Annotated in this window: 50 protein-coding genes, 1 tRNA gene and 1 pseudogene (2 of these 52 running past the window's edge); 32 read left to right on the forward strand and 20 right to left on the reverse strand. The window is 57.1% G+C overall.

All coding sequences use genetic code 11. The features are described from left to right. Positions 1-880, forward strand: the 3' portion of a protein-coding gene (locus tag ACTZWX_RS02155; protein ID WP_444712842.1) for an MFS transporter. 260 nt of this gene lie to the left of the window's left edge; 880 of the gene's 1,140 nt are visible here — the last part of the coding sequence; its start codon lies off the left edge, out of view; its stop codon occupies positions 878-880. On the opposite strand, the gene ACTZWX_RS02160 is transcribed toward ACTZWX_RS02155, so the two are convergent. Then, on the reverse strand, positions 877-1,752 hold the full coding sequence (locus ACTZWX_RS02160; RefSeq protein ID WP_444712547.1) for a LysR family transcriptional regulator: 876 nt from the start codon (positions 1,750-1,752) through the stop codon (positions 877-879). The two genes, ACTZWX_RS02155 and ACTZWX_RS02160, sit on opposite strands and share 4 nt — an antisense overlap. A 472-nt stretch (positions 1,753-2,224) precedes the next feature. On the opposite strand from ACTZWX_RS02160, the gene leuC reads away from it, so the two are divergent. The 20 genes from leuC to cobA all read left to right on the forward strand — a co-directional run bounded on the left by leuC (position 2,225) and on the right by cobA (position 27,043). Further along, positions 2,225-3,643 carry a 3-isopropylmalate dehydratase large subunit gene (gene leuC, locus ACTZWX_RS02165; RefSeq protein WP_444712548.1) on the forward strand — a complete coding sequence of 473 codons (1,419 nt, stop codon included), beginning with the start codon at positions 2,225-2,227 and terminating at the stop codon, positions 3,641-3,643. Between the two features lie 17 nt (positions 3,644-3,660). Beyond that, a complete protein-coding gene (gene leuD / locus ACTZWX_RS02170) occupies positions 3,661-4,308 on the forward strand; it encodes a 3-isopropylmalate dehydratase small subunit (RefSeq protein ID WP_444712549.1) in 648 nt (215 codons plus the stop codon). Positions 4,309-4,325: 17 nt separating this feature from the next. Continuing rightward, positions 4,326-5,399: a 3-isopropylmalate dehydrogenase gene (gene leuB, locus ACTZWX_RS02175; RefSeq protein WP_444712550.1), complete on the forward strand. Its 1,074-nt coding sequence runs from the start codon at positions 4,326-4,328 to the stop codon at positions 5,397-5,399. 126 nt (positions 5,400-5,525) lie between these two features. Beyond that, the gene (asd, locus tag ACTZWX_RS02180) at positions 5,526-6,641 is read left to right on the forward strand and encodes an aspartate-semialdehyde dehydrogenase (protein WP_444712551.1); all 1,116 of its coding nucleotides are present in this window, start codon (positions 5,526-5,528) and stop codon (positions 6,639-6,641) included. 313 nt (positions 6,642-6,954) lie between these two features. Continuing rightward, the gene (locus ACTZWX_RS02185; RefSeq protein ID WP_444712552.1) at positions 6,955-10,038 is read left to right on the forward strand and encodes a FimV/HubP family polar landmark protein; all 3,084 of its coding nucleotides are present in this window, start codon (positions 6,955-6,957) and stop codon (positions 10,036-10,038) included. Between the two features lie 88 nt (positions 10,039-10,126). Then, a complete protein-coding gene (gene truA / locus ACTZWX_RS02190; protein WP_444712553.1) occupies positions 10,127-11,035 on the forward strand; it encodes a tRNA pseudouridine(38-40) synthase TruA in 909 nt (302 codons plus the stop codon). Beyond that, a complete protein-coding gene (locus tag ACTZWX_RS02195; RefSeq protein WP_444712554.1) occupies positions 11,032-11,661 on the forward strand; it encodes a phosphoribosylanthranilate isomerase in 630 nt (209 codons plus the stop codon). Before truA ends, ACTZWX_RS02195 begins: the two co-directional genes overlap by 4 nt. Further along, positions 11,654-12,862, forward strand: a complete 1,209-nt coding sequence (gene trpB / locus ACTZWX_RS02200) for a tryptophan synthase subunit beta (RefSeq protein WP_197463805.1) — start codon at positions 11,654-11,656, stop codon at positions 12,860-12,862. The genes ACTZWX_RS02195 and trpB overlap by 8 nt, the downstream gene beginning before the upstream one ends. A 17-nt stretch (positions 12,863-12,879) precedes the next feature. Beyond that, a complete protein-coding gene (trpA, locus tag ACTZWX_RS02205) occupies positions 12,880-13,692 on the forward strand; it encodes a tryptophan synthase subunit alpha (protein WP_444712555.1) in 813 nt (270 codons plus the stop codon). Positions 13,693-13,730: 38 nt separating this feature from the next. Beyond that, positions 13,731-14,660, forward strand: coding sequence for an acetyl-CoA carboxylase, carboxyltransferase subunit beta (gene accD, locus ACTZWX_RS02210; protein WP_444712556.1), 930 nt, complete (start codon positions 13,731-13,733; stop codon positions 14,658-14,660). Continuing rightward, the gene (gene folC / locus ACTZWX_RS02215; RefSeq protein WP_444712557.1) at positions 14,641-15,939 is read left to right on the forward strand and encodes a bifunctional tetrahydrofolate synthase/dihydrofolate synthase; all 1,299 of its coding nucleotides are present in this window, start codon (positions 14,641-14,643) and stop codon (positions 15,937-15,939) included. The genes accD and folC overlap by 20 nt, the downstream gene beginning before the upstream one ends. A gap of 92 nt (positions 15,940-16,031) precedes the next feature. After that, positions 16,032-16,718 (forward strand): SPOR domain-containing protein, encoded by a 687-nt coding sequence (locus ACTZWX_RS02220; RefSeq protein WP_444712558.1) that lies wholly within the window; start codon positions 16,032-16,034, stop codon positions 16,716-16,718. Between the two features lie 92 nt (positions 16,719-16,810). Beyond that, positions 16,811-17,380, forward strand: coding sequence for a CvpA family protein (locus tag ACTZWX_RS02225; protein ID WP_444712559.1), 570 nt, complete (start codon positions 16,811-16,813; stop codon positions 17,378-17,380). A gap of 34 nt (positions 17,381-17,414) precedes the next feature. Next, positions 17,415-18,938, forward strand: a complete 1,524-nt coding sequence (purF, locus tag ACTZWX_RS02230; protein WP_058089719.1) for an amidophosphoribosyltransferase — start codon at positions 17,415-17,417, stop codon at positions 18,936-18,938. 29 nt (positions 18,939-18,967) lie between these two features. Then, positions 18,968-20,191: an O-succinylhomoserine sulfhydrylase gene (locus ACTZWX_RS02235; RefSeq protein WP_152438092.1), complete on the forward strand. Its 1,224-nt coding sequence runs from the start codon at positions 18,968-18,970 to the stop codon at positions 20,189-20,191. A gap of 23 nt (positions 20,192-20,214) precedes the next feature. Then, positions 20,215-22,800: a DNA translocase FtsK gene (locus ACTZWX_RS02240; RefSeq protein WP_444712560.1), complete on the forward strand. Its 2,586-nt coding sequence runs from the start codon at positions 20,215-20,217 to the stop codon at positions 22,798-22,800. A gap of 13 nt (positions 22,801-22,813) precedes the next feature. Beyond that, a complete protein-coding gene (gene lolA / locus ACTZWX_RS02245) occupies positions 22,814-23,467 on the forward strand; it encodes an outer membrane lipoprotein chaperone LolA (protein ID WP_444712561.1) in 654 nt (217 codons plus the stop codon). Then, complete coding sequence (locus tag ACTZWX_RS02250) at positions 23,467-24,801, forward strand: replication-associated recombination protein A (RefSeq protein WP_444712562.1); 1,335 nt, start codon at positions 23,467-23,469, stop codon at positions 24,799-24,801. The genes lolA and ACTZWX_RS02250 overlap by 1 nt, the downstream gene beginning before the upstream one ends. Positions 24,802-24,920: 119 nt before the next feature. Beyond that, positions 24,921-26,195: a serine--tRNA ligase gene (gene serS, locus ACTZWX_RS02255; protein ID WP_444712563.1), complete on the forward strand. Its 1,275-nt coding sequence runs from the start codon at positions 24,921-24,923 to the stop codon at positions 26,193-26,195. Then, complete coding sequence (gene cobA / locus ACTZWX_RS02260; RefSeq protein ID WP_444712564.1) at positions 26,192-27,043, forward strand: uroporphyrinogen-III C-methyltransferase; 852 nt, start codon at positions 26,192-26,194, stop codon at positions 27,041-27,043. Before serS ends, cobA begins: the two co-directional genes overlap by 4 nt. An 84-nt stretch (positions 27,044-27,127) precedes the next feature. Here cobA and ACTZWX_RS02265 read toward each other — a convergent pair whose 3' ends face one another. Further along, the gene (locus tag ACTZWX_RS02265; RefSeq protein ID WP_444712565.1) at positions 27,128-28,201 is read right to left on the reverse strand and encodes a 3-deoxy-7-phosphoheptulonate synthase; all 1,074 of its coding nucleotides are present in this window, start codon (positions 28,199-28,201) and stop codon (positions 27,128-27,130) included. Between the two features lie 267 nt (positions 28,202-28,468). Here ACTZWX_RS02265 and ACTZWX_RS02270 point away from each other — a divergent pair, with 267 nt between their 5' ends. Beyond that, the gene (locus tag ACTZWX_RS02270; protein ID WP_444712566.1) at positions 28,469-30,205 is read left to right on the forward strand and encodes a DUF1631 family protein; all 1,737 of its coding nucleotides are present in this window, start codon (positions 28,469-28,471) and stop codon (positions 30,203-30,205) included. Positions 30,206-30,214: 9 nt separating this feature from the next. Further along, entirely contained in the window at positions 30,215-30,619 is a 405-nt protein-coding gene (locus ACTZWX_RS02275) for a PilZ domain-containing protein (RefSeq protein ID WP_342632424.1), read from the forward strand. Positions 30,620-30,673: 54 nt separating this feature from the next. Here the strand turns inward: ACTZWX_RS02275 and ACTZWX_RS02280 are convergent, their stop codons facing one another. The 7 genes from ACTZWX_RS02280 to gloB form a co-directional block, all read right to left on the reverse strand. After that, positions 30,674-31,459 carry an enoyl-ACP reductase FabI gene (locus ACTZWX_RS02280; protein WP_444712567.1) on the reverse strand — a complete coding sequence of 262 codons (786 nt, stop codon included), beginning with the start codon at positions 31,457-31,459 and terminating at the stop codon, positions 30,674-30,676. Between the two features lie 68 nt (positions 31,460-31,527). Then, complete coding sequence (locus ACTZWX_RS02285) at positions 31,528-33,126, reverse strand: ABC transporter ATP-binding protein (RefSeq protein ID WP_444712568.1); 1,599 nt, start codon at positions 33,124-33,126, stop codon at positions 31,528-31,530. 1 nt (position 33,127) lies between these two features. Beyond that, a complete protein-coding gene (locus tag ACTZWX_RS02290; protein ID WP_444712569.1) occupies positions 33,128-34,150 on the reverse strand; it encodes an ABC transporter permease in 1,023 nt (340 codons plus the stop codon). A gap of 2 nt (positions 34,151-34,152) precedes the next feature. Then, complete coding sequence (locus ACTZWX_RS02295; protein WP_342632426.1) at positions 34,153-35,238, reverse strand: microcin C ABC transporter permease YejB; 1,086 nt, start codon at positions 35,236-35,238, stop codon at positions 34,153-34,155. 46 nt (positions 35,239-35,284) lie between these two features. Continuing rightward, complete coding sequence (locus ACTZWX_RS02300) at positions 35,285-37,120, reverse strand: extracellular solute-binding protein (RefSeq protein WP_444712570.1); 1,836 nt, start codon at positions 37,118-37,120, stop codon at positions 35,285-35,287. A 12-nt stretch (positions 37,121-37,132) separates the two neighbouring features. Next, positions 37,133-38,872, reverse strand: a complete 1,740-nt coding sequence (locus ACTZWX_RS02305; protein WP_444712571.1) for a LysM peptidoglycan-binding domain-containing protein — start codon at positions 38,870-38,872, stop codon at positions 37,133-37,135. Positions 38,873-39,035: 163 nt separating this feature from the next. Continuing rightward, positions 39,036-39,830: a hydroxyacylglutathione hydrolase gene (gene gloB, locus ACTZWX_RS02310; RefSeq protein ID WP_444712572.1), complete on the reverse strand. Its 795-nt coding sequence runs from the start codon at positions 39,828-39,830 to the stop codon at positions 39,036-39,038. A gap of 112 nt (positions 39,831-39,942) precedes the next feature. Between gloB and ACTZWX_RS02315 the strand changes: the two genes are divergently transcribed. The 4 genes and pseudogenes from ACTZWX_RS02315 to ACTZWX_RS02330 all read left to right on the forward strand — a co-directional run bounded on the left by ACTZWX_RS02315 (position 39,943) and on the right by ACTZWX_RS02330 (position 43,879). Beyond that, positions 39,943-40,746, forward strand: coding sequence for a class I SAM-dependent methyltransferase (locus tag ACTZWX_RS02315; RefSeq protein ID WP_444712573.1), 804 nt, complete (start codon positions 39,943-39,945; stop codon positions 40,744-40,746). 16 nt (positions 40,747-40,762) lie between these two features. After that, positions 40,763-41,206, forward strand: a complete 444-nt coding sequence (gene rnhA / locus ACTZWX_RS02320) for a ribonuclease HI (protein ID WP_444712574.1) — start codon at positions 40,763-40,765, stop codon at positions 41,204-41,206. 25 nt (positions 41,207-41,231) lie between these two features. Then, a pseudogene (gene dnaQ, locus ACTZWX_RS02325) lies at positions 41,232-41,963 on the forward strand (DNA polymerase III subunit epsilon); the annotation flags it as partial. A gap of 209 nt (positions 41,964-42,172) precedes the next feature. Next, positions 42,173-43,879 carry a chemotaxis protein gene (locus ACTZWX_RS02330; RefSeq protein WP_444712575.1) on the forward strand — a complete coding sequence of 569 codons (1,707 nt, stop codon included), beginning with the start codon at positions 42,173-42,175 and terminating at the stop codon, positions 43,877-43,879. A 79-nt stretch (positions 43,880-43,958) separates the two neighbouring features. Here the strand turns inward: ACTZWX_RS02330 and ACTZWX_RS02335 are convergent, their stop codons facing one another. Beyond that, the gene (locus ACTZWX_RS02335) at positions 43,959-44,273 is read right to left on the reverse strand and encodes an SCP2 sterol-binding domain-containing protein (protein ID WP_061332831.1); all 315 of its coding nucleotides are present in this window, start codon (positions 44,271-44,273) and stop codon (positions 43,959-43,961) included. Positions 44,274-44,502: 229 nt separating this feature from the next. Between ACTZWX_RS02335 and sohB the strand changes: the two genes are divergently transcribed. Further along, positions 44,503-45,564: a protease SohB gene (gene sohB, locus ACTZWX_RS02340; RefSeq protein WP_444712576.1), complete on the forward strand. Its 1,062-nt coding sequence runs from the start codon at positions 44,503-44,505 to the stop codon at positions 45,562-45,564. A 50-nt stretch (positions 45,565-45,614) separates the two neighbouring features. Here the strand turns inward: sohB and ACTZWX_RS02345 are convergent, their stop codons facing one another. From ACTZWX_RS02345 to metH, 4 genes are all read right to left on the reverse strand, one after another. Next, positions 45,615-46,121, reverse strand: a complete 507-nt coding sequence (locus tag ACTZWX_RS02345) for a DUF934 domain-containing protein (protein WP_072677351.1) — start codon at positions 46,119-46,121, stop codon at positions 45,615-45,617. Continuing rightward, entirely contained in the window at positions 46,114-47,766 is a 1,653-nt protein-coding gene (locus ACTZWX_RS02350) for a nitrite/sulfite reductase (protein ID WP_444712577.1), read from the reverse strand. The genes ACTZWX_RS02345 and ACTZWX_RS02350 overlap by 8 nt, the downstream gene beginning before the upstream one ends. Before the next feature lie 364 nt (positions 47,767-48,130). Further along, complete coding sequence (locus tag ACTZWX_RS02355; protein ID WP_444712578.1) at positions 48,131-48,370, reverse strand: DUF2970 domain-containing protein; 240 nt, start codon at positions 48,368-48,370, stop codon at positions 48,131-48,133. A 14-nt stretch (positions 48,371-48,384) separates the two neighbouring features. Beyond that, on the reverse strand, positions 48,385-52,083 hold the full coding sequence (metH, locus tag ACTZWX_RS02360) for a methionine synthase (RefSeq protein ID WP_444712579.1): 3,699 nt from the start codon (positions 52,081-52,083) through the stop codon (positions 48,385-48,387). A gap of 241 nt (positions 52,084-52,324) precedes the next feature. Here metH and nfuA point away from each other — a divergent pair, with 241 nt between their 5' ends. From nfuA to ACTZWX_RS02375, 3 genes are all read left to right on the forward strand, one after another. After that, on the forward strand, positions 52,325-52,912 hold the full coding sequence (gene nfuA, locus ACTZWX_RS02365) for a Fe-S biogenesis protein NfuA (protein WP_058089746.1): 588 nt from the start codon (positions 52,325-52,327) through the stop codon (positions 52,910-52,912). A gap of 207 nt (positions 52,913-53,119) precedes the next feature. Next, on the forward strand, positions 53,120-54,334 hold the full coding sequence (locus ACTZWX_RS02370; protein WP_444712580.1) for a DUF445 domain-containing protein: 1,215 nt from the start codon (positions 53,120-53,122) through the stop codon (positions 54,332-54,334). 15 nt (positions 54,335-54,349) lie between these two features. Continuing rightward, positions 54,350-54,718 carry a hypothetical protein gene (locus ACTZWX_RS02375; RefSeq protein WP_444712581.1) on the forward strand — a complete coding sequence of 123 codons (369 nt, stop codon included), beginning with the start codon at positions 54,350-54,352 and terminating at the stop codon, positions 54,716-54,718. Here ACTZWX_RS02375 and ACTZWX_RS02380 read toward each other — a convergent pair whose 3' ends face one another. The 5 genes from ACTZWX_RS02380 to ACTZWX_RS02400 all read right to left on the reverse strand — a co-directional run bounded on the left by ACTZWX_RS02380 (position 54,719) and on the right by ACTZWX_RS02400 (position 56,910). Further along, positions 54,719-55,039 carry a TusE/DsrC/DsvC family sulfur relay protein gene (locus ACTZWX_RS02380; RefSeq protein ID WP_444712582.1) on the reverse strand — a complete coding sequence of 107 codons (321 nt, stop codon included), beginning with the start codon at positions 55,037-55,039 and terminating at the stop codon, positions 54,719-54,721. It lies immediately after the preceding gene. Positions 55,040-55,043: 4 nt separating this feature from the next. Next, positions 55,044-55,334 (reverse strand): sulfurtransferase complex subunit TusB, encoded by a 291-nt coding sequence (gene tusB / locus ACTZWX_RS02385; RefSeq protein ID WP_444712583.1) that lies wholly within the window; start codon positions 55,332-55,334, stop codon positions 55,044-55,046. A 10-nt stretch (positions 55,335-55,344) separates the two neighbouring features. Then, positions 55,345-55,695: a DsrE family protein gene (locus tag ACTZWX_RS02390; protein WP_444712584.1), complete on the reverse strand. Its 351-nt coding sequence runs from the start codon at positions 55,693-55,695 to the stop codon at positions 55,345-55,347. A 1-nt stretch (position 55,696) separates the two neighbouring features. Next, positions 55,697-56,107, reverse strand: coding sequence for a sulfurtransferase complex subunit TusD (gene tusD, locus ACTZWX_RS02395; protein ID WP_444712585.1), 411 nt, complete (start codon positions 56,105-56,107; stop codon positions 55,697-55,699). Positions 56,108-56,208: 101 nt separating this feature from the next. After that, positions 56,209-56,910 carry a Bax inhibitor-1/YccA family protein gene (locus ACTZWX_RS02400; protein WP_444712586.1) on the reverse strand — a complete coding sequence of 234 codons (702 nt, stop codon included), beginning with the start codon at positions 56,908-56,910 and terminating at the stop codon, positions 56,209-56,211. A 259-nt stretch (positions 56,911-57,169) separates the two neighbouring features. On the opposite strand from ACTZWX_RS02400, the gene ACTZWX_RS02405 reads away from it, so the two are divergent. Beyond that, positions 57,170-57,260: transfer RNA gene (locus ACTZWX_RS02405), tRNA-Ser, on the forward strand. A gap of 318 nt (positions 57,261-57,578) precedes the next feature. On the opposite strand, the gene ACTZWX_RS02410 is transcribed toward ACTZWX_RS02405, so the two are convergent. Next, a protein-coding gene (locus ACTZWX_RS02410) for a biotin-dependent carboxyltransferase family protein (RefSeq protein WP_444712587.1) crosses the window boundary here: on the reverse strand, positions 57,579-57,671 show its final stretch. 861 nt of this gene lie beyond the right edge of the window; only the last 93 of its 954 coding nucleotides appear in the window; its start codon lies beyond the right edge, outside the window — the gene reads right to left on this strand; it ends in the stop codon at positions 57,579-57,581.

Raw genomic sequence — 57,671 nt, forward strand, 5'->3', positions numbered from 1 at the left:
CCTGCTTCTGGTGATGCTGGCCTTCACCTTCTTCTGGAACGCGATCCTGCCGTTGTATGAGGTGATTACCCTACGAACACTTGGAGCCAGAAAAGACAAGTACGGTAAGGTGCGGCTCTGGGGCTCGGTGGGTTTCATCGGAGCCGTGGCCGTTGTCGGTGGAATCCTGGAGTGGGTTCCGGTCAGTTATCTGCCCTGGTTGCTGTTGCCGGTGTTTGCAGGCATAGCCGTATCGGCGTTTCTGGTGCCTTCAGAGCGAGGCGAGCGCAAACCACCGGCTCCGAAGGGTAGTCTGAAAGCCATCGTCACCCATCCTGCCGTTGTTGCGTTTTTCCTGATGAACTTCCTGTTGCAGGTATCCCACGGTGCCTACTACACGTTCTTCAGTATTCATCTGGAACAACATGGCTATGGTAAGTTGTCGATAGGGTTGCTTTGGTCCCTGGGTGTGCTGGCGGAAATCGGCCTGTTCCTGGTGATGCACCGGTTGTCGCATCGGTTCAGCGTGCGCCAGATTGTCATCGGGGCGCTGTTCCTGACGATGATTCGCTGGATGCTAATTGCCGAGCTGACCACGGTCGTGCCCGTACTGATCTTCGCCCAGTTGCTACATGCGGCCTCCTACGGTGCGCTGCATGCGATCTCCGTCCAATACATTCAGGGGTTTTTCGGCAAGCACCATCATGGCCAGGGGCAGGCGCTTTACAGCGGCCTGACGTTTGGTGCCGGCGGCGCTCTTGGCGCCTGGATGTCCGGCTTTCTGGTGGAGGGCATCAGTACCTCCGCAGCGTTCTGGGGCGGCGCTGTCGCCATGGCTGTAGCAATCGTAATCACCTGGCGTGGTTTGCAGCCGATGCCAAAGGTTGAAGAAGTCGATTAGCTCCTGATTTCTTCATCTTCCACAATTTCCAGCAAAGCACGGGCACCATTGCTCAGTTGCCGGCCAGTCAGTGCGACGGCGCCAAGTACCCGGGAAACCGGGTGTCCAACTTCAAGCACCCGAAGGCTGTTATCCAGCATGCTCACCGGCAGCACGCTCCATCCCAGGCCAACGCTGGTCATCATCTTGATGGTTTCCAGGTAGTTGGTGGGCATCAGCGGTTTTAACGGCTGATTCGCTTCCAGAAACAGCCGGCTGACCACCCGATAAGTGGCAGTGCTGGTGTCCGGCAGCAGGGCCGGGTGTTGGGCCAGGTCTTCAAGCCGTGGGTGTTTCAGTTGTGCCAGCGGATGCTCCGCGCCAATGACAAAGGCCATCGGGTCTGGCCATTGCACCAAAATCCGGAACTCCGGGTTCATGCTGTCGCTGAGAGTGACGAACGCGATCTCGGCATTACGCTTATTCATCTGGTGGTAGGCGGCGTCGGATTCCATAAACTGGAGATCCAGTGTTACCTGTGGGTATTCGCGGCGGTAGCGGCTTAGCCAGTTTGGCAGGTGGTGCAGGCCGATGTGGTGGCTGGCGATGAGCTGGAGTTCGCCTTCTATGGTGTCGGCGTTCGGGTTGAGGGCAAGGCGGGCGTTGTGTATTTCATCGAGGATTTTGCGTGCGTGGGGCAGGAGTCTGGCGCCGGCCTCGGTGACGCGGATTTCGCGGTTGCTTCGGTCGATGAGTTTGGTGCCAAGCTGGGTTTCGAGGGCAGCGAGGCGTTTGCTGATGGCCGGTTGTGTCAGGTGCAGGGTTTCTGCGGCTTCTGAGAAGGAGCCCTGGTCGACTATGGTCAAGAAGGCTTTTAAGGCGTTTGCGTCCATTTTGGTTCTTCTCTTGCCGCTTTGTTTGGAGTTGGGAGCAGCTTCACTGAGCCCCTCCCAAAAAACGCTACGAGCACATCCATGTGCGCTTCGCTCCGGCCATCCATGGCCTACGAGATTTTTGGGAGGGGCTCAGTGAAGCTGCTCCGTTAACTATTGAGCGTGCCGTCAGGGTGCGATTTACGCAGAATCCACGAAAAAGTTATGGGGCGCGACTGGGTCGGTCAGGCTTTTCAAAACCGTTGAGGGCCATGGACGGCCCGAAACGAGCCCACATGGACGTGCTTGTAGGCGTGTTTTGAAAAGCCTGACCGATCCAGTTGCGTCTTGCACTAAACACCGGGAATATTAGACTAATAACCTTGTGGAATGCAAAGAATGAAAAACATGAATTGAGGTTATTCGGGTGCAAAGAATAAGATAGGCTAACTGAGAGCATAAACAGAAACCCCCAGAGAGTGAGAGAGCAACCATGGCGGGCAAGACTTTATACGACAAGTTGTGGGACGACCATTTGGTCAAACAGCGGGACGATGGTTCCGCGTTGATCTACATCGACCGGCAGTTGCTGCACGAAGTGACATCTCCCCAGGCATTTGAAGGCCTGCGTCTGGCCAACCGCAAGCCCTGGCGGATTGATGCCAACATCGCCACGCCGGATCATAACGTGCCGACCACCGATCGTGCCAAAGGTATCGACGGTATTGTTGACCCGGTGTCACGCACCCAGGTGGAGACTCTGGACAAGAACTGCGACGAGTTCGGGATTCTGGAATTCAAGATCAAAGACCAGCGCCAGGGTATCGTTCACGTGATCGGGCCGGAGCAGGGGGCAACCTTGCCGGGTATGAGCATTGTCTGTGGTGATTCCCACACCTCAACCCACGGCGCCTTTGGCTGCCTGGCTCATGGTATTGGAACGTCTGAAGTTGAGCACGTGCTGGCGACGCAGTGCCTGGTTCAGAAGAAGATGAAGAACATGCTGGTGAAGGTGAACGGCAAGCTTGGCGCGGGTGTGACCGGCAAGGATGTGGTTCTGGCTATCATCGGCAAGATCGGCACCGCAGGTGGTACCGGTTACGCCATCGAGTTCGGTGGTGAGGCGATTCGTGGCCTGAGCATGGAAGGCCGGATGACCATCTGCAACATGGCCATCGAAGGCGGTGCCCGTGTGGGGATGGTGGCGGTGGATGACATCACTATTGACTACGTGAAAGGCCGTCCGTTCTCGCCAAAAGGCGAAACCTGGGACAAGGCGGTTGAGTACTGGCGTACCCTGCACAGCGATGACGATGCGGTATTCGATAAGGTAGTTGAGCTGGACGGTTCCGCTATCAAGCCGCAAGTAAGCTGGGGTACGTCTCCGGAGATGGTGACCGGTGTTGATGGCAGTGTGCCGGACCCGGCGAAGGAAGAAGACCCGATCAAGCGTGAGGGCATTGTTCGTGCGCTTAAATACATGGGGCTGCAGCCGAACCAGAAGATTACCGACATCCAGCTGGACCGCGTGTTTATCGGTTCCTGCACCAACAGCCGCATTGAAGACTTGCGCGAAGCTGCGGCCGTAGTGAAAGGCCGCAAGGTGGCCGCCAGTCTGAAGCAGGCGATGGTGGTGCCGGGTTCTGGTCTGGTGAAAGCCCAGGCAGAGCAGGAAGGTCTGGATAAGATCTTCATCGAGGCGGGTCTGGAATGGCGTGATCCCGGTTGTTCCATGTGTCTGGCCATGAACGCCGACAAATTGGGGCAGGGCGAGCATTGTGCGTCCACGTCCAATCGGAACTTTGAGGGCCGTCAGGGCTTTGGTGGGCGTACCCACCTGGTGAGCCCGGCGATGGCGGCGGCAGCAGCCGTGTCTGGCCATTTTGTTGATGTTCGTGAGTTGCTGAACTGATCCACAGGAGAGAGACCATGCGCGCATTTACGCAACACCAGGGTATTGTTGCCCCCATGGACCGGTCCAATGTGGATACGGACATGATCATTCCCAAGCAGTTTCTGAAGTCGATCAAGCGCACGGGCTTTGGCCCGAACCTGTTTGATGAGTTGCGGTATCTGGATGAAGGCAAGCCGGATCAGGACTGTTCCAATCGCCCCGTGAACCCGGATTTCGTTCTGAACCAGGATCGATACAAAAGCGCCAGTGTGCTGTTGGCTCGCAGGAACTTCGGTTGCGGTTCCAGTCGGGAGCATGCCCCGTGGGCGCTGGATGATTTCGGCTTCCGGGTGATTATTGCCCCGAGCTTTGCCGATATTTTCTACAATAACTGCTTTAAGAATGGCCTGTTACCCATTGTTCTGGATGAAGAAATAGTTGATAAGCTGTTTCAGGAGACCGAGGCTAACGTAGGCTATGAATTAACGGTGGACTTGGAAGCTCAGACAGTAACGACCCCCTCTGGTGAGTCTTACAGTTTTGATGTCGATAATTTCCGTCGTCACTGTCTGCTCAATGGGCTCGATGATATCGGTGTGACGCTTGAAGACGCCGATGCCATTAGCGCCTACGAAGATGCTCGCCGCCAGACTGCCCCCTGGTTGTTTAACGCTGGAAACTGATAAACAAGGATTCTGATATGTCCCGTAATGTGTTGCTTCTGCCTGGTGACGGCATTGGTCCGGAAATCGTCGCTGAAGCGGAGAAGGTTCTGAACAAGGTTAATGACCAGTTCAATCTTGGCCTGACCTTTGACAAGGCCCTGGTAGGTGGTGCGGCTATCGACGCCACGGACTCACCGTTGCCGGACGAAACCCTGGAAAAAGCGCGCAATGCCGACGCCATTCTGCTGGGTGCCGTCGGTGGCCCCCAGTGGGACAGCCTGCCGATGGCCAAGCGCCCGGAGAAGGGGCTGCTGGGTCTGCGTTCGAACCTGCAGCTGTTTGCCAACCTGCGCCCAGCCATTCTGTACCCGCAACTGGCGTCTGCGTCTTCCCTGAAGCCGGAAGTGGTTTCTGGCCTGGATATCCTGATCGTGCGCGAGCTGACCGGCGGTATCTATTTTGGACAGCCCCGTGGTGTGCGCGAGCTGGAGAATGGTGAGCGCCAGGGCTACAACACCTATCAGTACACTGAGTCTGAGATTCGCCGAATCGGCCGCGTCGCCTTTGAAGCGGCCCAGCAACGCGGCAAGAAGCTGTGCTCTGTCGACAAGGCAAACGTACTGGAAGTGACCGTGCTGTGGCGCGAGATCATGGAAGACCTGAAGCGTGAATACCCGGATGTCGAGTTGTCCCATATGTACGTCGACAACGCCGCCATGCAGCTGGTTCGGGCTCCCAAGCAATTCGATGTGATTGTGACTGGCAACATGTTTGGTGATATTCTTTCTGACGAAGCGGCTATGCTCACCGGCTCCATCGGCATGTTGCCGTCGGCGTCGCTGAACTCTGAAAAGCAGGGTATGTACGAGCCTTGCCACGGTTCGGCGCCGGATATTGCCGGGCAGGGCATTGCCAACCCGTTGGCCACCATCATCAGTGCAGCCATGATGCTGCGTTACAGCCTGAATGAGGAAAAAGCCGCAGAAGCGATTGAAGCGGCGGTCAGCATGGTACTGGATCAGGGGCTGCGCACCGCAGACATCATGTCAGACGGTGGTAAGAAGGTTTCAACCCGGGAAATGGGTGAAGCTGTTCTCAATGCGCTTTGAGTCAGCCCTGATTCGCTAAACCGAGACCCGACAGTGGCGCGATGCTGCCACTGCGGGATCATCCATCCTGTCCCTGCCAGCGATAACGGTAGCGGGCGGGCATAATGTGAGGTTCAAAGGTCGCACATGAAGCGAGTTGGACTTGTAGGTTGGCGTGGCATGGTAGGCTCAGTCCTCATGCAGCGCATGCGTGAAGAAAACGATTTTGCCGACATCGACTCGGTATTTTTCACCACTTCTCAGGCGGGTAAGCCGGCCCCGGACATTGGCAAAGAGGGTGTTCCGCCACTTCAGGATGCATTTGATATCGACATTCTGAAAGGCATGGACGTGGTCCTGACCTGTCAGGGTGGCGATTACACCTCAGCCGTTTACCAGAAACTGCGGGATGCAGGCTGGGATGGCTACTGGATTGATGCGGCATCGTCGCTGCGGATGGTGGATCACTCCGTAATCGTGCTGGACCCGGTTAACCGCAATGTGATCGATGCGGCTCTGGACAAGGGCGTAAAAGATTACATTGGCGGTAACTGCACCGTGAGCCTGATGATGCTGGCTCTGGGTGGTCTGCTGGAGCAGGATCTGATCGAATGGGTCTCTCCGATGACCTATCAGGCGGCTTCCGGTTCTGGTGCCCAGAACATGCGGGAACTGCTGAACCAGATGGGCGCGCTGAACGAGAGCGTCAAGTCCGAGCTGGCCGATCCGTCCTCGGCTATCCTTGAAATCGATCGCAAGGTGACTGACACCATGCGTTCCGGTGATTTCCCCACCGAGCACTTCGGTGTGCCCCTGGCGGGCAGCCTGATTCCGTTTATCGACAAGCAGCTCGATAACGGCATGAGCAAGGAAGAGTGGAAGGCGGGCGTTGAGACCAACAAGATTCTTGGCCGCAGCGACAATCCGATTCCTATCGACGGCATCTGTGTTCGAATTGGCGCTATGCGCTCTCACAGCCAGGCGCTGACTATCAAGCTCAAGAAAGACCTGTCGGTTGCGGAAATCGAGGGTATCCTTGCCAAGGCCAACGACTGGGTGAAAGTCATCCCGAATGATCGTGATGCCACCATGCAGGAACTCACGCCGGCTAAAGTGACCGGCACCCTGAGTATCCCCATCGGGCGGATTCGCAAATTGTCCATGGGGCCGGAATACATTTCTGCGTTTACCGTGGGTGACCAGTTGCTGTGGGGGGCCGCTGAGCCTCTGCGCCGCATGCTGCGGATTCTGCAGGAACGTTAAATAGTGTTACACAGTGGTAATTAATGCCAACTGTGTCCGGTTTTTCGTATGCCGGAGTGGGGCGGAGGCTGATTTCAGCGTCCGCCCCTGTTATTTTCAGGGCTGTTAAGGAGTTCCGCCCGATTGGTAAAAAAACGGTGCAAGGATTGCGGCTGATTGATTGATAAAAGAGGCTTTATCAACAATACTTGCCAAACTGAACGGTATAATTGCGATATAACAACGAGAACTAAAAAGACGGAAGTCATCCAACCTCGTCCGATTCTGTTGAGATACAGCAGTAAAGAATAACGGAGACTGGAAAGGAAAAAGCATGAAGGTACGCAAGCTTGCGGTTGCCATGGCGCTGGCGGGAGGGCTCGGTTCCGGTGTCGTTCAGGCGTTGGGGCTGGGGGAAATTGAACTGCAGTCCTGGCTGAATGAGCCCCTGGATGCGGAAATATCACTCCGTGAAAGTCGTGGGGTGGATCCCGGTGATGTATTTGTAAATGTTGCGCCGGAAGCCGCTTATCAGCGGATTGGCATTGATCGCCACCAGTTTCTGAGCAGGCTGAGGTTTGAGGTGGTAACCGCTTCGGACGGTAGTCTCGTTGTTAATGTTTCATCCCGGGAACCACTCCGGGAACCCTATCTTAATTTCCTGCTTGAGCTGACATGGCCCAACGGCCGTCTGATGCGTGAGTACTCGGTGCTGGTAGATCCGCCAGTGTATGCCGAGGATTCCGGTGTTCAGGAGCAGGTGAGCGCGCCTTCGGCAGCGCCAGCCACCTCAGCGCAGCCAGCCCCACGTAGTCAGGAGTCTGTGCGTCGCCAGGCCCAGGCCGAGAGTTCATTTGCCCGGGGCTATCAGGCTGACACGTTCGGCCCAACCCGTCCATCAGACACGCTCTGGACTATCGCCCAGCGTGTCCGCCCGGACAGCTCTGTGTCTATGCAGCAGGTTATGCTGGCCCTTCAGGACCAGAACCCCAATGCCTTTATTGGCGGCAACATCAATCGGTTGAAGCGCGGTGAGGTGCTGAGAGTTCCAACCACGGAACAGATCCGCAGTCGGAGCCAGGCAGAAGCTAACCGCGTTGTTGCACAGCAAAACGAGGCGTTCCAGTCTCGTACCGTCGATGCTACTCGTACCGCAGAGGCTGAATCCGCTCCGGCGCCTACCCAGGCGGGCGCAGCCGGTGACGAATTGCGCTTGCTGGTAGCGGATGGCGAATCTCGCGATGTTACCGAGGGTGGTTCCGCTGGCGGTGATGGCGATTTGCCGGGCGGCAGCGACGTAGGTTCAGCGGTAGCGATGGAAGAGCTGGAAGCCACGCGTCGCGAAAACGAAGAATTGAACAGTCGCCTGGCTGATCTTCAGGATCAGGTTTCCACCCTGCAGCGTCTGCTAGAGCTCAAGAACAGCCAGCTTGCAGATTTGCAGGGTATGACGGCTGAAGAGGCAGCGGCGGCGGGTCAACTCCCGGACGACGAGGCCGAAGTGCCGACCGGAGAACTGGCGGAAGCTGATGGTGCTGATGACGTCGCAGAGGACGATTCAGAAGCACTCGAAGGTATGCCCGCAGCTGAGGGTAGCGAGCAGGCCGTATCGGATGAGCTGACAGACGACAGTGGCGTTGATGGCGCCGGTGAGGAAATCGCTACTACCGAATCCGCGCAACCCGTCGACGAAGCGGCAGAGCAGGGAGCTGATGAGGCAGACGTGGCCGCCGCTCCGGCAGCGGAGCAGCCCCGCGAACAGCCTCGCCAGCCATCGCCGGCTGCCCCTCCCGCCGCGGAGAAGGGTTTCCCCGGTAATGTGATTGACGCCATTTCAAACAATCCGATGTACCAGATTGCCCTGGGTGGCGGCCTGGTTCTGCTCTTGCTGTTGCTTCTGCTGGTTGCACGCCGGAACGCCAATCGTGAAAAGGCATTCTACGACCAGCTCAACAGCGAGGACGGTAGCGAAAGCGATTCGTTTGATCTGAGCCTGGAAGACGAAGCTGTTGATCAGCAGGAAGGCGCTGACGCCCTGGCCGAAGCCGACACCTACATTGCCTATGGTCGTCATGATCAGGCAGCACAGGTGCTTGAAACCGCCATTTCCCGGGAGCCGAGCCGCACTGATCTCCGGTTGAAGCTGCTTGGGGTATACGCGGACAGCCAGGATCGTAATTCGTTCGAGAAACAGTACGGGGAAATTGAGGCCCTGGAAGACGAAGCCGCTATTGAGCAGGCAACCGTTCTTCGCGAGCGTCTTGAAGAAGCCGAGTCTATGCCAAGTATCGACGACCTTGAGTCGCAACTGCGGTCTGATTCCTTCAGTACTTCGGTGGCGACAGAGGAAGAGCTTGGTCAGGAAGACGAGTTACCGTCTGATGATGACTGGCAGCTGTCCGATGACCTGAAAGCTGACGAGTTTGAGGCCAGTCCCGAGCCTGAGCAGGAGAACGAGTTCGGAGAGTTGGAATCAGACGTCGAGAAGGAGGCTGATTCTCCCGACGATCTGATTGAATACGACCTCTCGATTCTTGAGGCCTCTGACAAAGGCGAACCCGACGATCTCGAACTCTCAGAAGAGCAGGATTTCTCTTCTCTCGAAATGGATCTTGAAGATTCGGGCGAGGGCAAAGCCGACGAAGAGGATCTGAGTTTCGATTTCGAGTCCGCACTTGAAGACGAAGCCACCGAGGAGCCGGCGGTTGAGACAGCGGAAGAGGATACTCTGGATTTCGGACTGGAAGATGAGTCTGATAAAGCAGAACAGGTTGGAGACGCGGAAACCGTTGAGGATGAATTGTCGGGCGACGTGGATGCCCTGGATGAGTCCTTCCTGGACGAGCTTGATGCCGAACTGGACAAGGTTGCTGAGGAAGAAGGCGAGCCGGAAGGGCTGGACCTTGACGAGTCTACGTTGGACGACCTGGAACTTGATGTGTCGGACGAGGATCTCGCCCTGATGGAAGAGTTCTCTGAGTCTGACGAGCAGCCCGCAGGTCCGGAACAGGAAGCGGCATCCCTGGATGAAGAGCTTGGTCTGGAAGACGCGTTCAGCAGCGAAGAGCCGGCTGACTCAGAACCAACAAGTGAGCAGGCTCAGGAAGGTGAGTCTGAGGCCACTGAGCAGGAGGCTGATGCCATGGATGACGATCTGGTTCCGCTGGCGTCCGAATCGCTGGATGGCAAGCAGGAGCAGAGTTCCGCGCTTGATATCGATGAGGAGTCATTGGGCGAGGACGATGATTTCGATTTCCTTGCCGGGACTGACGAAGCGGCCACCAAACTCGATCTGGCCCGGGCCTACATCGAGATGGGGGACAGCGACGGAGCCCGTGATATCCTGGAAGAGGTCGCTCTGGAAGGAAACGACGAGCAGAAGGCGGAAGCGCAGGAGCTCCTTAAAAATCTTTCCTGATCCGTTATAATCTCGTGATATCGGTAACAGCGCCGGCCATAAGGCCGGCGCTTTGTTTTTCAGTGAACTCTTTTCGACGGACCAATCCTTGTTTCTCAATTCTCAGCCTTTGACCACAGATAATGCGATCGGAAACGGTCGGGTAGCCATTGCGTTTGAATACGATGGTCGCGGGTTTCATGGCTGGCAACTCCAGAAAAGCGGTGTCCGGTCAGTGGAGAGCGAGCTGGCCAGGGCCGTGTCCAGCGTTGCTGATCACCCGGTTGACCTGGTGTGCGCGGGGCGTACGGATGCCCGCGTTCATGCCAGCTTTCAGGTGGCTCATTTTGATACTCCCTCAGTGAGGAATCTCCGCTCCTGGGTCATGGGCATGAATACCGCCTTGCCGGATGATATTTCCGTGCACTGGGCGGGCAATGGTGTGGCAGATTTTCATGCACGGTTCTCGGCGGTTTATCGGCGCTACCGGTATGTTATTCTGAATCGTCCGGTAAGGCCCGGGATTCAGCGGGGGCAGGTGAGCTGGACCTTTCGGCCGCTTGACGTTGCCAGTATGCACAGGGCGGCTCAGGTGCTTGTCGGTGAACACGACTTCAGTTCGTTCCGGGCAGCCGGTTGTCAGTCCAGAACGCCGGTTCGCTATCTGGAGCGGATTTCGGTAACCCGAAAGGGCGACTATGTCGTAATAGATGTTCAGGCCAACGCTTTTCTGCACCATATGGTGCGCAACATTTCTGGCGCCTTGATGGCCGTGGGGGCAGGCAAGGAGCCTGAACCATGGGTTGGTGAGGTGTTGGCCAGCAAAGATCGCAAGTTGGCGGGTGTGACCGCACCACCGGACGGACTCTATCTTGTGGATGTTGGCTACCCGGATCAGTACGGAATACCGAGGGCTCTGTGCGGCCCCGGTTTCGTAAGTCCCTGGTTCACCGACGGTGAGAACGGACCTATTGAGCCAACGCACATTCACCCCAAACAACCGGTGTCAGAAACATGATCACCCGTGTGAAAGTTTGCGGCTTGACCCGGCCGGAAGATATTGACGTCGCGGTAAGGTGCGGCGCAGACGCCATCGGTCTGGTTTTCTATGAGCCGAGCCCACGCTCGGTTACGGTTGAGCACGCCAGGGCGCTGGCGGATCGAATACCTGCCTTCGTCACGCTGACTGGTTTGTTTGTGAATCCGGATGCCCGGTTTGTCGAGAGTGTGCTGGATCAGGTCCCGCTGGATCTGTTGCAGTTCCACGGCGATGAATCCTCGGACTTCTGTGACAGCTTCGGACGCCGCTGGATCAAAGCGGTCAGGGTTCGCGAAGAGGGTCAGATAGAGAAGGCCTTTTATGACTATCGCAAGGCCTCCGGCCTTCTGGTCGATGCCTGGGATCCGAATCGTTATGGGGGAACCGGGCAGTCCTTCAACTGGGCATTGATTCCTGAACACCGGCCGTTACCCCTGATATTGGCCGGTGGGTTGTCTTCTGCTAACGTAGCCCGCGCCATTGAAGAAGTCAGGCCCTGGGCTGTCGACGTAAGCGGAGGGGTGGAGCAGAGCAAGGGCAAGAAAGACGCCACCAAACTATCCGATTTTATGAAAGAGGTTCACCGTGTCTGTAAAACTGACTGAAGAGATGTTGAAGGCGCTTCCGGATGCGAAAGGTCACTTCGGTGCCTTCGGTGGCCGGTTTGTTTCCGAAACCCTGATGGACTCGTTGATGACGCTGGAGAAAGAGTATCTCCGGCTGAAAGATGATGCCGAATTCCAGGCCACTTTCGATAAAGACCTGGCGGACTATGTGGGGCGTCCCAGCCCATTGTATTTTGCCGAGCGACTGACGCGGGAAACCGGTGGTGCCCAGATCTGGCTGAAGCGTGAAGACCTCAACCATACCGGTGCTCACAAGGTGAACAACACCATTGGCCAGGCGCTTCTGGCCAGTTTCCTGGGCAAGAAACGAATTATTGCTGAAACCGGGGCCGGACAGCATGGTGTGGCAACCGCAACGGTGTGCGCGCGGCTTGGGCTTGAGTGCCATGTGTTCATGGGGGCGGAAGACGTCAAACGTCAGTCCCTCAACGTCTACCGCATGAAGCTACTCGGGGCCACCGTGCATGCGGTCCAGAGCGGCACCAAAACCCTGAAAGATGCCATGAACGACGCCATGCGTGACTGGGTGGCCAATGTTGATGAAACCTTTTATATCATCGGTACCGTGGCTGGCCCGCATCCCTATCCACTGCTGGTTCGCGATTTCCAGTCGGTGATTGGTCGGGAAACCCGTCGCCAGGCCCTTGAGCAGGCAGGTAAACTGCCGGATGCGCTGGTAGCCTGTGTTGGTGGCGGCTCCAATGCCATCGGCATGTTCTATCCGTTCCTGTCTGATGAGAATGTTGAGCTTTACGGTGTTGAAGCAGGCGGCCTGGGTATCGAAACCGGTCAGCATGCCGCACCTTTGTGTGCCGGGCGCCCGGGGGTTCTTCACGGAAACCGTACGTACCTGATGGAAGACGAAAACGGCCAGATCGCAGCGACCCATTCGGTCAGCGCTGGCCTGGATTATCCGGGAGTAGGCCCAGAGCACTCCTGGTTGAAAGACATCGGTCGCGCCAATTATGTCTCGGTCACCGATGACGAAGCGCTGGACGGTTTCCGTAAGCTGACCCGTGTTGAAGGTATTATGCCTGCGCTGGAAACCGCTCATGCGGTTGCCTACGCGCTAAAGCTGGCAGCAACCATGGACAAGGACAAGATGATCGTGATCAATGTCTCCGGCCGTGGCGACAAGGATATTCACACCATTGCCCAGTTGGATGGCATTGAGATCTGAAGGTATCAGGAGCAGGCATGAGCCGAATTGAAGGCGTACTGAAATCATTGAAAGAGCAGGGTCGAAAGGCGCTGATCCCGTACATCACCGCCGGTGACCCAGAGCCGGGGCAGACGGTCAGCCTGATGCACACCCTGGTGGATGCTGGCTCAGACATCATTGAGTTGGGCGTGCCGTTTTCCGATCCCATGGCGGACGGGCCTGTTATCCAGCTTGCGTGTGAGCGAGCCCTGGTGCATGGCACGTCCCTGCGCCAGGTAATCGGAATGGTCAAGGAATTCCGGAAGACCAACACCACCACACCGGTGGTACTGATGGGGTATCTGAACCCGATGGAAGCCATGGGTTACGAGACGTTTGCGGATGCTGCGGCCGATGCGGGTGTAGACGGTATCCTCACCGTTGACTTGCCACCGGAAGAGGCCGAAGACGTCGCTCCATTGTTTTCCGCCCGTAACATGGACCCAATCTTCCTGCTGGCGCCCACCACCACGGATGAACGCATCAAGGCAATCAGCGAACACTCATCCGGTTATGTGTACTATGTTTCAATCAAGGGCGTGACTGGGTCGGCAACCATCAATGTTGGTGAAGTGGCGAAAAAAGTGGCCCATGTGCATGAACTGACGGCGCTGCCGGTCGGTGTCGGATTCGGAATCCGGGATGCGGAGACAGCGGCTGCCGTTGGCAAAGTATCCGATGGTGTAATTGTCGGAAGCGTGCTGGTCGATACAATAGCCCGACACCAGACAGATCCCGAAGCCCTGGCCAAGGCGCTGACGGATCTGTTGCACCCGATGCGTGAAGCCCTGGATAGTCTGGCATCCTGAGGGGCCGGCCTCCAGGCATCAAAGGACAGGATGAAAGCATGAGTAACTGGCTGGATAAGATCATGCCGAGCAAGATTCGCTCGGAATCGCGGCAACGTACCGGGGTGCCGGAAGGGCTGTGGAAGAAGTGCCCCAAGTGCGGGGCGTTTTTATACAAGCCTGAACTCGAGAAAAACCTGGACGTCTGCCCGAAGTGTAACCACCACCTGCGTGTGTCTGCCCGGCGCCGGCTGGACATCTTCCTCGACAAGGACGGCCGTAAAGAAATAGCCGCAGAACTGGAGCCTTCTGATCGGCTCAAGTTCAAGGACAGCAAGCGCTACAAGGACCGGCTTTCAGCAGCCCAGAAAGCAACCGGCGAAAAAGACGCCCTGGTCGCTATTAAGGGTTCAACGATGGGCGTTCCCCTGGTGGCTTGTGCTTTCGAGTTCAACTTCCTGGGCGGTTCCATGGGCCAGGTGGTTGGTGAGAAATTCGTACAGGCGGCCAATGTTTCCCTTGAGCACCGTATTCCCCTGGTCTGCTTTTCTGCCAGCGGTGGCGCCCGTATGCAGGAGGCCATTCTGTCGTTGATGCAGATGGCAAAGACCGCTGCAGTGCTAGAGAAGCTCAAGCAGGAAGGCATTCCCTACATTTCGATCATGACCGATCCGGTGTTCGGCGGTGTGTCTGCCAGCCTCGCGATGCTGGGCGACCTCAATATAGCCGAGCCTTATGCGCTGATCGGTTTTGCGGGCCCCCGGGTGATCGAGCAGACCGTCCGTGAGAAGCTGCCGGAAGGTTTCCAGCGCAGTGAATTCCTGCTGGAACACGGTGCTATCGATATGATTCTGCACCGGCACCAGATGCGCGAGCGGGTAGCCCACGTTCTTGCCAAGTTCACCGGCCAGGAAAAGCCAGGCACGGAAGATCCCATCGAGTTCGAGATCACGGAAAAACCCGACACAGATGAACCCTCCCAGCACTGACGCAAGGCCCGTACCGGTCCCTCCCGGGGCCGGTGCGTCTGTTGAAAGGTGGCTTCAGTATCTGGAAGCCATTCATCCCACCGAAATTGACCTTGGCCTGGATCGGGTTCTGGTGGTTTTGCGCCGCCTGTTTCCGCGAAAGCCAGCAGCGCGAATCATCACTGTAGCGGGCACCAACGGCAAAGGCACGACCGTGGCGGCCCTGGAGTCGCTTTTGCGGGCCGCCGGGCGAACCACCGGAGCTTATACTTCTCCCCATCTTCAGCGTTATAACGAGCGGGTGCGGATTAACGGTCAGGATATCAGCGATGCCGCGTTGATATCCGCCTTCGAACAAGTGGAGGCGGCACGGGGTAAGGTTTCCCTGACCTACTTTGAATTCGGTACCCTGGCAGCCTTCGTGGCGCTCGCCGACGCGGGTGTCGAAGACTGGATTCTGGAGGTCGGCCTTGGTGGACGCCTGGATGCCGTTAATGTGCTGGACGCTGACTTCGCGGTGATCACCTCTATTGATATCGACCATATCAGCTTTCTGGGCGATAACCGGGAAGTGATCGGCTTCGAAAAGGCCGGTGTTCTGCGGCCCGGGATTACTGCGGTCTGTGCAGATCCGGAGCCTCCCGCCTCTGTGCTTCAGCAGGCCGCCGCGCAGAAGGTCAATCTTAAGGTGACCGGGCGTGATTACCGGCTCAGGCCGGTTGGCGATTCCGTTGAGCTGACGATCGAGGGGCTCAGTATAACCCTGCCGGCCGGCCCGCTACCTGTTGAAAGTGTTGCGGCAGCGGTGGTGTTGGCGCGGGTGTTGGCGCCAACCATGACTGTCAGCCTGTTAGCGGATACAGCCAGGTCTGTAACGGTGCCGGGGCGTTTTGAGCGGTTGAGAACAAGGCCGGATGTGATCGTGGATGTTGGTCACAATCCCCATGCCGCACGCTGGTTGGCTCAGCGGCTTGAGTTGCAGCGGTCAGGGCAGGGCAAGGTGTTCGGTGTTTATGCCGCTCTGGCGGATAAAGACGTGGAGGGGGTAATGCGGGCCATGGCGCCAGTTGTCGAACGCTGGTGGTTCGCCGGGCTCGATGTACCGCGCGGGCTGGAGGTGCAGACTCTGGTGGAGCGGGCACGGGCTTGCGGAATTGCCGGTTGCACGGCGTCTGAGTCTGTGGCTGATGCCATCTCTTCGGCACTGGCGGATGCCGGCGAGAACGACACCATCGCGGTATTCGGTTCGTTCTACACCGTTGCGGAGGCCCGGGCCCGACTTGCCGGCGAAGTCTCTTAAACTTTGTCCATGGCAGGCGCCGGAGCTTTGTGTTAACGGCACTCGGCGGTTAGTATCAGTACCAAACTGTTAGGTTAAGGGAGCCCTTTCTCGTGAACGGATTGAAACAAAGAATCATTGGTGCGCTGGTTCTGGTCTCCCTGGCTGTGATTTTTGTGCCGATGATATTTGACGAGCCCCATTCCGAGCGGCAGTCCCGGCCTGTCACCATCCCCGAGGAGCCGCCGTTCCCTGAAGTGGACGTTCCCCCGGAGCCGGCCCTTGGCGGCAGCGACTACGGCATGAATTCAGCGCCTCAGGACACTCCCGCTACGGAATCAGCTCCCGGTTATCGACTGATTGAAGGCGTTGAGGAGTCTGCGCCAGAATCGTCCAGCGCCCGCGAGCCCGCGGCCGAGGCCGAGGTAGCAGAGCCGGTTACCCGTACGACGGATAGCCGTGCAGCCAGTTCAGAACCTCAGCCACAGGTTTCGCAATCCTCTGAGCCGGCCACTTCTGCCGGCTCGGCGGAGGAATCCGCTGAGTTCACCCGGTCACTTGAAGGTGCCTGGGTTGTCCAGCTTGGCAGCTTTGGTAATGCCGACAATGCCCGCCGGCTGCGCGACAATGTTCGCGACATGGGGTACGGCGCCCACCTACAGCAAGTGGAGCGCGGCGACACCACGTTGACCCGGGTGTTCAGCGGGCCGTTTGTCAACAAGTCCGAGGCCGAGGCCGCCAAGAAAGCCCTGGATGATGCCTTCTCACTGAACAGCCTGGTTACCTCCGGCGGAAAGTGACCAGGTGACTTGCAATTTATGAGCCTCAGGCGGTTTGGTGACGCCCGGTTTCCTGTTAGAATTCGCGCTTCCTCTTCTCCATCGGGTTTTTCATGGACGCGCTGATCTGGATTGACTGGGTCATCATAGCTCTGATTGCTGTTTCCACGCTTATCAGTCTGAAGCGGGGCTTTGTTCGCGAAGCCCTGTCGCTGGTGACCTGGGTTGGGGCATTCATCATAGCCCGCACGTTCCACCCCCAAATGCAGTCTTTGCTTGAATCCACCGTGGAAACCCCGCTGGTGCGTTTAATTGCAGCTTTTGCGATCCTGTTTTTCGGTACCCTGATTGTGGGCGCCATTATCAATAATATGATTGGCCATCTGGTACGGGCCACGGGCTTGTCTGCCACTGACCGCGTTCTTGGCATGGGGTTCGGGTTGCTGCGGGGTGTGGTAGTGGTCATCGTCGGTATTGCGTTCACCCGTTACACGCCGCTTGCAGAGGATACCTGGTGGCGAACGTCAGTGATGATCGACCGCCTGGCGGTGGTCGAAGACTGGTCCCGTCGAACCTTGGGCGATGAATTTGCCCGGTTCCTGGGCCCTGAGGCAGGGGCCGGGAACAGCACCGAATCCTCAACAGAGCAGGAAGGCGTGGAACCTGCGCCTGCATCCCGTTAACATTCAGATTTAACACTCGGAGAGTTTCCCAGCCATGTGCGGCATTGTCGGTATTGTCAGTACTTCAAACGTCAACCAGCTTCTTTACGATGCACTGACTGTTCTTCAGCACCGTGGCCAGGATGCGGCGGGTATTGTGACTTTTCAGGATAACCGGTTTTTTCTGCGCAAGGACAATGGCCTGGTCCGGGACGTATTCCATACCCGGCATATGCGCAGGCTGGTAGGCAATGTGGGGATCGGTCACGTCCGTTACCCCACCGCTGGCAGTTCAAGCTCTGCCGAGGCCCAGCCGTTTTACGTGAACAGCCCCTATGGCATTACTCTGGCACACAACGGCAACCTGACCAATGCCGATGACCTGAGCAGCGATTTGTTCCGCACCGATCTGCGCCACATCAACACCAATTCCGATTCCGAGGTGTTGCTCAACGTATTTGCCCATGAGCTGCAGAAGCTTGGGAAACTGAACCCGACCAAAGACGAGATCTTTGCCGCTGTCCGCGCCGTGCACAAGCGGTGCCGGGGTGCCTATGCCGTTATCGCGATGATTACCGGCTACGGCATTGTCGGTTTCCGCGACCCCAATGGCATTCGCCCGGCCTGTTACGGTGTGCGGGAAAGCGACGATGGCCAGAAAGAATATATGATCGCCTCGGAGAGCGTGGCTCTGAACGCCGCCGGCTTCGAGATCGTTCGGGATATCGCACCGGGTGAAGCGGTTTACATCGAAACAGACGGTACCCTCTACACCGAGCAATGTGCGGAATCCCCCAAGCTGTATCCATGCATCTTCGAGCACGTCTATTTTGCTCGCCCCGACTCCATCATGGACCGGGTGTCGGTATACAAGGCACGTCTGCGCATGGGCGAAACTCTGGCAGACAAGGTGCTCAGGGAGCGGCCGGACCATGACATTGATGTGGTGATCCCGATTCCGGACACCAGCCGGACGTCGGCCATGCAGATGGCCTATCAGTTGGGCGTCAAATACCGGGAAGGCTTTATCAAGAACCGCTATATCGGGCGGACGTTCATCATGCCCGGCCAGAAAATGCGGAAGAAGTCGGTGCGCCAGAAGCTCAATCCCATAGACCTGGAGTTCCGGGGCAAGAACGTCATGCTGGTTGATGATTCCATCGTCCGGGGAACCACCTGTAAGGAAATCGTTCAGATGGCCCGTGACGCCGGTGCCCGGAACGTCTACTTCGCCTCGGCAGCGCCGCCTGTGCGTTATCCCAACGTATACGGCATTGATATGCCCTCGGCCAGTGAGCTGATTGCCCACGACCGTTCGGTGGAGGAGGTTCGGGAGCAGATCGGTGCTGACTGGCTGGTATACCAGGACCTGGAAGACCTGATTACCTGCGTCAACGATGTCAACGACGATATCGATGGTTGGGAGTGCTCGGTGTTTACCGGTGATTACGTAACCGGTGACGTAGACGAGGCCTACCTGCGCCGGCTCGAGGACCTGCGTAAAGACGAGAAGCGTCCCGGTGGGCAGATCATCGATGGTGATAATGCCATTATCGACCTCCATAATGACGAAGACTGAACCCCTAACGCCCGTGCCAGGAGAACACTATGACAATCGGCCGTGAAGAACATCTCTGGATTCCTGAATCGGATCTGGACGGTATGTCAGTGGATACCCTGGCAGTGAGGGCAGGGCAGGTCCGGACCGGTCAGTTGGAGCACAGCGACGCCATCTTTCCGACCTCCAGTTTCGTCTATGGCAGTGCGGCCCAGGCGGCAGCCCGTTTTGGTGGTGAGGAGCCCGGCAACATCTATTCCCGCTTTACCAATCCAACCGTTCAGGGTTTTGAGGCCCGCATCGCTGCCATGGAAGGTGGAGAAAAGGCCGTTGCCACTGCCTCGGGCATGGCGGCCATCCTGAGTACCTGTATGGCGCTGCTGCAGTCCGGGGATCACGTTATCTGTTCCCGTGGCGTGTTTGGCACCACCAACGTGTTGTTCCAGAAGTATATGGCGCGTTTCGGGGTTGAGACCACGTTCGTTAGCCTGACGGATGCAGACGGCTGGGAGGCAGCAGTCCGGCCGGAAACCCGGATGCTGTTTATTGAAACGCCATCCAACCCGCTTTGTGAAATCGCTGACATGGACGCATTGTCGGCGCTGGCCAGGGCCAACGATGCCCTGTTTGTGGTGGATAACTGTTTCTGCACGCCGGTATTGCAGCGACCCCTTGAACAGGGGGCGGATCTGGTGATCCATTCAGCCACAAAGTACCTGGATGGCCAGGGCCGCTGTGTTGGCGGAGTGGTGGTAGGGCCTGCCAGGTATCTGGATGAGATCTACGGGTTCCTGCGATCTGCCGGGCCCACCATGAGCCCGTTCAATGCCTGGGTGTTCCAGAAGGGGCTGGAAACCTTACCGATTCGTATGCGAGCCCACTGCAACAATGCGTTAGAGTTGGCGAACTGGCTCGAACGCCAGCCAAGCGTGGAGAGAGTGTTCTACGCGGGTCTTGAAAGCCATCCCCAGCATCAGCTGGCGAAGAAGCAACAGGACGGGTTTGGCGGAATTGTGTCGTTTCTGGTCAAAGGGGGCAGAGAAGAAGCCTGGCGCTTTATTGATGCCACCCGAATGATTTCAATCACAGCGAATCTGGGTGATGTGAAAACCACCATTACCCACCCGGCGACGACAACCCATGGCCGGTTATCTCCTGAGGATAAAGACAAGGCGGGCATCACCGAGAATCTGATCCGGTTGTCTGTTGGCATTGAAGCCATTGATGACCTGAAAACCGATCTGACACGGGGTTTTCAGGCGCTGAAAGACTAAACTCACTGACGGTTTGAGCATTCATGGCGGAATCCGCTAAAGCGAAACAAGCAGCATCGACGGAACTGACAGAAAAACAACAGCGCTTTCGCCGCCTGATGGCCCAAGGGGCCAGAGAGGGTGCGGTTATCGGCATGATTGTGCTGTGCATCTATCTGGCGATGGCGCTGTTTACCTTCAGTGCGTCTGACCCCGGGTGGGCGAGTATCGGCCACGATACTCGCGTGGATAACGCCGCCGGGCGCTCCGGCGCCTGGCTCGCAAGCCTGCTGGTGGACTTCTTCGGGCAGGTTTCCTGGCTGTTCCCGGTGATGATTGCCGGTTATGCCGTCATGCTGATCCGTCGCAGGCATGAGTCACTGGACCTCCATTGGCCACTGTTCATGGTTCGCTTTGGCGGGTTTCTGCTGATTCTGTTGTCAGCCACCAGCCTGCTTTCCCTTTATTCGGTATTCGGCCTTGGTGCCTCCTCCGGCGGTGTACTGGGAACAGCGGTTTCAGAAGCCATGGTGCGCTTCTTCAATCTGCCAGCCACCACGCTGTTGCTGATCGCGATCTTCCTGTTCGCCCTGACCGTGACCGTCGGCCTGTCCTGGTTCCGCTTGATGGACCATGTTGGTGGGTTGACACTCAGAAACGGACGTTGGCTTCAGTCGCTGTTCAAGGGCAGCGAGCGCAAGGTCAAAAGCCCTGGTGTGCCTCCTGCTGCCCGCCCTGAGCCAGAGCCTCCGGTTATCAAGGACCGGGTGGCGCAGACCAATCCGGTAGCAGAGAAAGCACCTCAGAAAGACTCCTGGTGGCGCCGTTTATTCCGCCGAAAACCAAAAGCGGCCGATAAGGGTACACAGAAGGACAGAAGCAAAGCTCGTAAGGAACCGGCGATTGACGGGCTTCCTGAAATTGAACCAGAACCCGCAAGACTGGAAAGTTTCAGCTCGGGGGATAGGGATGAAACGCCTCGCAAGGCGGCCGCGCCCCAGCAGCCCAAGCCCGCGAACCGGGCACTGAAAATTGCCCCGTTCAAGAAGGATGATCAGGGGCCTGCCGACAAGAAAGCCAACAGCAAGCAGGGCTCTTTGCTGGAAGACATTGAGAGCCTGATCCCGCCGATTTCCTTGCTGGACCCGCCTGAGGAACATAAAGAAAAGGGTTACTCGGAAGAATCACTGGAGCACATGTCGCGCCTGCTCGAAGAGAAGCTGGCGGATTTCGGTGTCACGGTAGAGGTGGTCGAGGTCAATCCTGGCCCGGTTATCACCCGATTTGAGATCAAGCCCGCCGCCGGGGTGAAAGTCAGCAAGATTTCCAACCTGGCCAAGGATCTCGCCCGTTCATTGGCGGTGTTGAGTGTACGGGTGGTGGAAGTCATACCCGGAAAGTCCGTGGTGGGCATCGAGATTCCCAATGAGGAGCGGGAAATCGTTCGTCTGAGCGAAGTTCTTGGGGCCCGGGTGTTTACCGAGTCGTCATCGCCGCTGACACTGGCACTGGGTAACGATATTGGCGGTAATCCGATGGTGGCCAATCTGGCCAAGATGCCGCACCTGCTGGTGGCCGGTACGACCGGTTCGGGTAAATCGGTCGGGGTTAACGCCATGCTGCTGAGCATGCTGCTCAAAGCCAGTCCCGATGAAGTGCGCTTTATCATGGTGGACCCGAAGATGCTGGAACTGAGCATCTACGACGGCATCCCGCACCTGCTGGCACCGGTTGTGACGGACATGAAAGAAGCCGCCAATGCACTGCGCTGGTGTGTGGCGGAGATGGAGCGGCGCTACCGTTTGATGGCCAGCCTGGGCGTGCGCAACATCGCCGGCTACAACAAAAAGGTGAAGGACGCCAGGGCTGAGGGCGAGCCGTTACTGGACCCTCTCTGGAAACCGGATGAATACCTGGCCAACGACGAACAGGAGCGGCCAGAACTGGAAACCCTGCCGTTCATCGTTGTCGTAATCGACGAATTCGCTGACATGATGATGATTGTCGGCAAAAAGGTGGAAGAGCTGATCGCCCGCATTGCCCAGAAGGCCCGTGCCGCCGGTATCCATCTTATTCTTGCTACCCAGCGGCCATCCGTGGATGTGATCACAGGCCTGATCAAGGCCAATATCCCGACCCGGATGTCGTTCCAGGTATCGTCCAAGATCGACTCCCGTACCGTGCTTGATCAGGGTGGCGCCGAACAGCTGCTGGGCCACGGCGACATGCTATATCTGCCGCCGGGTTCTGGCCTGCCGGTTCGGGTACACGGAGCCTTCGTTGACGATGACGAAGTACACCGGGTGGTCAGCGCCTGGAAAGCCCGGGGTGAACCGGAATACGTGGATGATGTGCTTAACGGCGCCGAAGGTGAGCACCTGCCGGGCGTGCCAACCCTAAGCGAAGGCGGTGTCGGCGGTGGTGACGAAGGAGACGCGCTGTTCGATGAAGCGGTGGCCTTTGTGACCGAGAACCGACGGGTGTCGATCTCCTCCGTTCAACGTAAATTCAAGATCGGCTACAACCGTGCTGCGAACCTGGTGGACGCCATGGAAGCCTCGGGAGTGGTCAGTCCGGCGGGTCATAATGGTGCCAGGGAAGTTCTGGCGCCGCCGCCCCCAAGAGACTAGGAGCAGCATACTTATGATCAGATCTGTCTACACGATGATAGCGGCGCTGTGCATGATGGTCGTTGCGGCAACGGCCTCTGCGGAACAGGGTAACAGCTCTCGTGATGCCGCTGAAGAGCTTGCCTCTATGTTGCGCAGTTACCAAACCTACCAGGCCGATTTCATCCAGATTGTGGTCAATGAAAATGGCAACCGGGTTCAGGAAACCCGTGGGTCTCTGAAGGCCAAGCGACCGGGTCTGTTCTACTGGGAAACCGGTGCGCCTTTGTCCCAGTTTATTGTCAGTGACGGCGACACGGTGGAGGTTTACGACCCGGATCTGGAACAGGTCACCATCCACACCCTGGATGATCGGGTGCAGACAACACCGGCGCTGCTTCTGAGTGGCGAAGTGGATAATCTTGAGGAAACCTACGATGTGAGTGAGCGCCGGATGGGTGACAATACCCGCGAGTTCACTTTGGTTCCCAGGGGCGCCGATTCCCTGTTTACATCCTTGCGCTTGAGCTTCTACAACGGTGAACTTCAGGAAATGAGAATGGAAGATTCGCTGTCTCAACTGAGTATTCTCAGCTTTGACCGGATAACACTGAATCAGGAACTGGACAACAGTGCGTTCCGCCTGGAATACCCCGAGGAGGTGGATATTATTCGGGACGGTGCCTGATGCAGGACAACCTGTTTGAGCCCGAGGCCGGATTCCAGCCCTTGGCGGCCCGAATGCGGCCGGCCAACCTGGACGAGTACGTTGGCCAGTCTCATCTGGTCGGCCCCGGAAAACCGCTCAGGCGCGCCGTAGAGCAGGGCCAACTGCATTCGATGATTCTCTGGGGGCCACCCGGAGTGGGTAAAACCACCTTTGCCCGGCTGTTGGCCAATGTGGGTGACTTGTCCTATGAAACGCTCTCTGCGGTGCTCAGCGGCGTCAAGGATATCCGGGATGTGGTCGAGCGGGCCCGCAACCGCAAGCAGTCCCAGGGCAGGGACACGCTGCTTTTCGTTGACGAGGTGCACCGGTTCAACAAAAGCCAACAGGATGCCTTTCTCCCTCATATTGAAGATGGCACCTTCATTTTTGTGGGTGCTACCACGGAAAACCCCTCTTTTGAACTGAACAGCGCGCTCTTGTCGCGGACCCGCGTATATGTGCTCAAAAACCTGGACAAGCCGGACATCCTTGAACTCCTGAATCGAGCATTGGTTTCGCCAGCGGGCTTCGGCGGCACCCTTCAGGTGCCAGCCGGGGTGCTGGATAACATGGCCGAAGCCTCTGGAGGCGATGCCCGGCGTGCTCTGAACATTCTCGAGGTGGCCGCTGACCTGGCCGAGCCGGATGACAACGGGCAGAACGCCATCACCGCCCAGACACTGGAACAGGTACTGCAAACCAGCCTGCGCCGGTTCGACAAAGGCGGCGACGTGTTCTATGACCAGATCTCCGCGTTGCACAAATCCGTGCGGGGCTCCAGCCCCGATGGTTCCCTGTACTGGCTTTGCCGTATGCTGGACGGTGGCTGTGACCCTCTGTATGTGGCCCGGCGCCTGGTGCGGATCGCCAGCGAAGACATCGGCAACGCCGACCCCCGTGCCCTGCAAATTACCATGCAGGCCTGGGATGCCCAGGAGCGGTTGGGATCACCGGAAGGGGAGCTGGCGCTAGCCCAGGCTGTCACCTACCTGGCGCTGGCACCAAAGAGTAATGCCGTGTACAAGGCGTTCAACGAGTGCATGGCGGACATCCGAAAGGATCCTGATTACGAAGTGCCGGTGCACTTGCGTAATGCTCCTACCAGGCTGATGAAAAGCCTGGGCCACGGTGATGAATATCGCTACGCCCATGACGAACCGGACGCTTACGCGGCCGGAGAGTCTTACCTGCCTGAAGCTATCCACCAACGCCGTTACTATCAGCCTGTCATGCGTGGGCTGGAGATCAAACTGGCTGAAAAGCGCCAGCGTCTGGATGATCTCGATGGCCGAAGCGGCAAAAAGCGTTATTGATGTAACGCTCATGCCGCAAATTACCTGGCCTTCGCCCGGGGATGGTGGTCAGCAGAACAACGGCAGGTATAATGGCGTGATATCCATACTATTCGTTAACCGGAAAATTCAGGAAGATCATGCTCGATCCGAAACGTGTCCGTTCACAGACTGAAGAAATTGCCCGTCGGCTGGCTATCAAAAACTTCGAGTTTGACGTTGCCACCTTCGAACGCCTTGAGGAACGCCGTCGAGCCATTCAGGTTCGTGCGGAAACGCTGCAGAGCGAGCAGAACAAACGGTCGAAATCCATTGGTAAGGCCAAAGCGGCGGGTGAAGACATCAAACCGCTGCTGGAAGAGGTGGACAATCTCAAGCAGCAGAAGGCCGAGGCTGAGGAGGAGTTGCGCTCAGTACAGGAATCCCTGAACGCGTTTTTTGCCGGTATTCCTAATCTGCCGGACGAAGACGTACCGCCGGGAGCGAACGAAGACGACAACGTGGAGACCCGTGTTTGGGGCACGCCGCGCCGCTTTGATTTCGAGCCCAGGGACCACGTTGCCCTGGGCGAACAGCTCAAGGGTCTGGACTTCGAGAAGGCCACCCAGTTGGCCCATTCCCGCTTTGCCGTCATGCGCGGTCAACTGGCGAAGCTACATCGGGCACTGGCTCAGTTCATGCTCGACCTGCACACAGAAGAGCATGGCTATACCGAAGCCTATGTGCCGTACCTGGTCAATGCCAACGCGCTGTTCGGTACCGGCCAGCTACCCAAGTTTGAAGAGGATCTGTTCCGTACCGCCGGTGACAACCCGCTATACCTGATCCCGACGGCCGAAGTACCGGCGACCAACCTGGTGGCCGACAGTATTCTGGAAGCCAGCGAAATGCCACTGCGGATGGTTTGCCATACCCCCTGTTTCCGCAGCGAAGCGGGCTCCTACGGGCGGGATGTGCGTGGCATGATCCGTCAGCACCAGTTCGACAAGGTTGAACTGGTGCATGTTGTGCGCCCCGAGGACTCCACCGAGGCGCTTGAGCAGCTCACTGGCCATGCCGAGAAGGTGCTGCAGTTGCTGGAGCTGCCGTATCGGGTGGTTACCCTGTGTGGCGGCGACATGGGCTTCTCCGCAGCGAAGACCTACGATCTGGAAGTGTGGCTGCCAGGGCAGGGTAAATACCGGGAGATTTCATCCTGCTCCAACACCCGCGATTTTCAGGCACGGCGTATGCAAGCACGTTGGCGCAACTCGGAAACCGGAAAGCCGGAGCCTGTTCATACCCTGAATGGCTCGGGCCTGGCCGTAGGCCGTGCGATGATCGCGGTGATGGAGAACTACCAGCAGGAGGACGGCAGTATTCTGGTTCCGGACGTTCTCAAACCCTATATGAAAGGCATTGATCGGATCCAATGAGCGAACCATTCACGGATGTACCAGGGAGGGGCGTCAAGGAAGGGTCTGCACCAGTTCGGTACAGGCCCAACCCGGTAACCGAAAACCCGAATAATTCTGCGGGCGAGGTCGCCCTGGTGGGCGCCGGCCCCGGTGATCCTGAACTTCTGACCCTCAAGGCCTGGCGCCTGATCCAGTCGGCTGACGTTATTCTCTACGATCGGCTGGTTTCTCCGGAAATACTCTCCCTGATCCCCGCTAACGTTGAAATGGTTCATGTCGGCAAGCAGCGCTCAAATCACACGTTGCCGCAGGATCAGATTAACCAGCGCTTGGTGGAGCTGGCCCGGGAGGGCCACAAAGTGGTGCGCCTCAAGGGTGGTGACCCGTTCATCTTCGGCCGCGGCGGCGAAGAGATTGAAACGCTGGCAGCTGCCGGTGTTCGCTTTCAGGTGGTTCCCGGCATAACCGCAGCGTCCGGCTGTGCGGCCTATGCGGGCATTCCGCTGACTCACCGGGACCACGCCCAGTCGGTGCGCTTTATTACCGGGCATTTGAAAAACGATACCTGCGATTTGCCCTGGTCAGACTTTGTGCAGAATAATCAGACACTGGTGTTCTACATGGGCTTGGTCGGTTTGCCGATTATCTGCCGGCAATTGATTGGGCATGGCATGACACCAGACATGCAGGTGGCGCTGGTGTCCAAGGGCACAACGGCCGACCAGAAAGTCGTGGTGGGAACGCTCAGTGATATTGTTGGAAAGGTCGAGAACAGTGGTGTCCAGGCTCCCACTCTGGTGATTATCGGTCACGTGGTCGCGCTCAGAAGTCGCCTGGACTGGCGGGGAGCTGTAGAGAGCGCCTGAGGGTGGAGAAGCAGGGCGGGCCCGCGTATCGGTCTCCCGGGGCGCCGAAGCTGATCGGCTACCCCGTGAATCCTGTCAGCGCGCTCAGGCGTTACGCTTGGGCAGCACGTCTTTGAGCTTTTCGCGCATATCCCGAATGGCTTTCTCGGTGGTTTCCCAGTCAATACAGGCGTCGGTTACCGACACGCCGTATTTCAGGTCTGCCAGGTTTTCCGGGATGGACTGGTTACCCCAGTTAATGTGGCTTTCCACCATCAGGCTCTGGATAGACTGGTTGCCCTCCAGGATCTGATGGGTCACATCCTGCATGACCAGAGGCTGAATGGCCGGGTCTTTGCTGGAGTTGGCGTGGCTGCAATCCACCATGATCGACTTGCGCAGATTGGCTTTGTCCAGCGCCTGCTCGCACAGTGCAACACTCACGGAATCATAGTTCGGTTTGCCACCGCCGCCGCGCAACACCACGTGGCCGTAGTTGTTGCCCTTGGTGCGGATGATGGCCACCTTGCCTTGCTGATCGATACCCAGGAAGCTGTGGGGGTAAGAAACCGATTTCATGGCGTTAACGGCTACGTCCAGGCTGCCATCAGTACCATTCTTGAAGCCAATGGCCATGGACAGGCCGCTGCTCATTTCCCGGTGGGTTTGAGACTCGGTGGTGCGGGCGCCAATGGCAGACCAGGCAATGGTGTCTTGCAGGTACTGGGGGGAGATGGGGTCAAGGGCCTCGGTGGCGGTTGGCAGGCCCATCTCGTTAATATCCAGCAGCAAGCGACGGCCGATGTGCAGGCCCTGTTCAATATCGAAGGTATCGTTCAGGTGAGGGTCGTTGATCAGGCCTTTCCAGCCAACGGTGGTGCGCGGCTTCTCGAAATATACCCGCATCACCAGCAGCAGGGTATCGCTGACTTCGTCGGCGAGTTTTTTCAGTCGGGCAGCGTAATCGCGGGCTGCCTCCACATCGTGAATAGAGCAGGGGCCAACCACGATAAACAGGCGGTGGTCTTTGCCATCCATGATGTCGTAAATGGCCTGACGGCCAGAAGCTACGGTTTCGGCAGCTTCATCTGACAGCGGCATTTCATTTTTCAGCGCTTCAGGAGTGATCAGTGGTTCCTGGCTGGCCACGTTCAGGTTTTCCAGTTTCTTGCCCGACATCTTGTTGTGCTTCCCCGAATCAGATCGTTACATCACCGGGTAACGCTGTCATTATGGGCCCGGTGTTTAATGATTAACGCGAATGGTGCCGGTCTGCAGTTGCTGTAAACCCCGGCGAGTTGGTTATACTGCGTTATTTGAAGACCCTTTTCAACGCTTCCAGTCAACAGGTAACGGATGTCGCCGCCAGCCAGGAAACCACGAGCAGACTTTTCCCCCCGAAAGGTGGTTTCAGAGAGGATTACGCAGGTTCTTTCGGGTATCCGGGTGCCGGATTTACCCTATCCGGCCGGAAAATCGTCACCTGAGTCCAATGCCGATTGGCGCCCGCTGTTGTTTTCCTGTTGGACCGAACAACGGGACGAGCGGGTAACGGACGTTCTGCGGTCGGTGCAGATCGAATGGACCGTGCGCCAGGTCAATGCAGCCTATCTGTCTGACCGGATAATGGACGTGTTCCTGAAAACCAGTGGGTTGCATCGTGCCCTGGTCAGTCGTATTGCCAGATTGCGGTTCTGGCTGGCGTGGCAGCTCGATACCCGCGGAGCCAGTGTGTTCGGCAACGTTGTACTTGACTGGTTGGACAACCTGCAGGAATGGCGGGGTTGGAGTGATACCGGGGGGCGATCATCCAGGGTGTTGCTGGACCAGTTGGATAGCCTGGTTATCGCTGTGTCCGGCAGCTTTGAAAGTGGCCAGCCCGAACTGGTGGAAAGCTATTGTAAACAATGGCTTGACGACCGGGAGAAAAGTGAGCAACAGGTCAGCCGGTTGCGTGAACGCCTGCTCGAGACCGAGCGTGGTGCTTCGCGGCAGCGGCTTGCCGACCAGGTTTCCCGCGCGCTGATCGGCAGGGCGCTGACCGGGCGGGAGTTACCGGTGGTCATCAGTCGATTCATCATCGAAGACTGGTACAAGGTTCTCAAACAGAGCGTCTGGTCCGAGGGCACAGACAGTGAGCTGTATCGACATGCCAACAAACTGCTCGAGTGGTTGGTATGGCTCGGTGATCCTGCACTGTCGGACAGAGACAGGAACCGGCTTTACCATGTAGGCGAGCAGATAGGAGACCGGATTCAGGATGTGTGGACCCGGGCCCTCGGCCAGGGATTGCCGGAGAACGCTTTGGCGGATATTCAGACGGTTATCGTAGCGCGTATCCGCGGCGAGGTGCCGGAACTCAAGCCTGCCCTGGGTAGCGGCAGCAGCCTGACCTGGGACAGCCGGTGGCTATCGCTGGCTCCGGTAGACCCGCAACAGGCCGAGGGCTTTATCGGCCGGTGGTTTGTCGAAGGTGAGGGTGCTGCTGAGCAAAGGCGTTATCTGTTCGCGTTGCTCGAAGATAGTGGGGAAGTGCTCTGGACCAACGGCGCCGGGGTCAAACTCGGCCTGCAGGACTGGGCGTTGTTCCTGGCAGATCTTGAAGCCGACACCCTGAGGCCCTTGCCGGCTCCGACACCGTTTGGTGAGGTGCTCTCGGAAACCGTGAATCTGTTGTTCAAAGTGTGCGAGAAACAACAGAAGCAACGTGAAGAGGCGGCTCGGGAAGCGAGGGCTCGGGCAGAGGCACTGCGAAAGGAGAAGGAGGCCGCCGAGCGCGCAAGAAAGGCCGAAGAAGAGGCAAGACAGGCAGCCCTGGAGAAACAGAGGGCAGAAGCGGAACGGCAGCGCCAGGAAGATGAGAAAGCGGAGCAGGAACGTCTCCAGAAAGAACGTGAGCTGGCGGCGGCCAAACAAGTGGATGGTATTGCTCTGGGAGGCTGGATTGTACTGGCCGCCCAGAAGGATGATGAGGAACCGACCAGGCTGAAACTGGCGGTCAAGATTTCTGCATCCCGGAAGTTCGTGTTCGTGGACCGTCTGGGGCTTAATCGCCGTGAGTTTCTACACGATGAGCTGGTATCCGGGGTCGTATCAGGCCGTATCAGGGTATTGGGGAGTGCAGCAGAGTTCGACGACACCCTGAGCCGGGTTGTTGGCCGGATCCGGGTTGGCCGTAACTGAGGATGGCTTATGGTTGATGATAACTACGAGTTCGGAAGCTCCCAGGGTTTCCCCAGTGGGCAGGACAATCGCGAGGAATATCGTTTAACCGCCAGGGCTCGAGCATGGCTGTGGCTTGAGTCACCTGAACCGGATGTTGAGGTACAGGATGCCGCTCCTCTTGAGTGCCAGATTCGCGATATTTCGGCGAGAGGCCTGAGCCTTGTCTCGTCAGAGCCACTGGTGCTCAATTCGTTACTGATGGCAGAGATCAGTCTTGGGCACAAAACGCAGCGGTTTCGGTTAATGGTGGAGGTTGTCTGGTGCCGTGAAACGGGCCAGGAATACCTGGTGGGCGTCCAGATTCTGGAATCGGATGAGACGGATTATCTGGAATGGATGGATGCGGTTGCCACAGCGCTCACTGAATCCTGAATAGAAAAAAGCCGGCATGGAGCCGGCTTTTCTGATGAGGTCACCGGATGGCAATCAGGATTCCAGTTCGCTCATCCCGGTGATGTTAAAGCCGCCATCCACATAGAGAATCTCACCAGTAATACCAGAGGCAAGATCGGACGACATGAACGCGGCGGCGTTACCGACTTCTTCAGTGGTGACGTTGCGGCGCAGGGGAGCCTGCTTGGCGTTCTCGGCCAGCATTCGGCGGAAACTCTTGATGCCGGAAGCAGCCAGAGTCTTGATCGGGCCTGCGGAAATACCGTTTACCCGAATACCTTCCCGGCCAAGGCTGGCGGCCATGTAGCGCACGTTGGCTTCCAGTGATGCCTTGGCAATCCCCATGACGTTGTAGTTCTGCAGAACCCTTTCCGCACCGAGATAGCTCAAGGTCAGCAGGCTGCTGCCCTCATGCATCATCTCGCGGGCGCCCTTGGCCAGTGCGACAAAGCTGTAGGAGCTGATGTCGTGGGCGATACGGAAACCGTCACGGGTGGTTACATCCACATAGTTACCGTCGAGTTCATGCGCTGGCGCGTAACCAACAGCGTGGATAATAATGTCGATGTTATCCCAGTGTTTGTTGAGCTCGGTGAATACAGCGTCAATCTGCTCGTCACTGGCCACATCGCAGGGGAACGTCAGCTGACTGCCCCACTGATCCGCGAATTTTTCAACCCGGGACTGAAGCTTTTCATTCTGGTAAGTGAAGGCCAGTTCAGCGCCTTCACGGGCGAATGCCTCGGCGATGCCGTAGGCGATGGAATGTTTGCTGGCTACACCAACAATCAGTGCTTTCTTGCCACTGAGGATTCCCATGGGTATCTGCTCCCTGTGTTCCTTGGTTTCAGCGCATTATCCCCGACATGTGTCGGCGGGGGTAACGGTCAATTGGTCGTAGGCTGATAAAAGAAAGCCGCGGTCAGCAATTCGCGGGTGTAGTCCTGTTTCGGCGCCCGGAAAATAGCCTCAGCGGCCCCGTACTCCACTATCTGGCCGTTCTTCAACACCAGCAATTTGTGGCTGAGTGCCCGAACGACAGCCAGATCATGACTGATAAAGATGTAGCTTAGCTTATATCTGGCCTGAATTTCCCGTAAAAGCTCAATCACTTGCTTCTGGACGGTGCGGTCCAGGGCGGAGGTAGGCTCATCGAGAATGATCAGTTCCGGCTGTAACACCAGTGCGCGTGCGATGGCAATGCGCTGTCGCTGCCCGCCCGAAAACTCGTGAGGGTAACGGTGCCTGGCGTCTGGGTCCAGACCCACATCCCTCAGTGCCTGAATCACTCTGGCGTCGTGTTGCCCGGCATCGTTGGTGTCGTGTATCTCTAACCCTTCGCGGACAATTTCAGCCACCGACATCCGGGGGCTCAGACTACCGAAGGGGTCCTGAAAGACAATCTGGACCCGCTTGCGCCAGGGGCGGAACTGTTTCTGGGACAGGGGCCCAAGCTCGGTTCCCGCCAACCGGATACTCCCGGTGCTGGCGGTTAACTTCAGTAGTGCATGTCCGATGGTGGTTTTGCCACTGCCGCTTTCACCGACAATACCCAGCGTCTCGCCTGGTTGCAGGGCAAAACTCACGTCCTGAACCGCGTGGAAACTCTCCTTGACCTTGCCCAGCAGGTTCTTGCGAATGGGGAACTGAACATTCAGCCCCGTGACTTCCATCAGCGTTTTACCACCATCAATCGATGGGAGAGGGTTTTCTGGCGGTTCCGCATCAATGAGCTTCCGGGTATAGGGGTGCGCAGGTGCGGTAAACAGATACTCGGTGGCGGCTTCCTCAACGCACTTACCCTGTTCCATTACCACCACTCTATCCGCATAGCGGCGGACAATGCTCAGGTCATGGGTGATCATCAGAATGGCCATGCCGAGTTTCTGCTTCAGTGATTCCAGCAACTCCAGCACTTGCTTCTGTACGGTCACATCCAGTGCGGTGGTGGGTTCGTCTGCGATCAGCAGATCCGGTTCGTTGGCCAGGGCCATGGCGATCATGATCCTCTGTTTCTGGCCACCGGAAAGCTGGTGTGGGTAGCTGTTCAAGCGCCGCTCCGGCTCGGGGATGCCCACCAGTTCGAGCAGTTCAATACAGCGCTTTCGGGCCTGGGGGCCGCGCATGCCCTTGTGTAGCTCCAGGGTTTCGGTGATCTGCTTTTCAACCGTATGTAAGGGGTTGAGTGAGGTCATGGGCTCCTGGAAGATCATGCTGATTTCCCGGCCGCGGATTTGTCGCAACCGGCTATCCGCAGCCGTCAGCAAATCTTCGCCACGATAGAGAATCTTGCCAGAGGGATAACGGGCGTGCCGGGCATCCAGTAACCTGAGAACAGACAGGGCCGACACCGATTTACCAGAGCCGCTTTCGCCCACCAGCGCCAGGGTTTCGCCGAGACCAACCCGCAGCGACAGGTTGTCGACGACCAACGGGCCGTTATCAAAATGGATGGACAGGTCCGAGATGGTCAGGAGGTCGCTCATATCAGTTCTTTCTCGGGTCAAAGGCATCGCGCACCGCTTCGCCAACAAACACCAGCAGCGTCAGCATCACCGACAGGGACACAAACGCAGAAATGCCCAGCCAGGGGGCATGAAGGTTGGCCTTGCCCTGGGCGATCAGCTCCCCCAGGGACGGAGAACCGGAGGGCAGGCCAAAGCCCAGGAAATCCAGCGAGGTTAGCCCGGTAATCGCGCCAGTCAGGATAAACGGCAGAAAGGTGAGGGTGGCCACCATGGCGTTCGGCAGAATGTGCCGGAACATGATGTGCCGGTTACCCAACCCGAGCGCCCGAGCCGCTTTAACGTATTCGAAGTTTCTCGCCCGCAGGAATTCAGCACGAACGACATCCACCAGCCCCATCCAGCTGAACAGCAACATAATGCCAAGCAACCACCAAAAGTTTGGCTGAACAATGGCGGAGAGGATAATCAGCAGATACAGCATTGGCAGGCCCGACCAGATCTCGATAAAGCGCTGGCCGAACAGGTCCACCTTGCCTCCGTAAAAGCCCTGAATGGCGCCGACAATCACGCCTACAATGCAGCTGGCGATGGTCAGGGTCAGACCAAAAATCACAGAAATACGGAAACCGTAGATGACCCGGGCAGCCACGTCCCGGCCCTGGTCGTCGGTCCCCAGCCAGTGTTCGGCGCTGGGTGGCGCGGGCGAGGGTACGCTCAGTTCATAGTTGATGGTGTCGTAGCTGAACTTGATCGGCGGCCAGAGTATCCAGCCGTTGGCCTCTATTTCGTCCCGGATGAAGCGATCCCGGTAGTCGGTTTCCGTGGGCAGAAAGCCGCCAAAGGTTTCCTCCGGCACCATCTGGACCACCGGGAAATAGACATCGCCCTGATAGGAGACCACCAGTGGCTTGTCGTTGGCGATCAGCTCTGCCACCAGGGAAAGACCGAACAGGGCCAGGAAAAGCCACAGAGACCAGAAACCACGGCGATTATTCCTGAAATTCCGCAGTCGGCGCTGCTGGATGGGAGTCAGTCGGGGCATGGTTATGCGCCCTCCCGGCTTTCAAAATCGATGCGCGGATCTACCAGCACATAGGTGATGTCGCTGATCAGCTTCAGAATCAAACCCATCAGCGTAAAGATGTAGAGAGTGCCGAAAATCACCGGGTAATCCCGGTTAAGAGCCGCCTCGAAGCCAAGTAGGCCAAGGCCGTCCAGGGAGAAAATCACTTCGATCAGCAAAGACCCGGTAAAGAACAGGGACACCAGAACACCCGGCATGCTGGCGATCACAATCAACATGGCGTTGCGGAACACGTGGCCGTAGAGCACCTGTTTTTCTTCAAGCCCCTTGGCTCGCGCTGTCACCACGTATTGTTTACCGATTTCATCCAGGAACGAGTTTTTGGTGAGCAAGGTGAGGGTGGCAAAGCCGCCAATCACATTGGCGGTGACCGGCAAGGCCAGGTGCCAGAAGTAATCGCCGATCTTCTGATACCAGTTGAGCTCATCAAAATTCGGAGAGGTCAGGCCCCGCAGGGGGAACCAGTCGAAATAGCTGCCGCCGGCAAATAATACAATCAATAGAATGGCAAACAGGAACCCGGGGATGGCATAGCCCACCACAATGGCGGAACTGGTCCAGACATCGAACCGGGAGCCATCAGACACCGCTTTTCGAATGCCCAGGGGGATAGAAATCAGGTAGATAATCAGGGTGGACCAGAGCCCAAGGGAAATGGACACGGGCATTTTGTCGATGATCAGCTCAACCACGGTACGGTCCCGGAAAAAGGATTCGCCGAAATTGAAGGTCGCGTAATCCTTGAGCATCTTCAGGAAGCGTTCATGGGCGGGCTTGTCGAAACCGTACATCACCTCGATTTCTTTCAGCAATTCCGGTGGCAGGCCCCGGGAACCCCGGCTGTCGCCGGAGCTGGTGACGACTTCGCCACCGGTATCACCACCGCCCGCCCGTGCCAGGGCACTGCTGCCGTGGCCTTCCATCTGGGCAATAAGCTGGTCAACCGGGCCGCCCGGTGCGGCCTGAACAATGATGAAATTGAGGAGCATAATCCCCACCAGTGTGGGGATGATCAGAGCAAGCCGCCGGAGAATGTAGATGCCCATTTAGGGGAGGAATCCTTTCATTACAGCGTTGGTGACAGTCGGTGGATCAGCGGTTGATCCACCAGTTGTTAAGGTCGATACCATTTTTCGGTGTGACCTCAGGTCGCTGTAAATGGTTCCAGTAGGCTACCCGGTCTTTGGTCAGGTGCCAGTGCGGAATCACATAGTGACTGTGCAGCAGTACCCGGTCGAGGACGCGCACACGGTGCACCAGTTGTTCCCGATCCGGTGCCTGGATCACCATGTCGACTAACTGGTCTACCACGGGGTCGTTAACACCCATGAAGTTTCGGGAGCCGGATACGTCCGCGGTGCTGGAGTGCCAGTATCCCCTCTGCTCATTGCCCGGGGAGTCGGATTGCGGAAGCACCTGGGTGATCATGTCGAAGTCAAAGCTGCGTACTCGCTGGATGTACTGGTTGCTGTCAACAAGCCGCACGGTGACGTCTATGCCCAGACGTTCCAGGTTGCGGGTAAAAGGCAGTACCACACGTTCAAAACTCTTCTGGAACAGCAGCACTTCAAAGCTCAGTTGCTTGCCGCTTTCCTCGTGCACCATTTTACCGCCACGGATGTTGTAGCCGGCCTCGTTCAGCAGTTCCATGGCTGCCCGCAGATTGTCGCGCATGGACCGGCTGTCGCTGGTGTCAGGCGGAGTGTATTCGCGGGTAAAGATCTCCGGGTTCAGCTGATCGCGGAAGCGTTCAAGGATGTCCAGTTCAGGGCCTTGAGGTAGACCGGATGAGGCCAGTTCACTGTTTTCGAAATAGCTGTTGGTCCGGGTGTACTGGTCAAAGAACAAGTTACGGTTAGCCCACTGGAAGTCAAAGCCGTAAGCCAGGGCCTGGCGGACTTTCGGATCGCTGAATACCGGCTTTCGGGTGTTGAAGATAAAACCCTGCATACCGCTGGGGCGTTGATGAGGGATGGCCTCGCGAACGATTCTGCCATCTTCGAAACGGCGGCCGGTGTAGGCGGTTGCCCAGTTCTTCGCGGAGGTTTCCTGGCGGAAGTCGAAATTGCCCGCTTTGAAGGCTTCCAGCGCTACCGTATCATCGTTGTAGTATTCGTACTGAATGCGCTGGAAATTGAAACGTCCTACACGTACGGGCAGGTCTTTTGCCCAGTAGTCTTCAACCAGCTCATAGGTAACAGAGCGCCCAGCATCGAAAGAACCAATACGATAGGGTCCGCTGCCCACAGGAATGTCCAGACCGTTCCGTGCGAACTCCCGCTCTTCCCAGTAATGGGCCGGGAGGATGGGCATCTGCCCCAGGATCAGAGGCAGCTCACGGTTTTCGGTGTCACCGAAATCGAATCGGATACGATGGCTATCTTCAACGGTGACCTTGCTCACGTCCGCATAGTAGTTGCGGTAGAAGGGGTGTCCTTCGGTGGTCAGGATACGGTGCGAGAATTCGACGTCTTTGGCGGTGATCGGGGTGCCATCCTGAAACCTGGCTTCTTCCCGCAAATTGAAGATCACATACCGGCGATCCTCGGGAAACTCCACGCTTTCGGCAATCAATCCATACTCTGAAAAAGGCTCGTCAGCGGAGGACTCCATTAGCGTGTCGTAGACGTAGGTGCTGACGCCTGCAGCTGCCACGCCCCGAATTACAAACGGATTGAAGCTATCGAAGCCATTGGATACCACAGACAGCTTCAGGGTGCCGCCCTTGGGGGCTTCAGGATTGACGTAATCAAAGTGGCTGAACCCTTCCGGGTATTTCAGCTCACCGTGCATGGCGATCCCATGAACGGGTGTTGGCCCGTTGGCATGGTGATCGTCAGCAGATGAAAAAAGTGGGGTGGCCATCAGGGCCAGGGACGTGATCAGTCCAGACAGGGTCAGATGTGGTGCTTTCCGTGTTTTTGTCATGGTTCTCGCACGTTATGGGCTGTTTCTTATGTCCACGTAGAGTACCAGACTTTGGCCGGGTTGCAGATAACGGTTGGTATTAAGATCGTTCCATGATGCGATATCCCGCACATTCACCGAAAAACGGCTGGCGATTGCCGACAGCGAGTCGCCCTGGCGCACGCGATATCCCACCTTCCGGACCATGGCGCTGTCCCGCTGGCTGCTGGCAACGTTTGTTGGTTGCGCGGTTTTGGACCAGATCACCAGTTGCTTGCCTGGAATCAGAGGGTCGCCCGGCGCCATGCCGTTCCAGGCTGCCACTTCCCGCACTGAAACCCGATGCTCGCGGGCAATGTCCCAGAAGGTATCACCCCGGCGGACGGTGTAGTTCACCCTGTTGCCGTCGCGCTGCCGTTCCTGGGTGCGCTGCAGACGCTGGTTCTGGCTGAGCGCATAGGTTTCCGAACCCTTGCTTGCTGATGGAATAAGCAGTTGCTGGCCAATCCGGATAAGGTCGCTGTTCAGCTTGTTGACCTGCTGGATGACCGAGGGAGTGGTCGAAAACTTTCGGGCGATGGTGTTCAGGCTGTCGCCTTTCTGCACCCGGTAATTCTGCCATGACACCCGCTGTTCGGTCGGGAAATCGGCAAGCGCTGTTCGGAAGCCCTCGGCTTTCTCGATCGGAACCAGCAGCCGGTGAGGGCCATCCGGATTGGTAGCCCAACGGTTATAGGAGGGGTTCAGCAAATAGATTTCATTGATTTCGACGCCAGCAAGTTCTGCGGCCTGAGCGATATCCAGCTGAGAACCTGTATCAACCACCTCGAAAAACGGCTCGTTCTTCAGGGCTGGCAACTCGATGCCATAGGCTTCGGGGTCGTCAAAGATTTTTGCCAGCGCAATCAGCTTGGGTACATAGTGCCGGGTTTCGGTGGGCAGGCTCAGTGACCAGTAATCCGTCGACTTGCCGGCGTTGCGATTACGGCGCATGGAGCTGGATACCGTGCCGCCGCCAGCATTGTAGGCTGCCAGCGCCAGGGTATAGTCGCCGTCAAACCGATTGGCCAGGCGATCAAGGTAAGTGAGGGCCGCGTCGGTTGCTGCAATCACATCCCGGCGGTCATCGTGCCACCAGCTTTGGGTCAGCCCGAAGTATTTGCCGGTTGACGGGATGAACTGCCACAAGCCTGCCGCCCGCCCGTGAGAATAGGCGAAAGGGTCGAAGGCACTTTCAACAATAGGCAGGAGTGCCAGTTCGTTTGGCAGCCCCCGCTTTTCGGTTTCTTCCAGGATGTGGTACAGGTACCGGGAGCCGCGCTCGACTACCCGATCGATATAGCGGGGGTGTCGGGCATACCAGTCGAGCTGTGCCTGAACCCGGGCATTGTCAACGGAGTGGTCCATCTGGAAGCCGGCCCGGAGCCTATCCCACAAATCCGAATCGGATGCTGCAACGTCCTGGCCGTCGCGGGGGTTATCAAGTTTCTCCCTGGCTTTCCGGGCCTGCTGGCGCAGTTCTGGGGCAATGGCGTCGTCCAGGGGGGCTTCGCTGGCACGGTCACCGTTTCCGGAAGCTACCGATTTCTTCAGGCCTTCATCGCCCTGTGCAACCACGACTTCATCGGAATCCAGGGGGTTGGTGTCTGCGGTGTTGCTGTCTTCGCCGAACCAGGCTGAGGGTGTGTGCCAGTTTTCCAGAACCTGGCTGGTGCTGCAGCCTGAGAAGAGGGTGCTGGCAATCAGCACATAAGACAATCGTTTCACCGACATAAACACTGCTTCCGGATGTTGGCCGGGTATGGACAGAAACCCGGCACATTAATGAGTTACGGTAACAAACAGGCTTGGATTCTATGGGAGCCCTTTTCCAGGGGTCAATACAGCTGATGTTACGGCTGTGAGAAGAAATGTTAAGAACTCAACCATCTGCCGGTCAGAAATGGTCTTTGCCGTGCCTTATGGCCGCGAACACCGCATCGGCTGAATCGCATGGCAAACCCGCGCTTGCAGCATATTGCCGAGCGCTCTCGATGACCTCGGGCTGGTCCCAGCGCATAAATGGGTTGAGGGTTTTCTCTGCACCAATACTGGAGGGTACGGTTGGCTCTCCGCGGTCCCTCCTGGCCAGGCAGTCCTGTTCAAACTGCTCGAGAGCTTTATCTTCTGGTAACCAGCTGCGAGCAAACCGGAGATTGGCCAGGGTGTATTCGTGGGCACAGTAAACCCCGGTCTGGTCGGGCAGGGCACGCAGGGATTCCAGGGACTGTCGCATCTGTTCGGGTTTACCTTCGAACAGCCTGCCGCAGCCGCAAACAAACAGCGTGTCGCCGCAGAACAGAACAGGGCGACCGTTGACTTCGGTATCCGAGTAGTAGGCAACATGGTCCAGGGTATGGCCGGGCACCGCCATGACCTGGAAGGTCAGCCCTTGCCAGACCACTTCGTCACCCGGATGGATCGCGTTGGTGGTGCCCTTGAAGGGCGAGTCTGCGGGGCCGGTTATTCGGACATCGGGAAAGGTCTTTGCCAAACTGGCAATGCCGCCCGTGTGGTCTGGGTGGTGATGGGTCACCAGTATGGTATCCAGAACCAGCTGCTGGCTTTCGATGTAGTCTTCCACCGGCTGGGCCTGCCCCGGGTCGACCACCAGCGCTTTGCCGGATGACCGGTCGCAGAGGCACCAGATATAGTTATCGGAAAACGCAGGAATGGCCTGGATATCGAACATACATGACCCCATGTGCTCATTGAGTGTGGCTGTTATGATAGAGCAACGCCGTTTCTATCCCAAGGTTCGTTCGTGAACCGGGAACAAAAGGCGGTGCAGGGGAATCCGGTTAATGCAGAGATTCAGATTGGGCGCCTCAGGGGCGTTGGACTACTCACAAAGGCATGAGAGTTTCGAACGCTGGTTCCAGACTCCGCTTGGCAGATCGTTGCTGGCCAGCCAGCGCCGGGTACTTGATCATGCATTCGAAGACCTGGCCGGGGCCCGGCAACTGCAGGTTGGGCTAAGCCACAGGCTGCCGCTTGCCAGTGGCGCCGATTTCGTCCAGAAAATCATAACCACGCCTGGCTGGCACCCGCAAATGCCGGATGGAGTAGCGGTTTGTGATGCTGACGAACTGCCGTTTCCTGGGGACTCCATGGACCTGGTGATACTTCACCACACAGCGGATTTCTCCCCGGATCCCCACGAGGTATTGCGGGAATCGGCCCGGGTGCTGAGGGGCGAGGGGCGTATTGCGCTGATTGGATTCAATCCACTGAGCCTTTGGGGTGTCAGGCGTCTGCTTTCAAGGCACCATCAAGGGCCCTGGGGAGGACGCTTCTTGATGCGATCACGGATGGAGGATTGGCTCCGGCTACTCGGCTTTGAGCTTGAAACTTCCTGCACCCATTTCTGCACCCTGCCGGTTCAGAGAAAGGAAGGCTACTCCACCAGGAATCACCGCACCCTGAATGAGAACGGTCATTTCCTGCCGGTCGGCGCATATTACTGTATCCTTGCCCGCAAGCGCGTTTACGCCCCCATCCGCAGGCGGGCGCCCTGGCGCAAGAGCAAAGTGATCTCAATGCCCGGCACCGTGGGCGCCTCGCGGGGGTGTTCGAACCAGAGCGCTGGCGCGACAGAGAATCAATGAACGATTGGGAGAGTAAATGGCTGGCAAGGTGGTTATGTACACCGATGGTGCCTGTAAAGGCAATCCTGGTCCCGGTGGGTGGGGTGTGGTTCTGCGATACGGGGATGCCTGCAAGACCCTGCATGGTGGTGAGCGCCAGACCACGAACAACCGCATGGAGCTCATGGCCGCTATTTGCGGCCTGAGGGCACTGACCCGTGCCTGTGAGGTTGAGCTGTATACAGACTCCCAGTATGTCCGTAAGGGCATCACAGAATGGATGGCGGGCTGGAAGCGAAACGGCTGGAAGAATTCGGCGAAGAAGCCAGTCAAGAATGCCGACTTATGGCAAGTGCTGGACACCGAAACGGCCCGACATAAGGTGAACTGGCACTGGGTCAAGGGCCATTCCGGTAACCCCGACAACGAGCTTGCGGATGAACTGGCCAACCGTGGCGTTGATGAGCTGACCAGCGCCTGACGCAGCCTGTGGCGCGGGCGACGACGGAAACAGAGAGCACAGAGACATGAGACAGATCGTACTGGATACCGAAACCACGGGTATCGACCCGAACGACGGACACCGCATTATCGAGATTGGCTGCGTTGAAGTCATTGAGCGTGAGCTGACGGGCCGCAATTACCACGTCTACATCAATCCAGAACGGGAAGTCGAGGCCGAAGCTATCACCGTTCACGGCATCACCAACGAGTTTCTGACCGACAAGCCCAGGTTTGCTGAAATCGCCGACGAATTTTTCGAGTTTATCAAGGGTGCGGAACTGGTTATCCATAACGCGGCTTTTGACGTCGGGTTCATGGACGCAGAGTTTGCTCGTCTCAAGCCGGTCCGGAAAACCGCTGACCACTGCGGCATCGTCGACTCGCTGGCCATCGCCCGGGCCAAGCATCCGGGCCAGAAGAACAACCTGGATGCCCTGTGCAAACGCTACGGAGTAGACAACAGCAACCGGGAACTGCACGGCGCGTTGCTGGATGCGGAGATTCTGGCGGACGTTTATCTGTTGATGACCGGCGGGCAAACCGCGTTATCCCTGGATGCCGGGGCTGGCGATGATGGATCTGCCGGTGGCATCCGCCGCCTGACTGGCAGCCGACCGGCTTTGACGGTGATCCGTGCTGATGACGCCGAGGCCTCGGCCCATGAAGAATTTCTGGCGATGATGGAGAAGCAGGCCGGCCACACGGTCTGGAGCAAATTACAGCAATCGGAATGAGAACCACGTCAGGGTGTACCATTTGTTACATTCCGCCTTTCTTGAGGTACTTGAGTTTTATGTTATAAGTAATGATAAGTTCGCCAGTTTTCTGCGAGCTGAATGTTGGCCGGCAGGGTGCATGGCCCATAACAAACGCCGGCTCCATGTCCCCGGCATTAGTTCACAAACAGGATGCGGTAGTCTCCGCAAAGTAACAGGAAGCGTTTATGGTTCAATCGTCTCTGGCGACGAAATCGCAGTCGTTTGATTTGGTCAAAAGCGAAATCGAACAGACCATCAAACAGGCAGAATCCAGCCTTGAGCGCTTTCAGGAAAATCGTGAGAGTGGGGAAGACCTGCAGAACTGTGTTGATTATCTCAATCAGTTGCGGGGCATCTTCATTCTGGTGGAGTTGCGTGGTGGAACCCTGCTGTGTCAGGAGGCAGTGAACCTGGCCAACGACGTGCCCGTTGGCGCCAACGACGACAAGAACATTCTGCTGACGACCCTCAACAGCGCCCTGTTTATCCTGCGTCGCTACGTTGAATATTACCACCAGCAACGAGAAGATCATCCGGAATTGCTGCTGCCGGTTATCAATGATCTGCGCGAGGCGCGGCGCGAGAAACCCTATCCCGAATCCTGTTTCTTTGATGTGGATGTGAAAGAGCGTCCGGATTTTTGTTCCGGGCTCTCGCTTCAGCCGCTTGAAGGCGGCGATGCCGAATACGAAATTCTCGCCCGGCGTATGCGCCTGACCCTCCAGGTCGCTCTGCTTGGCATTCTTCGTGAGTGTAATGAGGTGGTCAGCAAAAAGCTGGTGGCCAGGGCTTCCCGTGGCTTTGCCAGGCTTTGCCAGGGAGCGCCAATGGAGCAGATGTGGTGCTTGCTGTCTTTGGTTGCAGACACCATGCTGGACCGGGCCATGGGCTTCAATAAAGCCCGCAAACGCCTGCTTATGCGAATAGAGAAGTACGCCCGCGAAGTGGTGTATGTTGGCAAAGTGGCCACCACTAAAGATGCCCCGGACTCGGTCATCAAAGACCTTGTCTACCTTTTGTATCGCAGCGGGTCCGCTAACCCTGAGGTGGCGAGCGTTCTTTCCGCCTACCGGCTGGCGCCCTCTGAGTTTCCTGATGCGATCCTTGAAGCCCATTCGCGCCGGCTGTACGGCCCGGGTTCGGATGTACTGAAATCCTTGTCTGAAGCGCTGCAGGAAGAGCTCAATCAGTTGAAGGATAAGCTGGACATCATCGAACGGGGTATTGAGCCAGACCTGGCCGAGCTGGCGTCCATCGCTGACGCCCTCGAGCGCCTGGCTAACACCCTGGTGATGCTCGATCTCAATCGGCTGGCCGGCATTGCCCGTGATGAAGCGACAAAACTCCGTCAGTGGGAGGAGGAGAAGCGCCTGCCGGCAGAGGAAGAACTCTATCGCCTGGCCGATTCGGTGCTGGGGGTGGAGGATGCCGTCATGCAAATCGTTATTCGGGGTATTACCTCGGAGACCGATGCGTTGGCAGGCAGTGAGCGCAAGCGGGAGGAGTCGGTCTACCTGCAGGAAGCGATCTGGGTGGTAGCAGACGAGGCGCGTAGCGCCCTGACCCTGGCCAAGCGGGCCATTACCGCGTTTATCGAATCCGACTACGACAAGTTGCACCTGGCCAACTTGCCGGGCACTCTGCGCAGTATCTGGGGTGGTTTGCAGATGGTGAACGACCCCCATGCTGCCAGTGTCATTGCGCGGGTGGCGGCATCCATTCAGGAGCAGTTGCTGGATGCCAGGGAAGCGCCGGCACCTCAGGTACTGGAGGCGCTGGCGGACGCGCTTACGTCGCTGGAGTACTACATTGAAAGCATTGGCCGCCGCGAAGAGAGCAACAGCGACCTGCTGAAGCTGGCGGAATCGTCGTTGGGTGACGTCGGGCTGTAATAACAGCTTCGGTGTCATTGTAGCGACCAAAAAAAACCTGCGACTTGCGCAGGTTTTTTTATGGTCTGTTAAGCGGGGCTTAGCCCATCTTGAACAGTTCACCCAGCTTGGTTGCCAGCATCATGTCGCCTTCGGCGCGCAGCTGACCAGCCATGAATGCCTGCATGCCGTCGGTCTCGCCGGAAACGATACCCTGCAGGGTGTCGGAGTTCATGATCAGGGTAACGGAAGGATCGTCGTTCGCGCCTTCGTGCAGCTTGCAAGTGCCGTCGTTGATCACCAGGTGGTAGGTTTTGTCATCTTCGATGTCGAACTGGAACACCAGATCCAGGCCTTGTGCCGCGTCTGCGTTGAAATTCTGTTCGAGTTTTTCAAATACCTGAGCTACAGACATTGTTTTACCCTTTTGAGTGGTTGTCTTGTCATGGTGACGGCTTGGATTCCCTGGCCTCAGAAGCCTGTGTGATAGCCCGGGTAGCGCCGACCTCGCCATCCGACTTTATGGTTAGAACGAGGTTGTGTCAAGCTTGATCGAACGCTTGTTTTAATTTTCTTTTGGACTTATCACGCCCCCTGTGAGGGGTTACACTCATGGCTTTGCAACGACGTCTGGAGACTGCATTTTGGAATTTCTGACTGAATACGGACTTTTCCTCGCTAAAGTGGTGACCTTCGTGGTGGCCGCCATCATTCTGGCCTCGGTAATATTCTCCGCCACACAGCGGGACCGGAGTGATCATGAAGGAGAGGGTGAGCTCAAAATTCGCAAACTGAACGACCAGTACCGGAAACTGAAAGAATCCATCCAGTCCCGGTTGATGTCAGACGCGGAACACAAGGCCTGGCAGAAACAAAAGAAAAAAGAAGAGAAAGCCGAAAAAAAATCGGCCAAACAGGATAGAACCGCTGAGGATGAAAAGGCCTCCAAACCACGCATCTATGTCATCGACTTCGATGGCGACATCAAGGCCAGCGATACCGACACGCTCAGGCGGTCGGTATCTGCGGTGCTCAGTGTCGCCAACCCGGAGACAGACGAGGTGGTTGTCCGCCTGGAAAGCGGTGGAGGCCTCGTGCACGCCTATGGTCTGGCAGCCGCACAGCTTGACCGGATTCGCAGTAAAGGGGTTCCCCTGACGGCCTGCGTAGACAAGGTGGCGGCCAGCGGTGGTTACATGATGGCCTGCGTTGCCGACAAGATCATTGCATCCCCTTTTGCAGTTCTGGGTTCGATTGGTGTGGTCGCCCAGCTACCGAACTTCCATCGTTTCCTGCAGAAGAACGATGTGGATTTTGAAGTCCTGACCGCCGGTGAGCACAAGCGTACGCTGACCGTGTTCGGAGAGAACACCGAAAAGGGCCGGCAGAAATTTCTTGCGGACCTTGAAGATACCCACGGCCTGTTCAAGGAATACGTCAGTGAGCGGCGCCCTGCGCTGGATATCCAGGCGGTGGCCAATGGCGACATCTGGTTTGGCAAGCGTGCCCTTGAGGTCAAGCTCATTGACGACATCAAGACGTCGGACGAGTATCTGATAGAGGCCTGCGATCGGGGTGAGGTGGTCTCGGTGTCATTCCAGCGTAAGAGAACCCTGCCGGAACGGCTTGGCCTGGCCACCAGTGCGGCGCTTGAGCATACAGTTTGGCGGGTGCTCAGTGCTTTCCGTAATCAGAAGATTCAGTAGGTCAGGGCGGGGCGCAGAGAGTTTAAAGCTCTGCGCCCCGCCGTGATTGCTCAGGACGCCCTGCGACGGAACAGGGGCTGGTCGGTATCGGTGGCGGCCTGGTAGGCCTGGCTGAAGAAGTTCAGGCAGCGAGCTGCCTTGTTGATGTCCTTGTCGGCCCGCAGCACGTAGGAATCGAAGCCGCACCGCTTCATGAACTGCAACTGGTCCAGAAGTACATCTCCGATGGCTCTCAGCTCTCCCTGGTAGCCAAACCTTTCCCGCAGCAGGCGGGCAATACTGTAACCTCGGCCATCCACAAAGCGTGGAAAGTTCACCGCAATCAACGGTAATTCCTTAACCTTTTCCCCGAGCATTTCGGGCTCGTCATGGCTGTCGAACCAGACTCCGATATCATCCCGACCTGCATAGTGCTCGTAGCCAGCAAGCCACAGATCCGCGGGAATCAGCGCAGGCTGGCCTGCGGCTACATTGAGGGATTCACCCTCGGCAGGGCGCTCTACGACCACCCAGCTGTCGTTACGGATGCTGCCGTCAGCAGCGATTACATCAGGCATAGACCCGCTCCTTGAATGGTTCAATACCAACACGGCGATAGGTATCCAGGAAGGTTTCTTCCTCGCTCCGCTTGTCGACATATACATCAATGATCTTGGCGATCACTTCGGGCATTTGGTCCCTTGCGAACGAGGGCCCCAGGATCTTGCCAATGGCGGCGTCGTGATGGGAGTCGCCACCGAGACTGATCTGGTAGAACTCTTCGCCTTTCTTGTCAACGCCCAGCACGCCAATGTTTCCAACGTGGTGGTGGCCACAGGCATTCATGCAGCCGGAGATGTTGAGGTCGATGGGGCCGAGGTCGTAAAGGTAGTCCAGATTATCAAAGCGACGCTGGATAGCCTCTGCAACGGGAATCGACTTGGCGTTGGCCAGGGCGCAGAAATCGCCGCCCGGGCAGCAGATGACGTCGGTCAGCGTGTTCAGGTTGGCAGTGGCAAAGCCCAGGGGTACGAGGCGCTGCCAGAGCTCGAGCAGCTGATCCTGGCGAACATCGGCCAGAACCACATTCTGCTCGTGTGTCGCGCGGGCCTCACCAAAGCTGAACTGGTCTGCCAGGTCAGCAATCTGCTCAAGCTGATAATCGGTCACGTCACCCGGCGGGGTCCCGGTTTTTTTCAGGGTCAGGGTGACACTGGCGTAGCCGGGCTTCTTGTGCTCGCTGACGTTGTGAGTCAGCCACTTATCGAACTCGCGGTTCTCAAACCGTTGCTCACTCAGCAGGGCAGTGGCGTTTTCCAGTGTCTCGTAGTCAGGCTCGGTGAAATAGCCCTGGAATTTGCGGATCGCTTCCGGGGTCAGGCGAGTCGGGGAGTCTTTGATGTGTGCCCATTCAGCTTCGACTTTCTCGGCGAAACCTTCCGGGGTCAGTGCCTTTACCAGAATCTTGATGCGTGCCTTGAACTTGTTGTCGCGCCGGCCGTAACGGTTATAGACCCGCAGGACCGCCTCCAGGTAAGTCAGCAGGTCGAGTTCCGGCAGGAATTCCCGAATAACTGGGCCCACCATGGGCGTGCGGCCAAGGCCGCCACCGACGTGTACGCGGAAGCCCAGCTCACCCTGATCATTCCGGACCAGTTGCAGGCCGATGTCGTGCACCTGAATGGCCGCCCGGTCTGTCTTCTCGGAGGCATTTACCGCCACCTTGAATTTGCGGGGCAGGAAAGCAAACTCCGGGTGGAAGGTAGACCATTGCCGGATAATCTCGCAGTAAGGGCGAGGGTCGGCGATTTCGTCGGCCTGAACACCGGAGAACTGGTCTGTGGTGGTGTTACGGATGCAGTTACCGCTGGTCTGGTTGGCATGCATTTCCACTTCGGCCAGTTCGGCCAGGATATCCGGAACGTCTTCCAGGTTTGGCCAGTTCAGCTGGATGTTGGTACGGGTTGTAAAATGCGCATAACCCTTGTCGTAATCACGGGTGATGCGGGCCAGGCGGCGGATCTGGTCTGAACGCAGCATGCCATAGGGCACACAGATACGCAGCATGGGTGCAAGACGCTGAACGTAGAGACCGTTCTGGAGACGAAGTGGAAGAAACTCTTCTTCCGCCAGCTCGCCCGCCAGGGCCCGCTCGGTTTGGTCCCGAAACTGTGCGACACGTTCCGCGGCGATTTGCCGGTCGTGCTCATCATAAACGTACATAGGGTGACGTCCTGCCTGGTAACTTCTGAAATGCGGTTGGTGAATGGCGCCAAAATGATATTGGGCCTTATTCCTGAAGCGGAGGATATCACCGGTTTTTTATTCTTAAAATGATTATTTCAAAATATCATTATCGATTCAGGTGATAAGCAGGGAAATCAGTAGTGGCTGGCGGAACTGGACGAATATCAATTTCCTGCTTTAATAAAATCCGGGAATTGAAATAACAACAAGACTGAACCACTGAGGAGTAAGCTATGAAAAAGACAGCTGAATCAGACAGCCAAGCAGATGCCGTAGCCGCGGTGTTGTTGGTGTTGCTGGCGGTTGCCTTTGCGGTGGTGTGGGTTGCCGGCCAGTAGCGTTACTGGCCCGCCAGCACAACCTGTACAACCAGTATCAGCCCACCCACAAACGCAGCCCCGAACAGCAGCCCGGCTATGATGTAGGGCACCGGGCTGTGACTGGAGAAATCCTCCTGTCGGCGTTTTTCAGACTGCACCCCGAGGGCGCCGGCGAGGATGCTTTGCATAATTTTGAGAACGCCCGGCGAACCGGGCTTTTTCTTGCTGTTATTATTGTTGTTATCAGCCAGGTCGTTCATTGAGTCACCTTGAGTTATTCTGCCGGATCGTAGGCAAGGCTGGGCATCAGCCAGCGCTCTGCTTCCGCCTTGGAAAGCCCTTTACGTTCAGCATAGTCCTCAACCTGGTCAGCGCCAATCTTGCCCACGGCAAAGTACTTGGCTTCCGGGTGCGCAAAGTACCAGCCAGAGACCGCTGCTGTCGGATACATGGCGAAATGTTCCGTTAGCTGGAGGCTGGTGTTCGCGGTGGCGTCCAGTAGCTTGAACAGAGTGGCCTTTTCCGTGTGATCCGGACAAGCCGGGTAGCCCGGGGCCGGGCGGATACCCCGATAGCGTTCCTTGATCAGATCTTCGTTGGCCATCTGTTCATCGGTGGCATAGCCCCAGAACTCTTTGCGCACTCGCTCATGCATACGTTCGGCAAAGGCTTCCGCAAGCCGGTCTGCCAGCGCCTGAACCATAATAGCGCTGTAATCGTCGTGGGCGTCTTTGAATTCTGCGGTGAGTTCGTCCACACCAATGCCCGTGGTGACCGCAAAACCGCCCACGTAATCACCCAGGTGCATGCTCTCAGGAGCCACAAAATCAGACAGCGCCATCATGGGTTTGCCGGGCGCTTTCTCATCCTGCTGGCGAAGATGGTGCAGGGTAGTCAGCTCCTCGGTACGGTTTTCATCTGTGTAAACAACAATGTCGTCACCCCGACGATTAGCCGGCCAGAAGCCAATAACGCCTCTCGCAGTAATGCGTTTTTCTTCGATCATCTTCTTGAGCAGCTTCTGGGCGTCGTCAAACAGGGTACGTGCGGCCTCACCCCGCTTTGGATCGTCGAAGATCGCCGGGTATTTGCCGGCAATGTCCCAGGAAATAAAGAACGGTGTCCAGTCGATGTAGTCCACCAGTTCGTTCAAGTCGTAGTCGTTGAATGCACGAACCCCTGTGAAGGCCGGCTTGGGTGGCTGGTAGCTGTCGAAATCGATTTCCGGCGCTCGCGCCCGGGCTTCTTTCATAGACACCAGCTTGGTGCGATCGCCGCGGTTTTTGCGGCGCTCACGGATTTCGTCGTATTCGGTACGGGCGGCTTCCACAAAAGCCGGCTTGGCGGTCTTGCTCAGTAGCTGAGACGCCACGTTCACGCACCGGGACGCATCGGAGACATACAGAGCAATATCGTTTTTATACTGGGGCTCAATCTTAACCGCGGTGTGGGCTTTGGAGGTGGTGGCACCGCCAATCATCAGCGGGATATTGAAACCCAGTCGCTGCATTTCCCGGGCTACATGGACCATTTCATCCAGTGACGGTGTGATCAGGCCGCTCAGGCCGATCATGTCGACGTTCTCTTTCCTGGCAACCTCCAGAATCCTCTCGCAAGGCACCATCACGCCAAGGTCGATGACTTCGTAGTTGTTACACTGCAGGACGACGCCAACGATGTTCTTGCCGATGTCGTGAACGTCACCTTTGACGGTGGCCATCAGAATCTTGCCCTTGGCCTGCTGATCTTCTGTTTTTTCCGCCTCGATAAACGGTATAAGGTGGGCAACGGCCTGCTTCATTACCCGGGCGCTTTTAACCACCTGGGGCAGGAACATCTTGCCATCACCGAACAGATCACCCACCACGTTCATGCCCGCCATCAACGGGCCTTCGATCACTTCAATGGGGTGGCTGGCGTTCTGCCGGCAGGCTTCGGTGTCGTCAATAATATAACTGGTGATGCCTTTCACCAGGGCATGCTCAAGGCGCTTCTCGACGGGCCATTCACGCCAGGCAAGGTCTTCTTCTTTGGTCTGGCCGCCTTTGCCTTTAAATTTTTCAGCTGCCTCAAGCAGGCGATCTGTTGAGTCATCGCGGCGGTTCAGGACTACATCTTCCACCAGTTCCTTCAGGTCTGGCTCGATCTCATCATAGATCACCAACTGGCCAGGGTTCACAATCCCCATGTTCATGCCGGCCTTGACCGCGTGATACAGGAAAACGGAATGAATGGCCTCACGCACCGCATCGTTTCCGCGGAAAGAAAACGAGACGTTACTCACGCCACCGGAAATGGACGCGTGGGGCAGGTTTTCCCTGATCCAGCGGGTGGCATTGATGAAGTCCACTGCATAGTTGTTGTGCTCTTCGATGCCGGTGGCGATGGCGAAGATGTTCGGATCAAAAATAATGTCGGCCGGGTTAAAGCCGATGCCGGTCAGCACGTCATAGGAGCGTTTGCAGATCTCGGTTTTGCGCTCGAAGGTGTCGGCCTGGCCATCTTCGTCAAAGGCCATGACCACAACAGCCGCACCGTAGCGCATGCAGTCTTTTGCCCGCTTGATGAACTCATCCTCGCCTTCCTTGAGGCTGATGGAGTTCACGACGGCCTTACCCTGAATGCACCGAAGACCGGCCTCGATCACTTCCCACTTGGAAGAATCGATCATGATCGGCACGCGGGAAATGTCAGGCTCGGATGCCACCAGTTTCAGGAAGGTCTCCATAACCTCCCTGGAATCCAGCATGCCCTCGTCCATGTTGATGTCGATGATCTGGGCGCCGTTTTCCACCTGATCCCGGGCCACGCTCAGGGCTTCCTCGTACTGTTCTTCCTTGATCAGTCTCAGAAAGCGCTTGGAGCCGGTCACGTTGGTGCGTTCGCCCACGTTAATGAACAGCGTGTTTTCGTCACCGGTAAAGGGCTCGAGGCCTGACAGGCGCAGTGCCTTGGGGCGGTCGGGAATCTTCCGGGGCAGATACTTGGATACCGCCTTGGCAATGGCTTCGATATGATCCGGTCGTGAACCGCAACAACCGCCGATGATGTTCAGGAACCCGTCCTTGGCGAAGCCCTCAATGATGTCGGCCATTTCTTCGGGGGTCTGGTCGTATTCGCCAAATTCGTTGGGCAGCCCGGCGTTGGGGTGGGCCGACACATAGGTTTCTGCCTTGTTGGCCAGCTCTTCCACATAGGGGCGCAGCGCATCCGCGCCCAGGGCGCAGTTAAGACCCACTGAGATGGGTTTTGCATGGGCAATGGAGTTGTAGAAGGCCTCGGTGGTCTGGCCAGACAGGGTTCTGCCGGAAGCATCGGTAATGGTGCCGGAGATCATGATCGGCAGTTCAAAACCGTTGTCCTCAAAGAACTGCTGGGTCGCATAAATGGCGGCCTTGGCGTTCAGGGTGTCGAAAATGGTTTCGATCAGGATCAGATCGGAGCCGCCTTCCACCAGCCCGGAGACCGCTTCATAGTAGTTATCCACCAGGGTCTGGAAATCCACGTTCCGGTAACCCGGGTTGTTGACGTCTGGTGATATGGAGGCGGTGCGTGAGGTGGGGCCCACGGCGCCGGCAACAAACCGCGGTTTGTCCGGATTGCGGGCGGTGAACTCATCAGCGATTTCCCGGGCGATCCTGGCCGCTTCCACGTTCAGTTCACGGGCCAGATCTTCCATGCCGTAGTCCGCCTGGGAAAGGCGGGTGGAATTGAAAGTGTTGGTTTCGATGATGTCTGCGCCGGCATCCAGGTAGTCTGCGTGGATGTTGCGGAGCAGGGCGGGCTGGGTCAGGTTGAGGAGATCGTTGTTGCCCTGAACGTCCCGGTCGAAATCCTTGAATCGGTCGCCCCGGAATGCGGCTTCGTCCAGCTTCTGGTTCTGGATCATGGTGCCCATGCCACCATCGAGGATGATGATGCGTTCCTTGAGGGCCTTATGAAGCTGTTCCAGGCGGGTAGTACGATCGGTCATAGGGAATTCTTCCGGGGTCATTAATAACGTCGTGTTTGTTCGGGCGGCGCGAGATCATAGCAAAATTGTACGTATACGTCTTAATACAGATGATCATTATCAAGCACTGACCACAAAGTTCCTGGCGGGAGGTTATACGTGCAATTCTTTATCCTGTTAAAGCCCGACTATTTTACTTGGTCTTTTAAGTTCCTGCGAACTCTCCTAAAATAGAAACTACATTTGAAAACAGGTAGGAAGCATGGCTTTGGTAACTGTCACTGATTCCGCAAGGGACTATCTTGCGCAACTGATTGAAAAGCAGGATGTCGAGGGCATGGGCGTTCGTATTTTCGTCACCCAGCCGGGTACCCGCAATGCCGAGACCTGTCTGGCCTATTGCCCGCCAAACGAAGTCGTCCCTACAGACGAGCAGGTTGATCTGCAGAAATTCACCCTGTTCCTGGACCATAATTCGGTACCGTTTCTGGAAGACGCCTACGTGGACTACTCCAAAGACCAGATGGGTGGCCAGTTGACCATCAAGGCGCCGAACGCCAAAGTGCCCCAGGTGTCTGATGACGCGCCCCTTCCTGAGCGGGTGAACTATGTGCTGGCGTCTGAGATCAACCCCAATCTGGCGGCCCACGGCGGTGATGTATCGCTGGTTGAGATCGTTGAGGAGTCGGTGGCAGTGCTGCGTTTCGGTGGCGGGTGCCAAGGCTGTTCCGCCGTCAGTCTGACCCTTAAGCAGGGTGTTGAGAAAACCCTCAAGGAGCGGGTTCCGGAGATCACTGCGGTTCGTGATGTGACCGACCACTCGAACACTGAAAACGCCTACTATCAGTAATTTCTGCATTACCTCTGCCAAGCCGCCGTTCACTTCGGCGGCTGCCGCAGACGCCTGTCTTTCGTGGCTACACGGCCAATGTCCTGATATCTGCAATACTCCATCATCCTGTTGACTAACAGAACCGTGCACGGTTGCTGTATCGTGCCATAAAAAACAGTGATATCAGCGGCGCCATCGCCGCCAGACTTGAAACCGGGGTAACACTTGCTCGACCTTGCTCTCTTATCCGTACCTGTGATGGCTGCTGTCGTCGGCTGGTTTACCAACTGGCTTGCGATACAGATGTCATTTCACCCGGTGCGCTTTATCGGCATTGGCGTTATTGGTTGGCAGGGTGTGATCCCCCGTAAAGCCGAGAAGATGGCGCACATCTGTATCGACCGGACGCTGCAGCAGTTTGGCGATCTGAATACTGTCTATCAGAAGCTGGAGCCCCAGCGCATTGTTCAGCAGGTGGTGGCCCAGGTTTCACCGCGGATGGATGAATACATTGACGAAGTCATGTACGAAGTGCAGCCGGTGTTGTGGGATAACCTACCACTGTTTGTCCGCGCGAGAATCTACCAGTGGGCCAGGCAGCAGCTGCCGGACAGGATTGAAGAGCTGGTTGAGGATTTCGGTGACGACCTCAATGAGCTGGTGGATCTCAAAGCACTGCTCAGCCGTGAACTGCAGAATCATCCTGATCTGATGAATCGCATCTTCCGGGAAGCCGGTTCCGTTGAATTGCAATCGGTGATTAACCGTGGTGCCATCATTGGCGGTTTGCTGGGTGCTATTCTGGCGCCGCTGTGGCTGGCCTATCCGGAGCCATGGTTGCTGCCGGTGGGTGGTTTTGCCATAGGCTTTATCACCAACTGGATCGCAATTAACCTGATTTTCGCACCGCTTCGCCCTCGCCGGGTTCTGTTTTGGCGGATTCAGGGGTTGTTCTTGCGCCGTCAGGAGCAGATCAGTGATACCTGGGCACGTCTGGTGGCCGAGGAACTGATCACCGTTGAGAAGGTGGCAGACGCCATGATCAATGGCCAGCACGGAGCGAGAACCCGAGCCATTATCCAGAAACACCTGCGGCCGATGCTGGATAACTCCATGGTTATGAAGCTGGCGGCACAGGTGACGGTTGGTATGACCGGCTACACTGATCTCAAGCGGGTGATGAACCAGAAGGCGGTGATTGCCACCCGGGATGTGTTCAACGACCCGGCCTTTAACAGGGAACGGGCACCCATCGTGGCAGGCGTGCTGGCGGGCCAGATGAAATCGCTCCGTCCGGAGGAGTTCCAGGACATATTGCGGCCGGCGTTCAGAGAAGAGGAGCTCCAGCTTATGTTTGTTGGGGGTTTGTTCGGCGCAGTGGCGGGCCTGATTCAGTTTATCGCGATGAATCAGCTGCCGATGCCGCCACTGGGTGTCTAACAAGGGAGGCAGATAATGTCTGTGTGGGCTCTGATGATTGTTCAGGTGCTGTTGACCGCCGGTACGGTGGCGGCGGTTCTGTTTGCGTTCTGGTACCTCGTGGTTCGGCCCTGGCTGGCTGAACGTATGCGGGAGTTGGTGGAAGCCGCTGACCAGATCGAGCCCAAGGTGGCCAAGGGTGTCAACAAAGGCGTCGCCGATGCCGTCCGGCAGCTCCCGCAAAATGCATGGGAAGGCGCGACCAAGGAATCGACCAAGCAATTCCTGAAGTTTGGCTCCAATCTGTTCGAGAATGGGCTCAGCAGTTTTCTGGGCTCGACTGCCGAAATGCAGAAATCCCAATCCGGCAGTGGTAGCCGGCCACCAGGGCAGGGCGATCGCTGATCAAAGGCAGTTGGTTGGTCTGGGCAGCCCGGCAATCCGGCAGGCGGTTTTGGCGGGTGTGCCGGGGAAGAGCTGCATCAGGTAAATACTGTTGCCCTTGTCGTCCCCGAACGCCTCGTTCACCGCCTTGACAAATAACCGGTTTGACGGCGGAGACATTTCATGTTGTTTGTAAAAACCCCTCAGGAACTCGATGATCTCCCAGTGATTTTCATTTAGCTGTATGCTGTCCTCCGCGGCAATCTCTTCCGCTACCTTAGGGGTCCAGCTGTCCGCGTCTTCCAGAAAACCCTCGTTATTGCGCAACGGCAAAGTTGTCATTGTATTACCAGCTCACGGTGCGTGAATGTTCGGCGGTCAGGCGTACCAGCTCCCCATAGCTGATGATTTGTACCTTGGGGTTGCCTGCCAGGCCTCTGGCCTCAAGGTCTGCGCCAATGGCAACACAGTTCCGGGGCAGGCTAGTGGTGCTGTCTGTTACCGCCAGTACCCCATTTTCCGCCAGTGCCAGCGTGTCTCCCTCGTGAAGGGCTGCCAGACAGGTTACGAACCTTGGGTGACCGGGTGATTTGTTCAGGATATGAAGTGTCGGCTGAATCGTTTGTTCCTGTGTCATCCCGTGGTCCTCAGCCTGCAAAAACGATGTGTTCAAAGCGATCAAGGGCGTCTCTGACCGATGGAATCAGTACCACGCCACTCAGCCTGTCTTCCTCACCAAGCCGAAAACGCTCGCAGGCGGATTGTTCCGCGAGAATCTGTTCGACTCCAAACACCGGTGCGGCGGCAAGGTTCTTTTCAACCGTTTTCTGGCCGATGCCTCCGGCAGCCTGGGATTTGCGCAGCCAGTTAACACCGGCGCTGATAAAGAGCAATGCCGCTGGTTGATCGAAGGCTGCCAGGGAAAACACCATATCCAGCGCTTCGCGACCGGTCCAGGAGCCATACGGAGCTTGATCAATTACAATCAATGTGGTCACGTTATTGGCTCCCATGGAAATAGATCACGCGGTCAGACTTCAGGTTGCCGTCCACCCATTCGCCCAAGCCCGCTATCTGGTACGGATGGCGAAGGTTGTTGGCGCTGAGTTCATACCTTGCCTGTTCGCCCTGGTCGACGATTCCCCGACGCAATGCCGAGGCAATGCACGCGACGCCTGGCGTCTGGTTTTCGGCAAGGAAATCTGACCACTGGCCGGGCCAGTCGGGTTCATCGGAGGGTGGTGTACTCAGGGCTGATGCAAGGTGCACGCCTTCGCCATAAAGAAACACCCGGTCTATGTGGTGGCCGGCTGCAATCAGCGCCTGTGCGAATGCCAGTGCCGTCTGTGGTGCCTGGCTGGACCAGGGAGCGCCGGTAATAACCAGGGTGTAGGAAAGGCCAGGAGACATGACAATAGGTCACCGGTCAGGAATGGATCGGGTTTCAGTTTACCGAAAGCAAGAACCCCGGCAAAGGCCGGGGTTCCTGTTCAACGCTTTGCTTTGGCGAATCAATCGTCGCCGCTGAATGCCGCCAGCAGGTGCAGCAGGCTGACAAACAGGTTGTAGATGGCCACGTACAGACCAACGGTTGCGATCACGTAGTTACGCTCGCCACCTTTGATGATCCGGCTGGTTTCAAACAGGATCATAATGGAAGCGAAAATGGTGAAGCCAGCAGATACCGCTAGGTGCAGGGCAGAGCTCTGCATGAAGAAGGCCAGCAGCATGGCACCGATCAGCACGAACGCACCGGCCGTCAGGAAGCTGGACATGAAGCTGAAGTCTTTCTTGGTGATCAGCGCGGTGGCCGACAGGCCAACAAAGGCAACGGCGGTCAGGGTCAGTGCCTGGGCGACAATCTGAGAGGCACCCGCGGCCACGAACGCGCCGATGATCGGGCCCAGGGTGTACCCCATGAAGCCGGTCAGGGCGAAGGTGGTTACAATGCCCCAGGGGCTGTTCTTGAGCTTATAGGTCGCGAACAGCAGGCCAATATAGCCAACGATGGTGATCAGGAAGCCCGGATGCGTACCGTTCATGTTCAGGAACGCAGTCAGGGCCGAGAAGGCCAGGGTCATGCCCAGCAGCATGTAGGTGTTGCGCAGTACCTTCAGCGCATCTCCATCAATGCCCGCTGTTACGCCGGTGGCTTGACCGGACTGCGGGTAGGCAGCCTGGTTGTTCTGAACGCCGAAACGTCTGTCTTCCATTGTCATCTCCGTTTATTGCAACTGGATACTGAGTCCCATGATAATGTCGAATCCGCAACTTTCAATCATTTACGACAGAAAATGCCCCAATGGATTCCATTAAACTGGTGTAATCTTGTTCGCGCCGTGACCAGAATCAGTGGAATTTCCAACGTTTTTTCTTCAAGGCGTTGACAGTAATGGCAAATCCGGTATGATCTCACCCGCTGTCGCAACGGCAGCAACGAAGAGGCACCTTCGGGTGTTTTTTCGGTAAGACGGTGGGCTGGCAGAGTGGCTGAATGCAGCGGTCTTGAAAACCGCCGACGGTTAATAGCCGTCCCGGGGTTCGAATCCCTGGCCCACCGCCATTTTTCTTCCTGACACCAGTCTTGATACTCCCCAATCGCTGCGTTCCACTGCCTACGTAATTTCCTACGTACCCATCTTCTTTCTGAATCCAGTACACTGGTTTTAAACCAAATGCCCGTTGTCAGCAGGTGCCTCTATGGATCAGAACCAGATTCCGGAAACCGAGCAGGATCGTAAGAACCGGCGCTATGCCGTCTCTGCCAATCGTGGGAGCGCCAGCCATCGGGTACGTTACGTGGAAACCGGCGGTGCTGCAGTGGATACTGAGGAGTGCACCTTTTGCCAGACGGTTCCCGACCTTGGCCATGCCAGTGGCATCAGAGCCACTCAAGTTCCTGGCCGGTCTGACGCCAGCGAGTGTTCTGGTAATGAAGCTCAAAAAGGCGACGCTGATTCTGCGCCGTAGCCAG

Origin of the sequence: Marinobacter sp. NSM (genome assembly GCF_052380025.1) — a bacterium.
In the GTDB taxonomy this organism is placed as follows: domain Bacteria; phylum Pseudomonadota; class Gammaproteobacteria; order Pseudomonadales; family Oleiphilaceae; genus Marinobacter.

Excerpts from the sequence above, each read along its gene's own strand:
- ACTZWX_RS02160 (WP_444712547.1), bottom strand. The coding sequence starts at position 1,752 with ATGGACGCAAACGCCTTAAAAGCCTTCTTGACCATAGTCGACCAGGGC.
- leuC (WP_444712548.1), top strand. The coding sequence starts at position 2,225 with ATGGCGGGCAAGACTTTATACGACAAGTTGTGGGACGACCATTTGGTC.
- leuD (WP_444712549.1), top strand. The coding sequence starts at position 3,661 with ATGCGCGCATTTACGCAACACCAGGGTATTGTTGCCCCCATGGACCGG.
- leuB (WP_444712550.1), top strand. The coding sequence starts at position 4,326 with ATGTCCCGTAATGTGTTGCTTCTGCCTGGTGACGGCATTGGTCCGGAA.
- asd (WP_444712551.1), top strand. The coding sequence starts at position 5,526 with ATGAAGCGAGTTGGACTTGTAGGTTGGCGTGGCATGGTAGGCTCAGTC.
- ACTZWX_RS02185 (WP_444712552.1), top strand. The coding sequence starts at position 6,955 with ATGAAGGTACGCAAGCTTGCGGTTGCCATGGCGCTGGCGGGAGGGCTC.
- ACTZWX_RS02195 (WP_444712554.1), top strand. The coding sequence starts at position 11,032 with ATGATCACCCGTGTGAAAGTTTGCGGCTTGACCCGGCCGGAAGATATT.
- trpA (WP_444712555.1), top strand. The coding sequence starts at position 12,880 with ATGAGCCGAATTGAAGGCGTACTGAAATCATTGAAAGAGCAGGGTCGA.
- accD (WP_444712556.1), top strand. The coding sequence starts at position 13,731 with ATGAGTAACTGGCTGGATAAGATCATGCCGAGCAAGATTCGCTCGGAA.
- folC (WP_444712557.1), top strand. The coding sequence starts at position 14,641 with ATGAACCCTCCCAGCACTGACGCAAGGCCCGTACCGGTCCCTCCCGGG.
- ACTZWX_RS02225 (WP_444712559.1), top strand. The coding sequence starts at position 16,811 with ATGGACGCGCTGATCTGGATTGACTGGGTCATCATAGCTCTGATTGCT.
- purF (WP_058089719.1), top strand. The coding sequence starts at position 17,415 with ATGTGCGGCATTGTCGGTATTGTCAGTACTTCAAACGTCAACCAGCTT.
- ACTZWX_RS02235 (WP_152438092.1), top strand. The coding sequence starts at position 18,968 with ATGACAATCGGCCGTGAAGAACATCTCTGGATTCCTGAATCGGATCTG.
- ACTZWX_RS02240 (WP_444712560.1), top strand. The coding sequence starts at position 20,215 with ATGGCGGAATCCGCTAAAGCGAAACAAGCAGCATCGACGGAACTGACA.
- lolA (WP_444712561.1), top strand. The coding sequence starts at position 22,814 with ATGATCAGATCTGTCTACACGATGATAGCGGCGCTGTGCATGATGGTC.
- ACTZWX_RS02250 (WP_444712562.1), top strand. The coding sequence starts at position 23,467 with ATGCAGGACAACCTGTTTGAGCCCGAGGCCGGATTCCAGCCCTTGGCG.
- serS (WP_444712563.1), top strand. The coding sequence starts at position 24,921 with ATGCTCGATCCGAAACGTGTCCGTTCACAGACTGAAGAAATTGCCCGT.
- cobA (WP_444712564.1), top strand. The coding sequence starts at position 26,192 with ATGAGCGAACCATTCACGGATGTACCAGGGAGGGGCGTCAAGGAAGGG.
- ACTZWX_RS02265 (WP_444712565.1), bottom strand. The coding sequence starts at position 28,201 with ATGTCGGGCAAGAAACTGGAAAACCTGAACGTGGCCAGCCAGGAACCA.
- ACTZWX_RS02275 (WP_342632424.1), top strand. The coding sequence starts at position 30,215 with ATGGTTGATGATAACTACGAGTTCGGAAGCTCCCAGGGTTTCCCCAGT.
- ACTZWX_RS02280 (WP_444712567.1), bottom strand. The coding sequence starts at position 31,459 with ATGGGAATCCTCAGTGGCAAGAAAGCACTGATTGTTGGTGTAGCCAGC.
- ACTZWX_RS02285 (WP_444712568.1), bottom strand. The coding sequence starts at position 33,126 with ATGAGCGACCTCCTGACCATCTCGGACCTGTCCATCCATTTTGATAAC.
- ACTZWX_RS02290 (WP_444712569.1), bottom strand. The coding sequence starts at position 34,150 with ATGCCCCGACTGACTCCCATCCAGCAGCGCCGACTGCGGAATTTCAGG.
- ACTZWX_RS02295 (WP_342632426.1), bottom strand. The coding sequence starts at position 35,238 with ATGGGCATCTACATTCTCCGGCGGCTTGCTCTGATCATCCCCACACTG.
- ACTZWX_RS02300 (WP_444712570.1), bottom strand. The coding sequence starts at position 37,120 with ATGACAAAAACACGGAAAGCACCACATCTGACCCTGTCTGGACTGATC.
- ACTZWX_RS02305 (WP_444712571.1), bottom strand. The coding sequence starts at position 38,872 with ATGTCGGTGAAACGATTGTCTTATGTGCTGATTGCCAGCACCCTCTTC.
- gloB (WP_444712572.1), bottom strand. The coding sequence starts at position 39,830 with ATGTTCGATATCCAGGCCATTCCTGCGTTTTCCGATAACTATATCTGG.
- ACTZWX_RS02315 (WP_444712573.1), top strand. The coding sequence starts at position 39,943 with ATGCAGAGATTCAGATTGGGCGCCTCAGGGGCGTTGGACTACTCACAA.
- rnhA (WP_444712574.1), top strand. The coding sequence starts at position 40,763 with ATGGCTGGCAAGGTGGTTATGTACACCGATGGTGCCTGTAAAGGCAAT.
- ACTZWX_RS02330 (WP_444712575.1), top strand. The coding sequence starts at position 42,173 with ATGGTTCAATCGTCTCTGGCGACGAAATCGCAGTCGTTTGATTTGGTC.
- ACTZWX_RS02335 (WP_061332831.1), bottom strand. The coding sequence starts at position 44,273 with ATGTCTGTAGCTCAGGTATTTGAAAAACTCGAACAGAATTTCAACGCA.
- ACTZWX_RS02345 (WP_072677351.1), bottom strand. The coding sequence starts at position 46,121 with ATGCCTGATGTAATCGCTGCTGACGGCAGCATCCGTAACGACAGCTGG.
- ACTZWX_RS02350 (WP_444712577.1), bottom strand. The coding sequence starts at position 47,766 with ATGTACGTTTATGATGAGCACGACCGGCAAATCGCCGCGGAACGTGTC.
- ACTZWX_RS02355 (WP_444712578.1), bottom strand. The coding sequence starts at position 48,370 with ATGAACGACCTGGCTGATAACAACAATAATAACAGCAAGAAAAAGCCC.
- metH (WP_444712579.1), bottom strand. The coding sequence starts at position 52,083 with ATGACCGATCGTACTACCCGCCTGGAACAGCTTCATAAGGCCCTCAAG.
- nfuA (WP_058089746.1), top strand. The coding sequence starts at position 52,325 with ATGGCTTTGGTAACTGTCACTGATTCCGCAAGGGACTATCTTGCGCAA.
- ACTZWX_RS02375 (WP_444712581.1), top strand. The coding sequence starts at position 54,350 with ATGTCTGTGTGGGCTCTGATGATTGTTCAGGTGCTGTTGACCGCCGGT.
- ACTZWX_RS02380 (WP_444712582.1), bottom strand. The coding sequence starts at position 55,039 with ATGACAACTTTGCCGTTGCGCAATAACGAGGGTTTTCTGGAAGACGCG.
- tusB (WP_444712583.1), bottom strand. The coding sequence starts at position 55,334 with ATGACACAGGAACAAACGATTCAGCCGACACTTCATATCCTGAACAAA.
- tusD (WP_444712585.1), bottom strand. The coding sequence starts at position 56,107 with ATGTCTCCTGGCCTTTCCTACACCCTGGTTATTACCGGCGCTCCCTGG.
- ACTZWX_RS02400 (WP_444712586.1), bottom strand. The coding sequence starts at position 56,910 with ATGGAAGACAGACGTTTCGGCGTTCAGAACAACCAGGCTGCCTACCCG.